Origin of the sequence: Streptomyces sp. SCUT-3, from assembly GCF_014083985.1 — a bacterium.
GTDB classification, from domain to species: Bacteria; Actinomycetota; Actinomycetes; order Streptomycetales; family Streptomycetaceae; genus Streptomyces_H; species Streptomyces_H thermolineatus.
Window position 1 is genome coordinate 1,873,893 of sequence record NZ_CP046907.1, and the last position, 57,105, is coordinate 1,930,997.

The following is a 57,105-nucleotide window of genomic DNA, read 5'->3' on the forward strand; positions in this document are numbered from 1 at the left end:
GCGCGTACCGCTGGCGCGGGCCTCGGCGGCGTGCACCAGGACGCCTTCCAGCAGGCTGCCTAGCATGATCACCGCTGACGTGTAGGCGCCGTGCTCATAACAGGTGCGCGCCTCGTCAAGCCGGAGTTGCACGGTCGAGGCGAGCTCCGGGTCGCTCACCACTTCTGTCACGGAGACCTTCAGTTCGACACGTGGCAGCTGCCGCGTGTCGGTCCCGAAGCCGGCTTCGCACGGGACGAGGAGCGGCTGGCCCTCCGCGTGATCGATCCGGCGTCCGTCGAGTACGAGAACCTCGCTCAGCCTCTCCAGAGTGGCGTGATACTCCCGCTGCTGGTTGTAGTACTCAAGACGATTCGCCAGGCGAAGGACGGCTCGCTCGGCATCGTTGGTGCCGTCCTCCTGCCGTTCCTTGAGGAGATCCAGGGTCCACTTATGCCTCGGTGTGCCGTCGTACTCCGGGACGTCGTCCCAGCCCGCCCGCTCGAAGAACGCGGCGATCTCGTATCCCTTCCGATAGAGGAGTGGCGTCTCGTCCCCACAGATGAGGTGGGCGATCTCGGTCAGCGTGCTGTCGTCGAAGGTCTCACTCACGTCAGACTCCTTCAAGAGAGACCGACACGTCCTCGTCCTCGTCCTGCAAGGCGTCGAGCTCGTCGGCGGTGAAATCGATGTCGTCCATGTCGACCGGGGCCCAGGTGCTCCGTGAGTCGCCCTGGCCCTCCTCGGTGACTCCGGGCCGGATGCCCAGAGCGTCGAGGCGCTTCCACAACGGAGCCAGCGAGTCCTCCGGAGACAGGGCGAACTCGCTGCTGCGGACACGCCAGAACTGCCAGCCAGCCCGGCGCAGTTCCCGGGCCCGCTCGGCGTCGTCACGGATCTGATCAAGGGTGGAGTGGTACGGGCTGCCGTCACACTCCACAGCAAGGCGGCCCGTCTCTCCAACGACGACGAGGTCGATGCGCTTGCCACTGACCTTCCATTGGGGGACGACGTGGTAACCGCGTTCCTTGATCCTTCGGAAGACTCGCTGCTCAAACAGAGAGTCGAACGGTTCGCATCGCTCATCTGGCGAGACGGCGGAGAGGCTAGGAGAGGTGCCCTGGAGCTCCGGCGGCGCCTGCATGTAGGTGAGCAGGGAGTGACGCAGGTCCCGGCTGCGCAACTGGTCGGGTGTGACGGAGGTGAACAGCCACATCTGGTCACGGGCCCTGCTGGCGGCCACATTAAACCGCCGGCCGTCGCCCTGGCCGGTCAGGGCCCGGGCGTTGTCGGCGTCGATGACCAGCGAGAGCAGGATGACGTCCCGTTCATCTCCCTGGAACTGTTCGGCTGTGCCAACGCGTATGTTGTGCCGTTCCCGGATCGCGGAGTCGATCCGCATGTCGATGAGGTTCTCCAGCAGCCTTGTCTGGTGACCGGAACGGAGCACGATGACGCCGAAACTCCGTTTCGCGTACGCCTCGTCCTGCGCGAGTTCCGCCAGTTTGGCAACGATGCGTTCGGCCTCGGGCCGGTTCACCAGAGTCTCCCGCCGTCCCTCGCAGTGACCTTCATGGACGTGGACGACTTCGAGGGGCCGCAGCCGGTCCGCTCCGTACTGCCGCAGCGGCACGAGTTCGTTGTCGGGATAGAACTGGGCGGAGGACCACTTGATGATCTCCGGCATGCACCGGAAGTGCTCGGTGAGCCGGATCGTCTCGCTGAAGCGCGCGGACAGCAGGTCGTAGAGGTTGGACTTGGGGCTGAGACCGTCTCGCTGCCAGTCAGTGAGATGGGGCAGGAGCGAGTCGAGGAGTTCGTTGAACCGCTCGTGCTTGCCGCCTGTGTAGAAGGGGACACACTGCTTGTCGTCGCCCACGACGATGATCCTCGGAGCAAGCCACAGCAGCATCAAGCCGTCCAGACCGACCTGACTCGCCTCGTCCACGATGACAACGTCGAAGGCATCCGGCTCGGGGGCGATCATTTCGGCCACCTGCTTGATCGGCATGACCCATGCCGGGACCGCGGCACGCGCGTCACGCATCGCGGAACGAGCGGCCTTCAGGTGCCGCTTACCGAGCGCCGTCATCCCCCTTCCGGCGTTCGCCGTGGCTGACGCGTAGGCGCTCAGCGCCTGCTTCTGTCCGGCCGTCATCCGGTCAAGGCAGTGGTAGAGCGCCCGGGCAGACGCCAGTTGCGTCACCGCGTCTCTCAGCTGCGCCTCGACGGCTTCCAGTTCCCCTTCCAGTTTGGCTTCCCTGCCAGGCGCCAACTTCGTGTCCTGGAAAGTACGTGCACGCCGCCATGCCCAGGCTCCGTTCAGGTCCACGAGGCGGGTCTCCCAAGCCGCCGCGGTTGGGGACTCGGCGAAACGCCGGGCCAGTTCGGGATGGTCCTCGGACAGCCGATCCAGGAGTTTGCGGGCCTCCCGGCGATCGGCTTCACGGTGGAACGCCTGGGCCAGGGAGTCGATCGCTGACGTATACGCCTGCGGATCACGGGCGGTGACGGCCCTGTGCACCTCCGCCAGTTCGGTCACTCCGTGGGTGTCGGGCCGCGGCAGCTGCTCCGCGATGGACCGCAGCCTCTCCTCCGCTTCGCGGGCACGGAGCAGCCGTTCCGCACGGATCGCCGACATACGGACGTCGTCCCACTGCTGTGCCGTCCGCACCGTGGCCTTGATCCGGGCCTTTAGCAGCACATCGTGCAGCGTACGCACGGAGTGGGCGAACCCGTCCACCGCACGAAGCGTCGGCGTCCGGTCCAGCAGCTCCGACAGAGCCACCTCCGTGGAGCCCTCGGCTGCGGGCACACCAACGCTCTGCCAGCGCTCATTCAGCTGCCGGACGCACTGGCGTGCCGCCAGGTGAGCCACCAGCGCGGAGATCTCGTCCGGGGTCGTGGGCGGCCGGCCGTCCACTCGACAATCCCGTAGGAGAACCTGAGCTTCCTTCTGCACCGCCTTCGGAGCCAGCCTGCGCAGCTTTCCGCCATCGCGCAGGAACTGTTCGAGATCTCTCCCGGCAGCTATGAGACGCGATTCCTCGGCAAGCGATACGGCCGGCACATCGAGCTCGGAGAAGGACGTGTGCCGCAGCATGCTCTGCACCTCCTCGGCACGCATGGCTGACCGGCGCACACTGTCCCAGAGCTGCTGGCGTTGGCCGGCCATTCCGTCCCGCAGGGCATGAGTGGTCCACGCTTCGGGCGCCCACGCGGCCGGCTCACCCGGCAGCCCCTCACTTTGGAGCGCGTGTTCCGCCGAGTCCAGGAGTTCCACCAGCGTCGTGATCAAACCTCGCCCCTGGTCGGCGAGTTCGAGAGCGAGCGGATCCGACTGGGCTTCGGCGCAAGCACGCATGGCGATATCCAAGGCGTGGACTGCCTCTTCGAACAGCACGGGTGCGACGAAGTCCGCGGGGTCCGGGCAACGGGCGGCATGCTCGGCTAGCACGCCGGCACCGTGGCGGGACACCAGGCCCAGCAGGCGCTGGGCCTCGTCCTGGCCCAGCGAAGGTTCTCGTGGCGCAGAGGCCGGCAGGGCCGGCATCCAGTCGTACTGCGGTGCCCCGGCCGCGACGGTCTCCACTATCTCCGCAAGCCGTCCCTGATACCCGGGTGCGACGTCGAGGTGTTCGTACCACTCCGCCTCGCGAACGACGCGGAGTTCGTCACGGAGCCGCGCTCGAGTGTCGGACAGTTCCGAGCGCAACGCCTCATAGTCCTTGATCCTCTTTCCGAGACGTTCCGTCGACTGGGTGGCACTGAGCTGGGAGAGCGCGCGCACGGACTGCTCCAGGTCGCCGCTGCCGTCCTGCCGCCGGTCGCCTTGGAGGACACACAGGCTGCGGAGCTCGGCGGGCAGTTGCTGCCGCAGGACCTTAAGCGCCTGGCCCTTCTCGCTTGTCACGAGCACTCGCTTGCCGTCGGCCAGCAGTGCACACACGAGGTTGGCGATGGTGTGCGTCTTTCCCGTACCCGGCGGCCCCTGAACGACGACGCCAGTGTCGGTCTGGAGGCGCCTCAGAACCTCCCGCTGGGCTTCGTTCGACAGCAGTGGGAACAGCGGGTCGGGGCCGAGGGCAGGCGGGACGTCGCGGCCCCCCGTTGTGCCCCACGCCCTGCGGTCCTCCGCTTCCAATTGGTACAGCAACTGAGCGAGGCCCAGCGGAGCGACAGCGCCGGGCTGGGCGAGGCGGCTCGCGATGCCGTCGTAGAAGTTCACCAGGGCACCCTGGCCCCGCTGACGGAGAATGATCGCCGGCGCGAACCCGAGCGTGGGCACCGGCAGCATCGGGTCGGCGGGCGGTCGGCTCCAAGCATGGTGGAATGCGACCGCTCGATCAGTCCCGAATGCCCGTTCCGACCAGTCACCTAGCACGTCCTGGCAGTCACGGGACAGCGGATGAAAACCCTCCGCGTCGACACGGTCTCGCAGCGGGCTCAACAGACGGGCGCTGTAGCCCGTGTCCGCGTCAAGGAACTCTCCGTCTTCCAGTCGTGCGGGATCGCCAGGTGCGAGGGCGACGGTGATGGACATATCCGTGGAATTTACGACGAGTGTCAGCGGTGCCGTCAGGATGTGCCGGGCGACACGGGCAGAAGGGCGTGCGGCCCCAACGGTCAGGAAGCCGACGCCCAGCACCGCCTCGTATTCCTCGCCGTCCTGCTGAATCCTGGTCGCCATTCGGTACAACTGCTGGTGGAGTTCCCGGTATGGCCGGTCGACACGCTCCTTCTCCGACCACTTCCGCCACGCCTCAAGCCATCGCGTGTAGGCGCGCAACACGTCGTGCGCTTCGTCCCGGCGGATCTCGGAGACCTCGACCAGGTCTCCATTCTCATCTTCCTGCCAGCCCTGCCCCGGTCCCGAGTCGGCCAGTGGCGGGGAATCGGGCGTCGCGGCGACGGCGGCCTCGGAATCGACCCACCCCACTAGCACCTCGGGCAAAACAGGAGCCGGGCGTGCCGGGCGGTGTGCCACCTTGAGCAACGCCCGGTCGCCGTCCGGGTGCCGCCGGAGCCTGTCGTCCGGCAGCCCAGAGAGCCAGAGGACCTCAGGGTACTTCTGCCAGTCGCGCACCGGCTTGTGCGATCCCCGGACAATTTCGCGCATATATTCGATGAGCTGGCGTGTGCGATGGACCGCCTCCGGGTTGTTCGCACGGAGTGGAGAGTTGAAGGACACCTATCCCCCTGACCTTGGCTCGGCAGAAAGCCTTTCAGGATTCACGAGAGAGAGGGTCACTTCAACAAGGGACGGCGAGAAAGGATAAAAAAGCCGCATTAAGCAAAAATTGGCCGTAATCAATCCATCCATCAAGAGCAAGCCCGCGCGGATTCAACCGCATGCCGACCAGCCTCACCGGCCGCGGCCTCACTCAGCCCAATCGCCACCTTGGCGACAGCTGTCACGCCCCCTGTGGAAGGAGTGACGGCTGCCACCGGCGGCCCGCGTGACCGCTCGGCCGCCACCCCGGTTCCCGCTTCCCGCGCATTACCGACCGTCCGGCCGTTCGATTGAGGCCACACCCCCACCCCCTCCACTCACCCCCCGCTCCGAAGCAGCGCGGCATCCATCACGTCACCATCCGGCCACTACAGCATATTAATTCCCAAATAACACCAAAAAGGGCATGCATGCCCCATGGGACATGCATGGGATCGCGCGGCTAACGTAGCGTCAGTTACGCCGCTGACCTGCGGGAAACGAACAAATGGGCGACGGCCTCCGGAGCCGTGTGCGCAGGTTCGAATCCTGCCGGGGGCACTTCGCAGGAAGTGCCACAAGACCCCGCCATCAGCGGAAACGCTGAGTGCGGGGTCTTCGCGCATGTACAGGCGCATGCCGTCCGAAACGACCGTGCGCCGGCCCCGTGAACGGATCCTGGGACATCCCCGCAGGTGGGGCGGCTGGACCCGGCCGGTCAACGAAGAGGGCTCATCGCACGGCCGCTCCCGGACCCGTCGTCGCGGGCGGGGTGTCCGCTCCCCAGTCCCACAGGGCTTGGAGGACGGGGCCGAGGCGCCGTCCCCGCGGGGTGAGCGCGTAGCGCACCCGCGGCGGCCAGCCGGGCCGGCGGTCGCGCTCGACGACCCCGGCCTCGCCGAGCTGCGCCAGCCGGTCGGACAGCACCTTGTCCGACAGCGCGGGCAGGGCCGCGCGCAGTTCGCTGTAGGCGCGGTCGCCGCGCAGCAGTTCGCGGACCACCAGCGTCGTCCAGCGGCCGTGCAGGGCCGCCAGCGTGATCTCCACGGGGCAGTCGGGGGTGGGCGCGGTGACGTTCGCGCGCGGGTCGTCGGGGAGTCCTGCCGGGTGACCAACCGTTCGGTGAGTCACGGGATCGCCTCCTAGCGTGTGGGGCGCTTCGATTCTCCCGGCCCGGAAGGACGTCCGTCGATCATGCGAGAACTGGCCGATCGGCCCGAAGAGGTGCCCGCGGTGTTCGCCGAGCGGTTCAACAGCGGCGACGCCGCCGCGCTGGCACAGGTCTACGAGGACGCGGCGGTGCTGGTGCCGCGGCCGGGAAAGCCGGTGACCGGCCCGGACCTGCACGCCGCCAACGGCCGCCTGCAGGAACTCGGGGCGCCCGTCTCGGTCCGTCCGCGGCATGTGTACTGCAGCGGAGACCTGGCGCTGCTGATAGTGGACTGGGTCATCGACGGGACCGACCGGGAGGGACGGGCGGTGCACGTCGAGGGCACTGCCACCGACGTCGCCCGGCGGGGCCCGGACGGCCGTTGGCGGTACGTCCTCGACAACCCCTTCGGCACCCGTGCACAGCGACTCCCCACCGAGGACACGGTGGAACCGGCTTTCTGAGCGGGCACGCCCGAAGAACGACAGGGCCCCTTGTGGATGCCGGGCCCGGACTCCCGGGAGAGCGACGGCGCGCTCAAGGCCTTCAAAACAAGGATCCGCCGAGGGGGCCGTCGAAAGCGCAGGGCCCCGGGCAGCCCCGGGGCCCTGCGCCGGGAGCAACAACCGGTCGCTAGCTCCTGCACAGCCGACAGTCCTGGAGGCCCTTCGCCTCCGCTTCCTCCCGCGAGACCTTCTCGATCCCCTTGAAGGTCTCCGGCTTGCCGTTCAGTGCGGAGCAGTCGGGGTCCGTGTGGTAACTGCTCCGGTACTCCCCCACACGTACATGGACCTCTCCCATGGGCGGTCTCCTCTCCGTTCTGCCGCTCCTGCGCCGCGCGTGACGAGTCGGTCCCGCCTGCGGTACCGCCTCGATGTGGTTCCCGGTACTCGCAGGACCACTCGTTCGGCGTAGCTGATCACTCCCGTCAACGAGCCCGGCAGGCCGAGGAAACGGCCCCTCGAAACGGCAGCCGCTCCGAACTCTCCGGACTGTCCGGGGTGTCCGGGCTGCCTTGCCGCGGCCGTCCGCCCCGCGACCGTCCGGCCGCGCGCGATGCGCACGGTCAGCCGGTCCGCCGATCGGTGGCAGCTTCATCAGGGCGCGGTTCACGCGTGTGCAGTAATTCGTTCCCACAGACCGGTGAAACGTGGAAGCGGCGGATTCACGGCTGTTTCCCGCCCCTGTCCCCGGGACGGAAGGGCTTCCCCCTGCCGGGCGGAACCGAGGCGGACCGAGGCGGACCGTTGCGGCAGTGGATCCCCCTCCGGCTCTTTGCCGGGTGCATTCCGAATTCCGTTTCGGGGGAACCCTGTTCAGCCTTTCCTTCTGCTCTGCACGCATGCCCGGCGCCGAATCCGAGGCCGAGATGCGATGTCTCCGGAAGGCCGTGACGATGGCCGGGAAGAGCGGGATGCGCCCTGCGGAGGCAGGCCGTGCATTCCGCTGAGCCGTACGCCGAAAGAGGAGAACATGACGGCAACGTCGGAAACCCCCACCCGCGAGCAGACCACCGGAGTCCAGGAGGAAGCGGGAACGGAGACCGCCTTCGGCCCGCTCCTGCTCGCCGCGCTGCTCGCCCGCCGCGAGGAGGGCGGGGGCGAGAGCATGATCGAGCACCCGCTGCTCCTCGCCGCGCTGGCACGCCGTCGTGAGGAGGGCGGGGGCGAGAGCATGATCGAGCACCCCCTCCTCCTCGCCGCCCTCATGCGCCGCCGTGAGGAGCGCGGGGGCGAGAGCATGATCGAGCACCCCCTCCTCCTCGCCGCCCTCATGCGCCGCCGCGGGGAGCGCGGGGGCGGAAGCATGATCGAGCACCCGCTGCTCCTCGCCGCCCTCATGCGCCGCCGTGAGGAGGGCGGAGGCGGAAGCATGATCGAGCACCCCCTCCTCCTCGCCGCCCTCATGCGCCGCCGTGAGGAGCGCGGAAGCGGAAGCATGATCGAGAACCCGCTGCTCCTCGCCGCCCTCATGTGCCGCCAGTAGTGGGCGACGTGGTCCGCGGCGTCCTCTCCACTGCCCGGACCGCGTCGGCCCGCTGCGGAGCGATCGCCTCGTAGAGCTCGCGAGGCACATCTTCCATCTGCTCGGGGTCCTGCCCCTCAACGCCGTACCGGTGATGGGGGGCAGGGTCCCGGCCCGGCAACCAAAGACTTGAGGAAATCACCATGGCAGCTGAGTCCGGCGAAGAAGCAGAGCGGGATCCGGTGGAATCGTTCATTGACGAGGTGTTCGAGGAAATGGTGCGCGAGGCCGGACTCTCGCACAGCACGGGTGCGAAATACAGCAAGGACCCGTTGACGGCCGCCCTGGTCGAAGCCGCTGTGGCCTCGCTGTCGAAACCGGGGCCCTCCCGGGCGTCCGAGCTGGAGAGGATGTTTTTCGCGCAGTCTCTGGCAACGGCCCTGGCGGAAGCCCTTGCCCCCGCGCTGTCGGAGGCGTTGGCCACGGAAATCATGAAGGTCCTGAACCAGCACGCGAGCTCCGGTTCCGACAACAAGGCCCGGAGCACCTCGGCCGGTCAACGCCCGAAGTAACCCGGCCCGTCGGCGGGAGGCGTCCTGGGCACGGCGGCTCGGCCGCAGGCGCCCCGCCCCGGCACGGTGGCGGTGGTGGTCTCAGCCGAGCGGGCCGCCGGTGTACGGGTCGTCGACGGTCGTGCGCCACGGGCCGCCGAGGTGTTCCAGGGCGTGCGGGTCGACGTGGTCCATCAGGTCCTCCATGCGCGACAGCAGCAGGGAGTGCACGTCGAACGCCCGCCAGGTCTCCCCGGCGCGGCCGTAGTCCCAGCGCTCCTGCTCCTCCCGCAGCCGCTGGAGGATCCAGCAGGTGCACAGCAGCGCGGAGAGGTCGCGGTTGAGGTAGGGGGCGAGCGGCGTGCCGTCGTAGGACTCCCCGTCGTAGGACTTCCCGTCGAAGGAGTCGGCCGGCACCTCCAGCCGTCCGGTGGCACCGTCCAGGAGGACGTGCAGGTCGTGGATCCAGTGGCCGACGAGGTAGAAGTCGCGCTGCCGCAGCACGGCGGGATCCGTCCCCGTGCCGGCGTCCGCGTCGGCGCCCGTGCTCCCGGCGGGTTCCGCCGCTCCCCCGACGGCGTCCCCGCCGTCGCCTTCTCCGGCCTCCTCCCCTGCCTGCTCGAAGCGTTCCGGGCTCCGCTCGGCGAAGGTGACGAGTTCCTCCTCCGAGGAGGAGAACACCTCGTTGTCCCGGGGGACGCCGACCTCCGTGAGCAGCCGCCGGGTGGGGGCGTGGGTCAGCCCGGCGGGCAGGTCCGCCTCGGCATAGCGGTACGGCTCGCCGAGGTCGGCGACGAGTTCCGGGGTGATCTCGAAGGCCGGGCCGCCCTCGCCGCCGGGCATCGCGACCCACCGCATGCTGCGGATCAGCACGGCGGTGTTCCAGTGGGCGGGTGTGCCGCCCTCCGGGAAGACCTCCGGGTCGACGGCCCGCATGCGCTCCTCGGCCAGCCGGTTGACCGCCTCGACGGCGGCCGGGCCGCGGCGGCCGCCGAGCAGTTCCGGGGACGTGGCGGCGCGCCACACGCGCTCGGTCTCCAGCATCAGGTGCACCAGCGTCGACAGGTCCGAGGCGATCGGGTCGAGTGCCGGCATCCCGTCGACGGCGCGGCCCCAGGAGGCCAGGTGGACCTGTCCGGTCTCCCCGTCCAGCACGACGTGACTGCCGTGGTACGCGGGCTCGCCGAGCACCAGCAGCCGCCGGGCCCCGGGGGCGGTGTTCGGCAGTCCCCCGGTGACCGGCGGGAGCGCGTCGTCGTGGTGGAGGCCCAGTTCCAGGTCGGCCAGGTCGGCGGGGAGGCCGATCGCGGTCAGGAAGCGGCGGCTGGGGCCGTGCGGCAGCAGGTCCGTGGGCGGCAGGAGGTGTTCGGGCAGCCGTGTCACGCCGTCGGCGCCGAACCAGTGCTCCATCTGCCCGGCCGTCACTTCGGTCCGCATGCCTTCCACTGCCCGCCCCTTCTGCCTGGTGCTGCCGCTCAGCCGGCTCGCGTCCCTGCCTCTGCTCGTGCTTCTGCCTGCTCGGGCGGTCCCCGCCCGGTTACGGGGCCGCGTGGAGGTCCTTGCGCATGGCGGTGCGCAGTTCCTCGAGCGCGTCGCCGAATGCGGCGTGGCCGGTGGTCCAGCGTTCCTCGGGGTGGACGGCGCCGGCCTCCAGGCTGTCGGAGAGGTCGCGCAGCCGTCGCAGGGCCCGTTCGGAGGGGCCGACGACGGCTTCGGGCGCCACGATCGCCATCTGGTGGCGCAGTTCGTAGGCGCCGCCGCTGCGGAACCGCTCCCCCGCCCGCTCGGCGCGCTCGTCGGCGGGCAGGTCCGGGGAGCGGGCGATGTCGCGCAGCTGGTTCCTGGTGCGGGAGAGGGCGGCGAGGTACTCGGCGTACAGCTGCCGCCGGACCTCCCGTTCCTTGGAGAACTGGTCGCGCTTCCAGCGCGAGCGTTCCGCGAAGAGCGTCGCGCCGATGCCGACGGCCGCGCCGAGTCCGGTGCCTATGAGAGTCCCCCAGTCCACTGCCACACGGTATCCCGCGGGGCGGACACCGGTGGCGGCAACTCCGGGGGCCGGACAGGGTGTTCAGGGCATGATCAGGACGGCGACGCCGTTGACGCGGTCGGCGGCGAGGTCGTCCAGGGCCCGGTCGGCGCGGTCGAAGGGGTAGGGGGTCACGCGGGGACGGATGCGGTGCTCGGCGGCCGCGGCCAGGAAGTCCCGGCCGTCCTCCCGGGTGTTGGCGGTGACGCTGCGCAGGGTGCGTTCGCGGAAGAGGTGGCGGGCGTAGTCCAGTGGCGGGACGTCGGTCAGGTGGATGCCCGCGACGCTGAGGGTGCCGCCGGAGTCCAGTGCCTCCAGGGCGACGGGGACGAGGTCGCCGACGGGGGCGAACAGGATGGCCGCGTCGAGCGGTTCCGGGGGCGCGTCGTAGGCGTCGCCGGCCGAGGCCGCGCCGAGTTCCAGGGCGAGGGCCCGGGCGGCCGGGGAGCGGGTGAGGACGTGCACCACCGCGCCCTGCGCGGCGGCGAGCTGCGCGGTGAGGTGGGCGGAGCCGCCGTAGCCGTAGACGCCGAGCCGCCCGCCGGGCGGCAGTTCGGCGCGGCGCAGGGCGCGGTGGCCGATGATGCCGGCGCACAGCAGCGGGGCGAGTTCGGCGTCGGCGCAGCCGGCGGGCAGTTCGTAGGCGTAGGCGGCGGGGACGGTGGCGTACTCGGCGTAGCCGCCGTCCGCGTCCCAGCCGGTGTAGAGGGAGGAGGGGCACAGGTTCTCCTGCCCGCGCAGGCAGTAGCGGCAGCGCCCGCAGGTGCGCCGCAGCCACGGGACGCCGACCCGCGTCCCGGGCGGCGGGCCCTGGGCGCGGGCGCCGGCCGCGACGACCTCGCCGACGGCCTCGTGGCCGGGGACGACGGGGGTGCGGTGCGGTGCGAGGTCGCCGTCGCGCACGTGCAGGTCGGTGCGGCACACGCCGCAGACGCGCACCCGCACGAGCAGTTCGTCGGCGGCGGGCTCGGGCACCGGCAGCTCGGCCGGTTCGAGCCGTCCGGGGGTGCGGACCGTCCACGCCCGCATCGTCGCGGGGATCGCGGCGCCCGCCGTGTCCACCGTGCCCATCGCGGCCACCTCCGTCTGCTCCGTACGGTGCGTTCGCCCCGCCCACCACCGTCCGCCCCGTCCGGCCCGTCCGCCACCGCAGGGCCGTCGGGCCGTTTCCGCGCGCCGGGTCCTGTCCCCGGCGGGCGCCGGGGCCGCGGGGGCCCGCCTCCGGTGGGCGGACGTGCGGCGGGCCCGATGGGGGCGGATGCCCGACCTGCGGTCGGACAATCCCGAGAACGCAACGCCCGGTATGCGACATTGCTCCCATGAGTGGAACCGTGCCTCCGACCGCCGTGCGGGTGCCGCGGCGCCGCGGCACGGAGCTGCTGCTGACGGCCGCGGCCGTGGGGATCTGCGCCTACGGGTACGCGAACGTGGGACTGGCCGCGGAGGGGACGGTGCCGCCGGACACCGCCTCCCGCGCCGCCGGGCTCGGCGCGCTCGCCCTCGCCGCCCACCTGGTGGTGCGCCGGTGCGCCCCCTGCGCCGATCCGCTGGTCCTGCCGGTCACGGTGCTGCTCAACGGCATCGGACTGGTCGTGGTGCACCGTCTGGACCTGGACACCCCGGGGCCCCCGGCGGCCCCCGCGCAGCTGATGTGCTCGGCCCTGGGGATCGTGGTGTTCGCGGTCGTCCTACTGGTGCTGCGCGACCACCGGCTGCTGCGGCGCCGCGCCGGCCTCCTCGGCGTCGGCGCGCTGGTGCTGACGGCGGCCCCGCTGTTCTTCCCCGCGGTCAACGGGGCGCGGCTCTGGATCCGGGCGGGCGGGTTCTCCGTCCAGCCGAGCGAGTTCGCCAAGGTGATGCTGGCCGTCTTCTTCGCCGCCCGGCTGGCGGACGTCCACCGCGTGGCGGGCGGGCGCCGCCTGCCGCGCGGCGGGGGGCGGAGGGGGAAGGGCAAGGGCAAGAACAAGGAGGAGAAGGGGGAGGGCGGGGAGCGGTGCCGGGTGGTGGTGTCCCGGCGCGTGCTCGCGCCCGTGGTGGCGGTCTGGCTGGCCGGGGTCGGGCTGCTGGTGGCGGAACGGGACCTCGGTGCCTCGCTGCTGCTGTCCGGCCTGTTCGTGGTGTTCCTGTACGTCTCCCTCGGGCGGCCGGGGTGGGTCGCCGCCGGGCTGCTGCCGGTCGTGGCCGGGGCCGTGGTGGTCGCGGCGCTGGAGCCGCACGTGCACGGCCGGTTGCAGGAGTGGCTGCACCCGCTGGCCGGTTACGAGGCCGGCGAGGGGACGGGGCAGCTGGCCCAGTCGCTGTTCGCGTTCGCCTCCGGGGGGCTGCTGGGGACGGGGCTGGGCGAGGGGCACTCCGTGATGATCGGGTTCGCCGTGAAGTCCGACTTCGTCCTGGCCACCGTCGGGGAGGAGCTGGGGCTGGTCGGGCTGACCGCCGTCCTGCTGCTGTACGCCCTGCTGGTGACCCGCGGGTACCGCTGCGGCCTGGCCCTGCCCGACCGCTTCGGCCGGCTGCTCGCGGTGGGGCTGGCCACCCTGGTGGGGCTGCAGGTGTTCGTGATCGCGGGGGGCGTCACCGGGCTGGTTCCGCTGACCGGGATGGCGATGCCGTTCCTGGCGCAGGGCGGCTCCTCGGTCGTCACCAACTGGATCGTCGTCGCGTTGTTCGTCCGGCTCTCGGACGCCGCCCGCGCCCCGGTGGCGATGCCGGCGGCGCGCCCCGCCGCACCGCGGGACGAGGCGCGGGAGGAGGCCCGGGACGAGGCGCGGGAGGAGGCCCGGGAGGAGGCCGCGGACGCCGTCCCGGCGGCGGGCCCGGAGGCCGCACCGGCTCCGGCCGGGGCCGTGGCCGACGGGGTGGCGGGGGGTGCGGTCCGGTGACCCGCTGCACGCGGCACGTCGCGTTCCTGGGCCTGGTGCTGCTGGCCGGGCTGCTGTTCCAGGGGTCGCGCATCCAGGTGGTGGAGGCGGACGCGTACGCGGAGCACCCTGCGAACCCGCGTCCGGCGCTGGCCCGCTGGAACCGGCCCCGGGGGGACGTCGTGGTGGGCGGCCGCCCGGTGACCGGGTCCGCCGCGACGGGTGAGGACTTCGCGTACCGCCGCACCTACACCGACGGCCCCCTGTACGCGCCGGTCACCGGTTTCGCCTCGCACCTGTACGGCACCTCCGGCCTGGAGGAGTCGGAGGACGCGGTGCTGTCCGGCAGGGACGCGCGCCTTTCGGCCCTGGGGCCGATGACCGCGCTGACCCGCGAGCCCGAGCCCGGCGGGGACGTGGTGACCACCCTCGACCCGGCGGTGCAGCGTGCCGCGTACAAGGCGCTGGCGGGGCGGAAGGGGGCGCTGGCCGCGGTGGAGCCGTCCACCGGGCGCGTCCTGGCCCTGGTCAGTGCCCCGTCCTACGATCCGTCGTCGCTGGCCGGCGGCGGGCGGCGGGCCCGGGAGGCCTGGGAGAAGCTGTCGAAGGACCCGTCGCGGCCGATGCTCGACCGGGCCCTGAGCCGCACCTATCCGCCGGGGTCGGCCTTCAAGGCGGTGACGGCGACGGCGGCGCTGACGGCCGGGGCGGTGACCGACCTCGACGAGCCGACGGGCTTCCCCGAGCCGTACCGGCTGCCGAACACGACGTGGGACCTGGAGAACGGGCCCGGGGTGGAGAACTGCGAGGACGCTCCGCTGCGGTACGCCTTCGCCGTCTCCTGCAACACCGTGCTGGCCCGGCTCGCGGTGGAGGTGGGGCCGGAGGCGATGTCCAGGACCGCGGAGGCCTTCGGGTTCAACGCGGACCCGTCCCCGAGGATCCCGCTGCCGGTCGCGCGGAGCGTGTTCGACACCTCCGTGGACGACGCGCAGCTGGCACTGTCCTCGATCGGCCAGTACAACACCCGGGCGACGCCGCTGCAGATGGCGATGGTGGCGGCGGCGATCGCCAACGACGGCCTGCTGATGCGGCCCTACCTGGTGGACCGGGTCACCGACGGCGGGGGGCGCACCGTGGAGCGGACGGTGCCTCAGGCCATGGGCCGGCCCATGGGGCCCGGGGTGGCCGGGCTGATGCGGGAGCTGATGGAGACGGCGGTCGCCGAGGGCAGCGGCCGCAAGGCGGCCGTGCCGGGGGCCGTGGTCGGCGGCAAGACGGGCACCGCGCAGCACGGCGAGGCGAACGCGGGCATGCCGTACGCCTGGTTCATCTCCTACGCCCGGCCGGAGGGCGCCCCCGAGACCGGGGCCGCGATCGCGCTGGCGGTGGTGGTCGAGGACGGGGCGGCCGACCGGGACAGGATCAGCGGCGGCGGGATCGCCGCCCCGCTGGCGCAGAAGGTGATCCGGGCGGCGCTGCGCTGAGGACCTCTGGGGCGGAGCCGAGGCTCCCGGGGCGGAGCCGAGGCCCCGGGGCCGAGGTGGCCGGGGGCGGGCCGGGTCCGCCGGCGGGGCCGGCCGGGCCCGGGCGGTACCGGTACTCCGGCCGCCCGCGCGGCCGGGGTCCCGTGCGCGTGCGCGTTCCGGGGTCAGTCCGCGGCGCCGCGGGCGACGGCTTCGGCGACCTCGGCGACGCGTTCGGCCTCCTCCGCGGCGAACCGCTGCGCGTCGAGCCGTTCGGCGATCTCCTCGTCCTGGCGCATCAGCAGGTCGAGGTTGCTGTCGCCGAGGTCGAAGACGCCCATGTCCGCGTAGGCCTGCTGCAGCCGCTCGCCCCACAGCCCGATGTCCTTGACGCAGGGCACGATGCGGCTGAAGAGCAGTTTGCGGAAGAGCCGCAGGAACTCGGAGTTCTCGCTCATCTCGGCCGCGTCGGCCGGCGGGATGCCGAAGTTCTCCAGCACCTCCACGCCGCGCAGCCGGTCCCTCATGAGGTGGCAGCCCTCGATGACGAACTCCTCGCGCTCGCGCAGTTCGGCGTCGGTGAGCTGCTTGTAGTAGTCGCGCAGGGCCATCCGGCCGAAGGCCACGTGGCGGGCCTCGTCCTGCATGACGTAGGCGAGGATCTGCTTGGGCAGCGGCTTGTCCGTGGTGTCGCGCAGCATGCCGAACGCGGCCAGGGCCAGGCCCTCGATGAGCACCTGCATGCCCAGGTAGGGCATGTCCCAGCGGGAGTCGCGCAGGGTGTCGCCGAGCAGGCCCTGGAGCTGGTCGTTGACGGGGTAGAGCAGGCCGATCTTCTCGTGGAGGAAGCGGGCGTACAGCTCGGCGTGGCGGGCCTCGTCCATGGTCTGGGTGGCGGAGTAGAACTTGGCGTCCAGGTCGGGCGCGGACTGCACGATGCGGGCGGCGCAGACCATGGCGCCCTGCTCGCCGTGGAGGAACTGGCTGAACTGCCAGGAGGCGTAGTGGCGGCGCAGCTCGCGGCGGTCGGCCTCGCTCATCCGGTCCCAGTAGGGGGTGCCGTAGGGGGTGAGGGCCTGGTCGGGGACGCCGAGGGGGTCGTAGGGGTCGACCTCCAGGTCCCAGTCGATGCGCCGGGCGGCGTCCCACTGCTTGTCCTTGCCCTTCTGGTACAGGGCCAGCAGCCGGTCCCGGCCGTCGTCGTAGTCCCAGGTGAAACGGGCGGACCCGGCCGCCGGGACCTCCCAGCCGGTCGCGGACGCGGGCTGTGCGTAGAGCTCGTGCGTCGACATCGACGCCTCCTTCCACCGCGGCATCGCCCCGAGGGCCGGGGCACTCGGCAGCGTCACACGGTCCGGACAGGGGGTCAACAAGTGGCGCGCGGGGACTTGACGACCTTGCTGACACGGAGTCTCATAAGAGGTGACCGCGGGTAACCCCCTTCCCTCCGGAGGCCCACCCTCATGACAGTCACCGAAGACCGCGACGCACTGGGCGCCCTCAAGGAGCGGGAGCAGGTGGCCGAGCGGCTGCTCGAAGCATCCGCCAGGCACTCCTTCGACCCCGACACCGAACTGGACTGGGACGCGCCCTTCGAGGAGGGCAAGTGGTTCTGGCCCCCCGAGCTGTGCTCCCTCTACGACACCCCGCTGTGGCACGGCATGTCCGAGGAGCAGCGGATCGAGCTGAGCAAGCACGAGGCCGCCAGCACCGCCTCGGTCGGCATCTGGTTCGAGGTCATCCTGATGCAGCTGCTGGCCCGGCACGTGTTCGACCTCGACCCGACCAGCAAGCACGTGCGCTACGCGCTCACCGAGGTCGAGGACGAGTGCCGGCACTCGAAGATGTTCGCCCGACTGATCACCCGTCTGGGCACCCCGGTCTACCTGCCCAACCGGCTCAACCACAACCTCGGCCGGCTGATGAAGACCGTCTCCACCACCCCCGGGTCGTTCACCGCGACCCTGCTGGTGGAGGAGATCCTGGACTGGATGCAGCGGCTGACCTTCCCGGACGAGAACATCCAGCCGCTGATCCGCGGCGTCACGCGGATCCACGTCGTCGAGGAGGCCCGGCACGTGCGCTACGCGCGCGAGGAGCTGCGCCGCCAGATGCGCACCTGCCCGCGCTGGGAGGCCGAGCTGACCCGGATCACCTCCGGCGAGGCCGCCCGCGTGGTCGCCCAGTCCCTGATCAGCCCCCGCGTGTACACCGCGGTCGGCCTCGACCCGGCACAGGCCGTGGCACAGGTGAGGGCCAGCGCACACCGCCGGGACGTGATGCGGCGGTCGGCGAGCCACCTGACGGGCTTCCTGGACGAGATCGGGGTGATCCGCGGCGTCGGCAGGAAGCTGTGGAAGAGCTCCGGCCTCCTGGGCTGACCCGCCCCCGGACCGCCGTCGCGCCGGCCTGTCGATGCCCGTTGCACGGGCCGGCGCGCCGGCCCCTCGCACGGGCCGGCGCGAAGGGCCCCGTGGCGGCCGGCGGCACCGCCTAAGCTGCCAGGCATGGATGGCCATGCGGCAGACACCACCGTGACCGCCACACCCCGGGCGGCGAGGGGCGCGTACCGGCGGCTGCCGGTCGCGCAGCGGCGCGAGCAACTCCTCGCAGCCGCCCTGGGCCTGTTCGGCGCCTGCGCGCCCGAGGAGGTCACCGTGGACGCCGTCGCCGCGGCGGCGGGCGTCTCGCGCCCCCTGGTGTACCGCTACTTCCCCGGCGGCAGGCAGCAGATCTACGAGACGGCCCTGCGCAGCGCGGCCGACCAGCTGATGCGCTGCTTCCAGGAGCCCGCCGAGGGCACGCCCACCCAGCGGCTGTCCAACGCCGTCGACCGGTACCTGGCCTTCGTCCGCGAGCACGAGGCCGGCTACTCGGCGCTCCTGCGCGGCGGGAGCGTCGTGGAGACCACCCGGACCACGGCGATCGTCGACGACGTGCGGCGCGGCGCCGCCGAGGAGATCCTGCGGCACCTGATGGCCGAGGACGCCGGACCCCGCCTGCGGATGACCGTGCGGTCGTGGATCGCCTCGGCGGAGGCGATCTCCCTCACCTGGATCGACCAGGGGCTGCGGCCGGCCGCGGAAGAACTGCGGGCCTGGCTGGTCGACCAGTTCGTGGGGCTGCTGGCCGTGGGCGCGGCGGGCGACGAGGAGACGGCCGAGGTGGTGCGCCGGGTGCTGGGGGCGGAGGGGCCCGACAGCCCGGCCGGTGACCTGGCCCGCCGGCTGCTGCCCCTGGCCGGGAGCGCGCAGCACCTGCTCTGAGCCCGGCCCGGGCGGGCGGCACGGCACGGCACGGGCGGGCGGCACGGCACAGGCGGGCGGCACGGCGCAGGACGGCACGGCGCAGGACGGCACGGGCGGCCCGGCACGGGCGGCCCGGCACGGGCGGCCCGGCACGGGCGGCCCGGCACGGGCGGCCCGGCACGGGACGGGACGGCGTTGGGCGCGTCACGGGCGGCACGGCACGGGTCGGCGCGGAGCAGGACCGGGCGCGGTGCCGCGGGGCCGCGGCCGGGTGGGATGCTGGTGGGGTGAGGAGCGAGAACACGCAGTTCGTCGGCGGGCCGCTGGACGGCCGCGTCCTGCCGGTGCTGGTCGGCATGCTCGGCAACCCGCCCCGGGTGTACCGGGTGCCGGTGCCCGGTCCCGACGGAGCGCCGGCCACCGAGTACGTCTACCACCGCGCTCCCCACCCGGACCCGCGGCGGGGCAGGACCTCCCGCTGGCGCTACGAGTACGACCCGCTGGGCCGCCGGCCGGACCTGCCGAAGTGGCCCTGGAGCCGCGGCTGAGCCCGAGGGCGGCGAACGGGCCCCGCGTCCGCCGGGCTCACCGGGTCCGGGTCGGGCGGTCGATAGGGGCGGGCCGGGCGGGGCCGGGGCCGACCGGGTCCGACCGGGGCCGGGGCCGGTAGGGGCCGACCCGGTCGGGCCAGCGGGCGCCGGGGGCCGGTGTTTCCCCCGTCCGGCGGTCCCGGTCCGTGCCCGTGGCTCCGAACGGGGCCGTGCAGGTGCCCCGTCCGGGCGAGGCGGGCCACCGGCGTTGGTAACCCGGGCGGGTGACGGTCCGTGGAATACCTCCGAGAGACCCTGCCGAAGACATGACTGTTCGTGGCAGGATCGGTCGGGGTCTGCCGATCGCGGCCCGATTCACTCGGAGGTGACGGGATGTCAATGGCCCACCGTGCCCGGATATGGCTGCACAGGGCGGCCACGTGCGGCGCGCTGCTCGCGGCGGCCGCGCTCGCGGTGCCCGCCCAGTCGGCCCACGCTGCGCCCGGAGAGCCCTCCCCCGCACCCTCCGCGTCCTCGGGCGCCTCCGGCGGCTCCGGCGGCGGGCGGTCCGCGGAGAAGAAGTACCGGGACATGCCGCTGGACGAGCTCCTGGAGGAGCTCCAGAAGCTCTACCACAGCGCCGAGGAGTCGACGGAGAAGTACAACGACGCCTCCGACCGGCTCAAGAAGCAGCGCGCCGAGGTCAAGAAGGTCCGCGGCAGGCTCGACGACAAGCGCGACGAGGTCGACGAGGGCCGCAAGGTCGCCGGAGCACTGGCCCGTCAGCAGTACCGGCACGGCAGCATCTCCCCGTACGCCGGGATGCTGCTGAGCGACGACCCCAACAGCGTCATCGACCAGCGCCGGCTGATCGCGCAGGGCGTCGACGCCCAGGTCCACACGGTCGAGCGGCTGGAGGCCGCGGAGAAGGAGCTGAGCCGCCTGGCCGACAGGGCCCAGGAGGCGCTGGAGAAGGCCGAGGAGCTGGCCGCCAAGGAGCGCGGGGCCCGCGACGAGGTCAAGAAGAAGCTGGCCGACGTCGAACGGGTGGTCGCCTCGCTGACCGGCACCCAGCTGGCCGACCTGCAGCGCATGGAGCAGCGCGAGATCGACCGCATGCAGGCGGAGTTCATCGCCTCCGGCGCCCTGGGCACCGGTGCGCGGGGCGCCTCGCGGGGCGGTGCGAAGGCGATCGCCTACGCGCTCGCGCAGCTGGGCAAGCCGTACGTGTGGGGCGCGGAGGGGCCCGACTCCTTCGACTGCTCGGGGCTGACCTCCCAGGCGTGGCTGGCCGCGGGCAAGGTGATCCCGCGCACCAGCCAGGAGCAGTGGCGGCAGCTGCCGCGCGTCCCGCTGGAGCGGATGCGCCCCGGCGACCTGGTCATCTACGGTGCGGGCGCCACGCACGTGGGGATCTACCTCGGCGACGGGGCGGTCGTGCACGCCCCCCGTCCGGGCTCGTACGTGAAGGTGGCGCCGGTCGGCTCGATGACGGTGATCGGCGCGGTCCGCCCGGACGAGGGCGCGAAGTCGATGGAGGACTACAAGGTCCCCGAGGTGCCGAAGTCGGCGGAGAAGGGCGCGCCGATCGGCACCGGTCTGTAGACGGTGCGACGGGGGCGGGGGAGGACGGCGGCCGCCCGTCCTCCCCCGCCCCCGTCGTGCCCCGTTGTGCCCCGTTGTGTCGCTACTGCCGGAAGCCGGCCAGGTAGGCCTCGGTCCTCTCCGGCTCGAAGAAGAAGCCGTCGAAGTCGGAGGGGTCGTCGAAGCCGTTGGCGAAGCGGTCGGCGACGGGCTGGATCTGCCCGGCGGCCCCGATGAGTTCCAGCACGTGCGCGGGCGGCGGGGCCAGCATGGCGTTGGTCCAGCGGGTGACGTGCTGCGCGATGTCCCAGTAGCGGTCGAAGGTCGCCTGCATCCAGTCGCGGTCGAACGGCTTGTCGCCGTGCTCCAGGATGCTGTCCAGGTACACCGCGGCGCACTTGGAGGCGTTGTTGGAGCCCTGGCCGGTGATCGGGTCGTTGGCGACGACCACGTCCGCGACGCCGAGCACCAGCCCGCCGGAGGGCAGTTCGCCGACGGGGTGCCGCACGGTGGGCGCGTAGCGGCCCGCCAGCACGCCGCCGGCGTCGGTCAGTTCCACGTTCCGCGCCCGGTCGTACTCCCAGGGCAGGAAGCGCTTCATCAGCTCCAGCGTGGTGGCGAGGTGGTCGTCGGGGTTCTTGATGTCGCCGAAGACGTCCAGCGGGCCGCCGGGGATCCCCTCCCAGAAGAGGATGTCGCAGGGCCCGGAGCGGGTCAGCGACGGCATGACGAACATCTCGCCCACGCCCGGGACCAGGTTGCAGCGCACCGCCAGGAAGTCGGGGTGCTCGGGGCGGTTCTCCAGGCCGTGCACGTAGGCGACGGCCAGCGCCCGCTGGGGGGTGGAGTACGGCGAGCGGGAGGCGTCGCGGGTGAACATCGACACCAGTTCGCCCTTGCCGGCCGAGACCAGGACCAGGTCGTAGGCGCGGGAGAAGTAGTCGAGGTCGGAGACGGCGGCGCCGTGCACGACCATCTGGCCGCCCCGCTGGACGAACGCCTCCATCCAGCCGGACATCTTCACGCGCTGGTCCACCGACTGCGCGTGGCCGCGCAGCTTGCCCACCCAGTCGACCGGGCGGCTGCCGTCGGGGCCGGCCACGGAGACGCCCAGCCCCTCTATTCGCGGCGCCCGGTCCTCCCAGAAGTTCAGCTCCAGGTCCCGTTCGTGCTGCAGGGCGGTGTGGAACATGCACTGGGTGGACATCACCCGGCCGTCACGGATCTCGTCCGCGGTCCGGTTGGACATCAGGGTGACCTCGTAGCCGTGGGACTGCAGCCCGAGGGCCAGTTGGAGGCCGGACTGGCCTGCGCCGACGACGAGTATCTTCCGCATCGCAGCCTGCTTTCTGGACATACGGAGGGGGGAGGAGGGCGAGAGGAGGGCGGGGCGAGGGGCGGCGGGGCGCCGCGGGGCCTCAGGAGGGCTGGGCCGCGAGCGCGTGGACGACCAGCGCGGTCAGCGCCGTGACCACCGAGTCGCGTTCGCGCGCGTCGCACAGGACGACCGGGACCGCGTCCGGCAGGGCGAGCGCCTCGCGCACGTCCGCCTCCTCGTACTGCGGCGTGCCCTCGAACTGGTTCACCGCGACCACGAACGGTAGTCCGCACCCCTCGAAGTAGTCGAGGGCCGGGAAGCTGTCGGCCAGCCGGCGGGTGTCGGCCAGGACGACGGCGCCGATCGCACCGCGCACCAGGTCGTCCCACATGAACCAGAACCGCTGCTGCCCGGGGGTGCCGAACAGGTACAGCACCAGGTCGGAGGCGAGGGTGATCCGGCCGAAGTCCATGGCGACCGTGGTCGTGGTCTTCTCCGGGGTGGCCCGCAGGTCGTCGATGTCCTCGCTGGCCTGCGTCATCACCGCCTCGGTGGTCAGCGGGGTGATCTCGGAGACGGCTCCGACGAAGGTGGTCTTGCCCACGCCGAAGCCACCCGCGACCACGATCTTGGTGGACACCGGTCCGGGGCCGCCGGGTTCCTGCCAGTCCTGCACCTCGCCGTCGCGCACCGGCTTGTCCGTTTCAGAGCCTGCGAAGTCCACTGAGCACCCTCTCGAGAAGCGCACGATCCGGCTGGCCGGTGCCGTGTCCCGTTCCGTACACCCGCAGCCGCCCCCGATCGGCCAGGTCACTGATCAACACCCGCACCACGCCGAGCGGGATGTGCAGCAGCGCGGAGACCTCCGCGACCGAGCGCGTCCTGCGGCAGAGCTCGACGATGGCGCCGATCTCCGGGAACACGGCCTCGGTGAAGCCGCCGGACGCGCCCTCCGGCTCCCCGTCCGGCTCGTCGGAGGTGACGACCAGCGTCTCCACCAGCAGGACGTGCCCGAACCGGGTGCGCCCGCCCGTCAGGGCGTACGGACGCACCCGGGAGGCCCGCTTGCCCCCGCCCCTGGCGGGCAGCGCGGGGGCCTGTCCGGCCGCACTCACCGGCTGTCCCCGTAGGCCCGGCGCAGCTCGGTCCGCAGCTCGGGCGTGAGCACGTGTCCGGCGCGGCCCACGAAGAGCGCCATGTGGTAGGCGACGACGGACAGGTCGCACTCGGCGTCCGCGTGGACCCCCAGGAGCGAGCCGTCGCTGATGGACATCACGAACAGGTGGCCCTCGGCCATGGTGACCACGGTCTGCTTGACCTGCCCGGTCTCCATCAGCCGGGCGGCGCCGAAGGTGAGGCTGGCGATGCCGGAGACCAGCGCCGCCAGGTCGGCGGTCGAGCCGGCCGGACCCTCCGGGGAGGCCCCCGGGGCTTCTGCAGCCTCTGACGCCTCTGACGCCTCTGACGCCGCTGCGGGGCCGTCGCCGTCCTCACGGCCGGTGTCCGCGTCCGCCTCCGAGGAGATCAGCAGCAGCCCGTCCGAGGAGACGACCACCACCGACCTCAGGCCGGGGACCTCGTCGACCAGCCCGGTGAGCAGCCATCTCAGGTTGCGGGCCTGGGGACTGGGTTCGTGCAGGTCGGTACTCGTACTCGACGCGTTCAACCGCGTGCCTCCTCGACAGTTCCGCCCTCGTCTTCGGTCTGCGTCCCCGGCGGCTCGGCCGAGGACGCCAGTTCCGCCTCCACGTCGCGGCGCCCCACCGCCAGGCCCTGCTGGAACCCGCCGAGCCGGCGCCTGAGTTCCGCGGCGTCGACCGGGCCGCCGGCGGCCCGGGGCCTCGGCCGGACCCCGGGGCCGTTGAGGGTGGCGGCCTTCGGGGTGCGCTTGGGAAGTCCCTTGGACGTCAGCGGGGCACCCGCCCCGTCCCCCGGACGCGGCTCGGGCACGGCGGGCTCGGCCGGAGCGGCGGGGGCCGCCGCGGGCACGGGCTCGGCCGGCGCGGGCGCTGCGGGCTCGGCCGCCGCGGGGGGCTGCGGGCGCGCCGCCCCGTCGCCGGACGTGTGGCCGTCCTCCGCGCGGGAGTGCTCCCCGGCTTCCGCCGGAGCCCCGGACGCACCGGGGGTGCGCTGTGCGGGGACCGGCGCGGTGACGGTGTCCGGGCCGGCGGTGGTGTCCGGGCCGGTGCCGGTACCGGTGGCGGTGGCGGTGGCGGTACCGGTGGCGGTACCGGTGGTGGGGGCGGCGTCGGCCGGGGCGCTGTCGGCCCGCTGCGTCCCGGTCTTCTCCTGCGCCCCGGCCGGCTGCTGCGTGCCGGGCACCACCAGCCGGGCGGGCAGGACGGCGACCGCCGCGACCCCGCCCTGCTTCTGCGTGCGCAGCCGGACCCGCACGTCGTGCCGGGCGGCCAGGCGGGCGACGACGAACAGGCCCATGCCCGAACCGGTGTCGCGGACGGCCCCGGGGTCGGCCAGCTGCTCGTTCAGCTCCGCGAGGCGCTCCTCGGGGATGCCGATGCCGCTGTCCTCGACCGAGAGCACGATCTCGCCGCCGCTCAGCAGGCTGCCCGAGACCTCGACGTCGGCGTGCGGCGGGGAGAACGCCGTGGCGTTCTCGAGGAGTTCGGCCAGCAGGTGGCTGATGTCGTCGACGGCGAAGCCGGCGAGGTGGACGTCGGGCAGGGCGTCGATCCGGACGCGCTCGTAGCGCTCGATCTCGGAGACGCCGGCCCGCAGGACGTCCAGCAGCGCGGTCGGCCGGCTGTGGCCGCTGCTGTGGTCGACGTCGGCGAGCACCAGGAGGTTCTCGCTGTTGCGCCGCATCCGGGTCGCCAGGTGGTCGAGCTTGAACAGGCTCTCCAGCTGCGCGGGGTCGGCCTCGTGGTCCTCGAGGGTCTCGATCAGGGCGAGCTGGCGCTCCACCAGGCCGAGGGTGCGCAGGGAGAGGTTGACGAAGGTGCTGTGCACGCTGCCCTGCAGCGAGGCCAGCCGTCCGGCGAGTTCCTCCCGCTCCTGCGTCAGCTCCTCGCGGGTCCGGGCCAGTTCGTCCCGGTCGCGGCGCAGGACGGCGTGGTCGAGGGCGGCCCGGGTGCGCTCCCCGTGCAGGGCCGCGGCCTGCTCCTGAAGGGCGTTGACGGCGGTGGCGACCGCGGCGAACTCGTCGCGCGTGGAGGCCGGGACAGGCCGGACCTCCGGGGCGGCCGCGCCGGGGTCGGCCAGCTGCGGCACGAACCTGGCGGCCAGGTCCGCCGCCCCGCCGTGCAGGGCCCGCAGCGGCCGGGTGAGGGAGCGGGCGGTCTGCACGGTGACGCCCAGCACGAGCAGGGCGCACACGCCCACGAGGGCGGCGACGGTCTCGAGGGCGACGACGTCGTCGTTGCGCAGCTCCTCCAGGGCGGCCGAGGAGGAGGCGGCGAGCGAGGACTCGACACTGCGCATCAGGGCGATGCGCGCGGACAGCGCGGCCTCCACGCGGTCCGCGCCCAGCTCCGTGTCGCCGGCGTCCAGTTCCGGACGGTCGGTCAGGCGGGCCAGGTAGGTGTCCGCGTCGTCGACGTCGGCGCCGGTGACGGTCTTGGCCCAGCGGTCCTTCGCGGACCGGGAGGCCGTGGCGGTGAAGTCGTCCAGGGCCGCCTGCTCGCGCACCGAGGCCCGCTGGGCGGCGCCGACGAGCTGCGGCTGGGTGCCGCCGGCCGCCAGTGCGCTCAGCAGCAGGCCGCGCTGGGCGGACGCCTGCTCGACGGCCCGGCCGAGGGCCGGCCGGGCGGAGGTGTCGGCGTCGGCGGCGCGGGCGGGCAGTTCCCGGGCGACGGTCGCCCCGACCTGCTGCAGCGCGTCGAGGGTCTCGGAGTAGCCGTCGAAGGCGGAACGGGCGGTGCCGGGGCCGGAGAGGGTGCGCTGGCGCAGCCGCGGCAGGGCGTCGACGAGGGCGTCGAGCTCCTTCAGCCGTGCGGCCAGCGCCGGGGCGTCGGCGGTGTCGACGTCGGCGACCGCGTGCTGCAGCGCCTGGGCCTGGCGGTCGACGCGTGCGCGCTGCTCCTCGGAGACACCCGCGCCCCGGGCGGTGGTGCGGCCCGCGGCCACGAAGGCGGCCATGTCGTCGCGTTCGTCGGCCAGGGCGTGGGACAGCGCGACGGCGCGCACGTCCAGGCGGGCCAGCTGGGCGAGGCGCTGCGACTCGGCCAGGTCCCGCACCGACGCGGCGATGCCCGGGGCGCCGGCGGCGGGGACGGCCAGCAGGCACACGGCCACGACCGCCAGCAGTCGTCGCCGCACCGGCCGGGAGGGCTTGTCCAGGGTGACCGGCGGGGCCGCTGGGGCCGCGGGGGTTTCGGTCGGGGGCGGGGCCGGCTCGTCGGCCCGGTTCCCTACGCCAGGGGCGGACGCATCTGTCCGCGACTCATGCCTTGTCCGCACCGGATCTCGCAATCTCGTCTCTCGCCCGTCAGTGACCCGAGGTGACGACTGATCAACTTCCCCCGTGCGTCCATGGTGGAGTGCGGCGACTGCGTCTGCTGTACGACCAGTCGTTCCCACCCCGGCATGGCTCCGACCATTCCAGCCGTGTGCGCAGGGCGTCGCGCATCCCCTATCTAGACACTCGAAGGAGTGAACAACACAGGGCACTCGCGTTGCCACTCGCAGTACGCCGGCCGCATTGCCCGCGCGGCACCGGAGTTGGCACCGCGGCAGGCCTCCTGACAGGATTCGCCCCGCACTCCGCCGGGCGGACGGCGCGTCCGTGACCTGCGGCAGACTTGCCCCATGCGCATCGAGCTGGCCTCCGAGCCCGGCGGGCCGCGCCCCAACGAGGATTTCGCCGCCGCGGCCCTTCCCGTATCCGGACAAGGGGGCGCACTTGTGGTCCTGGACGGCGTGACCCCGCCCGCCGCCCGGACCGGCTGCGTCCACGGAGTGCCCTGGTACGTCACCCGCCTGGGGAGCGCACTCCTCGAACTCGCGTCCGAGCACTCCGGCATCGGCCTGGCCGAGTGCCTTTCGCTGGCAATCGGTCGCACCGCAAACGCGCACAGCGACAGCTGTGACCTTTCTCACTTCGCCACCCCGCAGGCGACCGTGGTCGCCGTCCGGTGGGGCGAGGAGTCCGTGGAGCACCTGGTGCTGTCCGACTCCGTCCTGCTGCTCGGTTCGGACGACGGGGTCGAGGCGGTGCTGGACGAGCGGCTGGCGCGGCTGCGCCAACGCGGGCCGGTGCTGGAGTCGATGCGCAACACCGAGGACGGTTTCCACACCGCGGGAGTGGACCCCGGGGTGGCCTCACGGGCGGTGACGGGCACCCGGCCGCGCTCGCGGGTGCGCACCGTGGCCGTCCTCACCGACGGGGCGGCACGGCTGGTCGAGGTGTTCGGCGCGTGCGACTGGGACGGCGCCCTGGCCGCGCTGCGCGAGGAGGGGCCGGAGGCGTTCGTCGCCCGGGTCCGCGCGGCGGAGGCGGCCGACCCGGAGGGAGCACGCTTCCCGCGCGGCAAGGCGTCGGACGACGCGACGGCGGTGCTCGTGGAGCTTTGACCCCGGCGGGGGCCGGGGGCCGGCGGGGTCGGTACCGACGGGAGCGGGGGCCGGCGGCCCCTACTCCTCGGTGGGCCGCTGCCCGGGCGGGGGCGCCGTCCTGTGCGCCTGCTCCTTGACGTCGTTCAGGCGGTGCAGCAGCCGGGCCAGTTCGCCGATGTCGGCGACGTCCCAGGAGGCCATCAGCTCCAGGTAGCGCTCGCGGCGCTCGCGGCGCAGCCGCAGGAAGCGGTGGCGGCCCTCCTCCGTCAGGCGCAGCAGGTACGCCCGGCCGTCGGCCGGGTCGGGTTCGCGGGCGACCAGGCCCAGCTCCTCCAGCGGCCGCAGCTGGCGGCTCATCGTGGCCTTGCCGATCCCGAAGTACGCCGCCAGGTCGGTGGCCCGGCCGGCCCCGACCTCGTGGATGCGCACCAGCAGCGCGTAGGCGCCGGGCTCGAGGTCGGGGTGGACGGCCCGGGCCATGTCCCGCGAGGAGGCGCGGGTGCGGCGGATGAACACCGACAGTTCGCGTTCCAGCGCTTCCAGGGCCCGCTCGGACTCGCCCTTCGCCCCGGCCCCGGCGGGCGCCCCGGCCCCGCCGTGCGGCTCGGCCGGCTCCCGGGTCCCGCCGGGTCTGCCGGTCCCGCAGTCCTGTGCCGCCTCTGCTGCGGCTCCGCTCTCGTGCACGCCCGCAGTCCTCTGCTTCGCCGTCGGCCCGTCTGTCGGTGGCCAGTATTTCGCACCGCCGGCGCCGGACGGAAAGGACACCCGGCGCCGGTGCGGCGCTCCCGGGACGGCCTCCGGCCCGGGCCGGAGGCCGTCCCGGGCCGGTTGCGTCCCGCCGTGTCCCCGTCCGGTGTCAGGCGGCCTCGGCCCCGCCCTCCGTGCGGGCGGCCGCGCCGGCCGGCTCCAGGGCCAGTTCCAGCACCTGCCGCACGTCCGAGACGGGGTGGACGGTCAGCCGCTCCAGGACCTCGGCGGGCACGTCGTCCAGGTCCGGCTCGTTGCGCTGCGGGATCAGCACCGTGGTCACCCCGGCCCGGTGGGCGGCGAGCAGCTTCTGCTTCACCCCGCCGACGGGCAGGACGCGGCCGGTCAGCGACACCTCGCCGGTCATCGCCACGTCCGGGCGCACCCGGCGCCCCGACAGCAGGGAGGCCAGCGCGGTGGTCATGGTGACGCCGGCGCTGGGTCCGTCCTTGGGCACGGCCCCGGCGGGGACGTGCAGGTGGACGCCGCGGTCCTTCAGCTCGCCGGCCGGCAGCTCCAGTTCGGTGCCGCGGCTGCGCAGGAACGACAGGGCGATCTGCGCGGACTCCTTCATGACGTCGCCGAGCTGGCCGGTCAGGGACAGCCCGCTGCCGCCGGTGCCGGGACCGGCCAGCGACGCCTCGACGTAGAGGACGTCGCCGCCCGCGCCGGTCACGGCCAGGCCGGTGGCCACGCCCGGCACCGCGGTGCGGCGCACGGCGGGGTCCTGCGCGGACTCGGGGGTGTGGTGTGGCCGGCCGATCAGGTCGCGCAGGGCGTCCGCGCCGACGGTCACCGGCAGTTCCTGCTCGCCGAGTTCGTGGCGGGCGGCGACCTTGCGCAGGATGCGGGAGACCGCGCGTTCCAGGGAGCGCACGCCCGCCTCGCGGGTGTACTCGCCGGCCAGCCTGCGCAAGGCGTCGTCGTCGACCGCGACCTCCTCGGCCGTCAGCCCGGCCCGCTCCAGCTGGCGGGGCAGCAGGTGGTCGCGGGCGATGACGACCTTCTCGTCCTCGGTGTAGCCGTCGAGGCGCACCAGTTCCATGCGGTCCAGCAGCGGCTGCGGGATCGACTCCAGGACGTTGGCGGTGGCGAGGAAGACCACGTCGGACAGGTCGAGCTCCACCTCCAGGTAGTGGTCGCGGAAGGTGTGGTTCTGGGCCGGGTCGAGGACCTCCAGCAGGGCGGCGGCCGGGTCGCCGCGGTAGTCGGAGCCGACCTTGTCGATCTCGTCGAGCAGCACGACCGGGTTCATCGACCCGGCCTCCCTGACCGCGCGGACGATGCGGCCGGGCAGGGCGCCGACGTAGGTGCGGCGGTGGCCGCGGATCTCCGCCTCGTCGCGCACGCCGCCCAGCGCCACCCGGACGAACTTCCGCCCCATGGCGCGGGCCACGGACTCGCCCAGCGAGGTCTTGCCGACGCCCGGGGGCCCGACCAGGGCCAGCACGGCCCCGCCGCGCCGCCCGCCGACGACGCCCAGACCGCGGTCGGAGCGGCGCTTGCGCACCGCCAGGTACTCGACGATGCGGTCCTTGACGTCCTCCAGGCCGGCGTGGTCGGCGTCGAGGACGGCGCGGGCGCCGGGGATGTCGTAGGCGTCCTCGGTGCGCACCGTCCAGGGCAGTTCCAGCACGGTGTCCAGCCAGGTGCGGATCCAGCCGTTCTCCGGGCTCGCGTCCGGGGCGCGCTCGAGCCGGTCGACCTCCTTCAGGGCGGCGGTGCGCACCGCCTCGGGCAGGTCGGCGGCCTCGACGCGGGCGCGGTAGTCGCCGGTCTCGTCCTCGGGGTCGCCGTTGAGCTCGGCCAGCTCCTTGCGGACCGCCTCGAGCTGGCGGCGCAGCAGGAACTCGCGCTGCTGCTTGTCCATGCCCTCCTGGACGTCCTTGGCGATGGTCTCGGCCACGTCCTGCTCGGCGAGGTGGTCGCGCAGGTCGGACAGGGCCAGCCTCAGCCGCTCGGCCGGGTCCTCGGTCTCCAGCAGCCGCAGGCGCTGCTCGGCGGTGAGGAACGGCGAGTAGCCGGCGTTGTCGGCGAGGCGGGAGACGTCGTCGATCTGCTGGATGCGGTCCACGACCTGCCAGGCGCCGCGCTTGGTGAGCCAGACGGTGGCGAGGGCCTTGTACTCCTTCATCAGCTCGGCCAGTGCGCCGGGAAGGGGGTCGGGGACGTTCTCGACGACCTCGGTCGCCTCGACCCACAGGGCGGCTCCGGGGCCGGTGGTGCCGGCGCCGATGCGGCAGCGGCTCTCGCCGCGTATGACGGCGGCCCGCTCGCCGTCGGCGAGGCGGCCCACCTGCTCGACGCTGCCGAGCGTGCCGACGGCCGCGTACCGGCCGTCCACGCGGGGAACCAGCAGTACCCGCGGTTTGCGGGAACCGGGGGCGGCGGACTGCGCGGCCTCGACCGCGGCGCGCACCTCGTTGTCGGAAAGGTCCAGCGGCACCACCATGCCCGGCAGCACGACGCTGTCGTCCAGCGGCAGCAGGGGCAGGGTGAGCGTCGACGGAACCGAAGCCATGATCTCTCCCTCGGCAGGCAAATTGAGCTACGTGGACTCAATGCTTCTGCTGCCCCGGGTGTTCCCCCGCCCTGTTCGCTCTGAGCGATCAGCCGTTCACCTCTCCGTGGCGGGAGCCGCGATTCCGGGCGGGGCAATGCGCGCGCTTCTTCTTCCTTCCCCTGTACCTGGAGGCCTCGTGGGCACGGAGCTCACGGTGGACACGGAGCTCGTGCGGGCATGGGTCGAGGGCTGGGCCGTCTCCCGCGGGGCCGCGCCCCCGGCGGAGCGGGCCTGGGGCCTGACGACCGACGTGGGGGTGCCCGGGCACGTCACCCGGCACGTGCTGTACCGGGCCGACGAGGAGCTGGTGCGCGACCTCACAGCCACGAACACCGCACCGGGCACCTGGCTCAAGGTGTTCGCGCCGCCGGAGACCGTCTCCGCCCGGGCGGCCCCCGGCTGGTCCCTCGACGTCCCCTGCTTCCTGATGTCGGCCCCCCTGCGCCCGGCCCCGGTGACCGTCCCCGACGGCTACCGGCTGCGCACCCGGGCCCGGGGCGGCGTCGTCCGCACGGTCGTCCTCGCCGCGGACGGCGCCCTCGCCGCCCGCGGGCAGATCGCCTTCCCCGCCGCGGGCGCCGCAGGAATCAGCCGGAACCGCCCGGATGGCCGGCGAGAACGCCCTCCCCGCCCGTCGCGCCCCGGCGGCCGGGACCGCCGCCGGGCGGGCGGTGGGCGGCTCCGGCGCGGTGGGCGCTCGGGCTCACACCCCGGAGCCGCTTGAAGGCCGCGCTGAAACCGAACGCGTCCGCGTACCCGACGCGGCGCGCCACCTCCGCGACCGTCACCGCGGGGTCCTCCAGCAGGTCGGCGGCGAGCGCCATCCGCCACTGGGCCAGGTAGGCGAGAGGCGGCTCACCCACCAGTTCGCGGAAGCGCTTGGCCAGCGTGCTGCGGGACACCGCCGCCTCCGCGGCCAGCGAGGCGAGCGTCCACGGCCTGCCCGGCTCCCGGTGCACGGCACGCAGCACCGGCCCCACGACGTCGTCGCCCAGCGCCCGGTACCACGCGGGCGGATCCGCCTCCGGACGGTCGAACCACTCCCGCAGCGTGCACACCAGCAGCCAGTCCAGCAGCCGGTCCAGCACGACCTGCCTGTCCGGCCGCTCCGTGTCCAGCAGGGCCTGCAGGTGCAGGTACTCGCGCACGGCCGTGCAGTCGTCGTCGGGCACGACGGCCACCGGGGGCAGCAGCCCCAGCAGCCGCTGCGCCCCCGTCGCCCCCGAAGCGGTACGAACCGACCAGCACCACCGCGTCGCCGACCGGGTCGACGGCGAGGTCGTCGGCAAGGGCACCGACGGGGTCACCGGCGGGTGGGGCGTCCGCCCCCGGGCCCCCGCCGCGGACATCGCGCACCAGGTCCGGCCGCGCCGCCGTCGCGGGGTCGTCGGCGAACACGAACGGCCCAGGGCCGCGCAGGACCGCCGTCTCGCCCTCCTCCAGCCGCCGCGGGGGCTCCCGGAGCCCCGGACGATCCAGCCCCGGCCGCGTAGCGGCGCGCACAGCGTCAAGGACGCGGCGCCGTCGAACCGCAGCGCCCAGGGCGCCGACAGCACCCGCCGGTCGAACTCGGCGCCGTGGGCGCGCACCTGCCGCAGGAGATCGTCCAACGGGTCCATGGCGCCACGATAAGGGCGCGTACGGACGGACATGCCCTCCGGACGCCCGTCCATGGGCGGGACCGTCCGCGGCGGGTTGACTCCGTGGCATGACGACACACGGGAACAACATCCTGGTCCTGGGCTCCACCGGCAAGACCGGACGGCGGCTGGTGCGCCGGCTGCGCGCGGAGGGCAGGCCGGTGCGGCCCGCCTCCCGCTCCGGCGAGGTGCCCTTCGACTGGTTCCGGCCCGACACCTGGCAGCCCGCGCTGGACGGCGCCTCGGCGGTGTACCTCGTGGCACCCGAGGACCCGGCCCCCGTGCAGGGCTTCGTCGAGCAGGCCGAGGCCTCGGGCGTCGGCCGCTTCGTGGTGCTGTCCGGGCGCGGCGTCGAGCACGTCGGCGAGGACTTCGGGCGGGGCATGGCCGCCGCGGAGCGCGCCGTGCGCCGCTCCGGCGCCGAGTGGACGATCGTCCGCCCGAACAACTTCGACCAGAACTTCGACGAGGACCTGTGGCTCCCGCCGCTGCGGGCCGGCCGTCTCGCCCTGCCCACGGGCGGTGTGCCCGAGCCGTTCGTCGACGTCGAGGACGTGGCCGAGGTCGCCGCGGCCCTGCTCACCCGGGACGGCCACGCCGGGCGGGTGTACGAGCTGTCCGGCCCCCGCGCGCTGACCTTCGGATCGGCCGTCGCCGTGATCGCGCGGGCCTCGGGCCGGCGGATCGAGCACGTGGAGCTGACGCCGCAGGAGTACCACGCCGAACTGCTCGCCGACGGCCTGACGGAGGCCGACGCACGCGGCCTCGGAGCGATGTTCGCCATGATGCGCGCCGGGCACTCCGCCGAGCCCGCCGACGGCGTGCAGCGGGTCCTCGGCCGCGAGCCGGCGGACTTCGCCTCCTACGCCGCCCGGGCCGCCGCGGCCGGCGCCTGGTCGTGACCCCGCGGGGCCCGGGCGCGTGCCCGGGCCCCGCGGCCCCGGCTCCTCCGCCGGGGCGGGATTGCGCCCCGGACCGGGACGCGCCGCGGAGACACGCGTGAACCGTCCGGCGGGCCCCGGACGAGAGAGGGGGCGTGAGACTCTTCCGCCCCGTGGGGGCACGAGACGGGACCCGCACCGCCCGGACGGCGGACGCGCCGGCCGGTGGCACGGCCGCACCGGCCGGCGGCGGTGCCCCGGGCCGCGGCGGGGAAACCCCGGACAGCGGCGGCGACACGGCGCTGATGCGCGCCGTCGCGGCCGGCGACGCACAGGCGCTGGCCGAGCTGTACGACCGCAACGCCGGCTGGCTGCACGCCCGGCTGGCCCGGCGCTGCGACGACCCGGAGACGGTGCGGGAGGTCCTGCAGGACACCTTCCTGACCGCCTGGCGCTCCGCCGGGGCGTTCGCCGACGGCCCGTCGGCGGCTGGCTGTGGACGATCGCTGCGCGCCGGCTGGTGGACGCGCGGCGCGCAGGCCCGCTCGGCGCGGGACCGGGCGGAGCACGTCCGGCAGGAGCGGGCGGCGCTGGCCGTCCCCGCCCCGTCGGCCGAGGCACGGGTCCTGGAGGGGCTGGAGCACGGGGAGCTCGGCGCCGCCCTGGAACGGCTGCCGTCGGAACTGGGGCGGTGGTCCGGACGACGGTGGTCGACGGGCTGACGGTGCGGGAGGCCGCTCGGCTGCTCGGCGTGCCCGAGGGCACCGTGAAGACCCGGGCGCGGCGCGCCCGCCGCCTGCTGCGGGCGGCCCTGTCCGGGGGCGGCGGAGACGGCCCCGCAGTCGGCCCCGGCGCCGGTCCCGGCCCCGGCCCCGTTCCCGATGCAGGTGCAGACGCAGGCGCCGGGCTCGCGGCCGGTGCCGGTCGTGCGGCCGGCGCCGTCACCGGGTTCGCTCCCTCCCCTTCCCCCGCACGGCCAGTACCTGCCGGAGGCACTGCATGAGCCGCCCCGCCGACCCGTCCGCCGCACACGGGCTCCGCCGGGTCCCCGGACCCCGCCACGTCCACGCCCGGGACGCCGACGCCTACGCGGGTGGCGGGCTGCCGGAGGCGGACGCCTGGAGGCTGGAGAAGCACCTGGAGTCCTGCGGGGAGTGCGCTCTGCTGGTCTCCGACGCCGTCCGCGCCACCTCCGTCGCGCCCGTGCTGGCGGATCTGCGCGCCGCGCTCCTGGCCGCAGTCCCCGTGGCCCCGGCGGAGGAGCGCCCGCCCGCCGCCCCGGCGGCAGAACCCGCCCGGCCCGCGGGTCCGGGCCGAACGGCACCCGCCCGGCACGCCCCGCGCCGGCCCCGTCCCCGGCTCCGGCTCCGCCGTCCGGTCGCGGGCTCCGCGCGGACCGGCCCCGCGGCCCGGGCGGGGCGTGCGGCGGCGGCCTCGTTCGGCGCGGTGCCGGCGCTGCGGGCGGCCTGGGCCGCGTCGCTGGCCGTGGCCGCCGTGGCGGCCGTGGTCTCCGCCCGGCTGGCCGGCTTCGACGGGGCGCGTCCGCTGCTGCTTGCCGTGGCGCCGCTGCTCCCGGTGGCCGGGGTCGCGGTGAGCTACGGCCGGGCCGACCCGATGCACGAGACCGTCGCCGCGACGCCCTCGGGCGGCCTGCGGCTGCTGCTGGTCCGCACGGCGGGCGTGCTCGCCGTCTGCGTACCGCTGCTGACCGCGGCGGGACTGCTCCTGCCGGACGGGGTGGGCGGCCCCGGGGCGGCCGCCTGGCTGCTGCCGGGCCTGGCGCTCACCGTGGCGACCCTGCTGCTGGGCTCGTTCACCGGCTGCGCCGCGGCATCCGCCGCGACCTCGGCCCTCTGGCTGCTCGGACTGGCCTGCCTCGGCGCGCCCTCGGTGCCCGGCGCGGCGGCCGCGCCGGGCGGGTCCGCCGCAGTCCTGCGCACCGCCCTGGAGACCTCCCTCGGAACCGTCCTGTCCGGCCCCGGCGCGCAGGCCGCGTGGGCGGCCTGCGGCGCCGTGTGCGCCGTCCTGCTGGCCGCGCGCCGCACCGCCTTCGACCGTCTGGAGCGCATGTGAACCCCTCCTCCGCGACCCCGCCCGCCGTGCGGGTCGAGAACCTGACGGTGCGCCGTCGCCGCGCCGTCCTGCTCGACTCCCTCGACCTGACCGCGGACCGGGGCGTGCACGGCCTCCTCGGCCCCAACGGGGCGGGCAAGACGACCCTGCTGCGGGTCCTGGCGACGGTCGCGGCACCGTCCTCGGGCACCGTGGAACTCCTCGGCCGGACTCCCTCCTCGCCCTCCGCCCGCACCGCCGTGCGCCGCCGCCTGGGCTACCTCCCCCAGCAGTTCGGCCACTACCCCCGCTTCACCGTCCGCGAGCTGGTCGCCCACCTGGCCTGGCTGAAGGAGGTGCCGGCGGCGCGGGTCCCCGCCGCGGTGGAGCGCGCGGTGGACCGGGTCGGGCTGGCCGACCTCCTCGACCGCAGGATGCGCACCCTCTCCGGGGGCCAGGTGCGGCGGGTGGGGATCGCCCAGGCGATCGTCAACGACCCGGAGCTGCTCGTGCTCGACGAGCCGACCGCCGGGCTCGACCCGGAGCACCGGGCGGAGTTCCGCGCCCTGCTGCGCGAGCTCGGCCGGGAGGCCGCCGTGCTGGTCGCCACCCACCACGTGGACGACGTGGCCGCGGCCTGCGACCGGGTCACCGTCCTGGAGCGGGGCCGCCGGGTCGTGGAGTGCACCCCGGCCGAGCTGGCCGCGGCCGCGGGCGCGGAAACCGGCGGGGACGACCACGGGGGCGGCCCCGCCGAGCGCGGCTACACCGGCGTGCTGCACCGCTTCCGCCGGGACGGCGCCGTCACCCCCGTCCCCTCCCCTGCCGACGCCGGGGCCACCGGAACCACCGAAACCGAAGGAGCGAGCGCATGAGCGCCCCCGCGAGTCCGTCCGCCGATCCGTCCGCCGACCCGTCCGCAAGTCCGCCCGCGGCTCCGTCCGCGGGCCTCCTGCCCGTCCTCCGCACGGAGCTGCGCCGCGGGCGCTTCCTGTGGTGGTGGGCCGCGCTGGTGGCCGTCCAGCTGGCCGGGCTGTACGTCTACCGGTGGGTGTGGCAGGAGAGTTGGGCGGACCTCGCCCAGTACGTGCGCAACCTGGCGTTCCTCACCGGTCCCCTGCTGGCCGCGCTGGCCGCCCGGCACGGCGGCCGAGACCGTCGCCTCGGTGCGGAGCAGCTGGCCGCCTCGGTGCCCCGCTCCCGGTTGCAGCGGACGGTGGCCGGGCTGCTCCCGGTCCTGGTGTGCGGGACGGCGGCGTACCTGACGGTGTGGCTGGTCACCCTCGCCGCCGCGTGGCCGTCGGCCTCCGCGTACGGCCGCCCGCTCGTCGGACCGGTGGTCGGCGACCTGGGGGCGGTGGCCCTGTTCGCCTCGGCCGGGTACGTCCTGGGCCGGCTCTCGGGGGGCGCGCTCCTGGCGCCCTTGACCGCCGTGTGCGGCTACGCGGTGCTGCTGGTGTGGGACGTGCCGCACAGCAGCGGCTGGGCGCAGCTGGTCCCGGTGACGTTCGAGCGGCACGAGGGGCGGTTCCCGGCGTGGTGGACCGGCCCCGCGCAGCTGGCCTGGTTCGGCGGGCCGGCCGTCGCGCTGGTGCTGGCGGCCGCCGCCCGCCGCCGGTGGGCGGCGGTGGTGCCGCTGGTGGTGGCGGTGGCGGGCGCGGTGCCGCTGCAGGCCGCGGCGGCTGACGGGGTGTGGCGCCCTGATCCGGACGCCGACCGGCTGGTGTGCAGGGGCAGCGCGCCCGAACTGTGCATGAGGGCGGTGCACGAGGGACGGCGGGACGAGGTCGCCGGTTACGTCCGCAGGGCTGCGGAACTGCTGGAGGACGTGCCCGGGGCTCCCGTCCGTTTCGAGGAGGCCTCCGTCTCCTGGGCCGGGTCGGCCGGGCCGGGGACGGCCGTCTTCCAGCTCGTCGACGGCCCGGGAGCGTCCTGGGAGTCCTCGGAGCGGAATGTCGAGGGGCTGCGCCGGGACGCGGTGCTGCGGCCGCTACTGGGCTGGGGGTGCTCGGAGGACGTCCCGGAGGACGTCCCGATCTGGTCGGAGGGGGTGCTGCGGTGGGCGCACGGCCGGCTCCCGGGGGGCGGCGGGGACGCCGCGTCCATGGGATACGTCGCGGAGGCCGACCCGGCCGCCGCGGCGGAGGCCGCCGCCGTGCTGGAGCGGATGGGCGGGGCCGAGCGCCGGGAGTGGCTGGGCGGCTACCTTGCCGCGCGCGACGCCTGCGACCCGTCGGCGGTGGACGCCCCGTAGCGGGTGCCGCTCCCGTGCTGCGCCGGCACGGGAGCGGCGGGCGCCCGTGCCGCGGCCGGGTACCGCCCGGTGGCCGAGTACCGCCCCTGCCGCCGGGGACGCCGTTAGCCTGTGGGCGACCGCCGCAGTGTGCCGAGGTGCTGTGCGCCGAGGCGCGGGGCGGCGGGGCGTGCGGCGGGGCGCGCACACCGTGCACCGCCGTACCAGCGTGTACCGCACCGCACGAGGAGAGGCCCGAATGCTGCCGCCGAACGCCGCCGACGCCACCGCCGACGCCACCGCCGTTGCCGAGTACGCCGCCCCGGTCGTCGTGGACCGCCGCGAGGGCCCGTACGGCGAGGTGGTGCTGCGGCGGCGCGGCCGGCACTTCGAGATCATCGCCAACGGCTGCTTCCTGATGGACACCCGCGACGGCCGCTCGGAGCGGCTGCTGGTGCGGGCCGCGTTGGAGGAGCTGCCGGAGGGGACCGCCGCCCCGTCGGTGCTGATCGGCGGGCTGGGGGTGGGCTTCTCGCTGGCCGAGGCCGCGGCCGAGCCCCGCTGGGGGGCGATCTCGGTGGTGGAGCGGGAGGACGCGGTGGTGGACTGGCACCGGGCGGGCCACCTGGCGCCGTTCTCCGCGGGGGCGCTGGACGACCCGCGCACCAGGATCGTCCGGGCCGACCTGCTGGAGCACCTGTCGGACGCCGGCGAGGGCTACGACGCACTGTGCCTGGACATCGACAACGGCCCGGACTGGACGGTGACCGAGGGCAACAGCGGCCTGTACGGGCCGGCCGGGCTCGCCGCCTGCCGGGCGCGGCTCAACCCGGGCGGGGTGCTGGCGGTGTGGAGCGCGAAGCCGTCGGAGGCGTTCGAGGAGCGGCTGCGGCAGGCGGGGTTCTCGCGGGTGCGCAGCCTGCCCGTCGAGGTCTCCCGGGGTGTGCCGGACGTGGTCCACCTCGCGGTCAACGGCTGAACCACCGTAACCTTGCGCGGGACGCCGACAGGACCAGCGGGGCGGGGATGACACCGACATGACATTCGCACCATCCACTGGCACGGTCTCTCCCACCCCCGGCGCACAGCGCCGGATCCTGGTGGTCGAGGACGAGCCGACCATAGCCGAGGCCATCGCGACACGCCTGCGCGCCGAGGGGTTCGCGGTCTCCACCGCCGGCGACGGGCCGTCGGCGGTGGAGACCGCGCAGACCTGGCAGCCGGACCTGCTGGTGCTGGACGTGATGCTGCCCGGGTACGACGGCCTGGAGGTGTGCCGCCGGGTGCAGGCGCACCGGCCGGTGCCCGTGCTGATGCTCACCGCCCGCGACGACGAGACGGACATGCTGGTCGGGCTCGGCGTGGGCGCGGACGACTACATGACCAAGCCGTTCTCCATGCGGGAGCTGGCGGCCCGGGTCCACGTGCTGCTGCGCCGGGTCGAGCGGGCGGTGCTCGCCGCGCGGGTGCCCGCCTCGGCCTCGCTGCACCTGGGCGACCTGGAGATCGACCACGCGCAGCGCCGGGTGCGGGTGCGGGGCGAGGACGTGCACCTGACGCCCACCGAGTTCGACCTGCTGGTGTGCCTGGCGCAGACGCCCAGGGCGGTGCTCTCCCGGGAGCAGCTGCTCGCCGAGGTCTGGGACTGGGCCGACGCCTCCGGCACTCGTACTGTGGACAGCCACGTCAAGGCGCTGCGCCGCAAGATCGGTGCGGAGCGCATCCGCACGGTCCACGGGGTGGGCTACGCCTTGGAGACTCCCGTGCGGTAGGTCCTCTGCCGCACGGCCGGCCGCTACGCCCTGGGGGGCTCCCATGACCTCGACGGCACCCGCATCCGTCCGACCGCCGCGCCGGGACGGGCCCGGCGGGAACGGGCCGGACCGGGACGGCGCCGCGCCGGGCGCGGACGGGACCGCGGAGGACGGGACCGCGGAGGACGAAACAGGGAAGAACGGGGCGGCCCGCCCGGGAAGGTGGCGGGGGGCCGTGGCCGCCACCCGGCCGTTCTCGATCAAGACGAAGCTGAACACCCTGGTCGTGGTGTCGGTGCTGATCACCACCGGCCTGGTGATCGTGGCCTTCCGCACCGAGACCCAGCTGCGGATCATCACCGTCTTCTCGATCATCGCCTCGATGCTGCTGACGCAGCTGATCGCGCACAGCCTGACGGCGCCGCTGCGCGAGATGACGGCGGCCTCGCGGGCGATGGCGAACGGGGACTACAGCCGCCGGGTCCGCGCGGGCCGCCGGGACGAGCTGGGCGACCTCGCGGTGGCCTTCAACCGCATGGCCGCCGACCTGGAGGCGGTGGACCGCCACCGCAAGGAGCTGGTCGCCAACGTCTCGCACGAGCTGCGCACCCCGATCGCCGCGCTGCGGGCGGTGCTGGAGAACGTGGTCGACGGGGTCTGCGAGCCCGATTCGGAGACGCTGCGCACGGCCCTGGGGCAGACCGAGCGGCTGGGCCGGCTGGTGGAGCACCTGCTGGACCTGTCGCGGCTGGACAACGGCGTGGTGCCGCTGAACGCCAGGCCCTTCGAGGTGTGGCCGTACCTGTCGGCGGTGCTCCGGACGGCGCAGATGGACGCGATGGCCGCGGGGTCGCGCAGCCGCACCGACGTCCACCTGCACCTGGCCGTCTCGCCGTCGGGGCTGACGGCCTGCGCGGACACCGAGCGGCTGCACCAGGTGGTGTCCAACCTGATCGACAACGCGGTCAAGCACAGCCCGCCCGGGGGCCGGGTCACGGTCAGCGCCCGGCCCGGCGCGGCGCCGCTGAGCCTGGAACTGGAGGTGCTGGACGAGGGCCCGGGCATTCCGAAGGCGGAGCACGACCGGATCTTCGACCGTTTCAACCGCGGCTCGGCGCCTTCCCAGAAGGGGAAGAGCGGCGACGGCGGCACCGGGCTGGGGCTGGCGATCGCCCGGTGGGCGGTGGACCTGCACGGCGGCCGGATCCGGGTCGTGGAGTCCCCGCGGGGCTGCCGCATACGTGTCAGCCTTCCGGGCAGGGGCCGACTGCGCAGTTGACGTAGGGTTCCATCGAGGCAGACCCCGCGGCAACGCGGTGGAGTGGATGTGTTGTCCGCGGCCGGGCTGCAGCGTACGCGAAACAGCCCAAAGACACGCCATTTCCCGTCAACGATGGGGTTGAAACCAGCCTTACGGTGTGACTTACGCGACGACTGCCCCCCGGGCCTGCGGGAAGCCCGGTCAGGGGCGTAGCCTTTATTCCCGCTGTCCATCACCCAAGGAAGCGGAAGAGGGCGGTTCTCGCCGTGTCGCCACAGTCCCCCAATACCTCGAGTGTCTCGACCGAGTCCGACGGAGCGGGCAAGAGTCCCTCCGCCGCGGGTTTCGGCCCCAACGAGTGGCTCGTCGACGAGATCTACCAGCAGTACCTCCAGGACCCGAACTCGGTGGACCGGGCCTGGTGGGACTTCTTCGCCGACTACAAGCCCGGCAAGGACGCCGCCGAGGCGGCCTCCCCGCAGCCCGCGCAGGGCTCGGCGGCCGCCCCCGCCCGTCCCAAGGCCGTGCCGACCCCGGTGCCGGACGGGGCGGGCCCGCAGGCCGCCGCCCCGGCCGCCCCCGCTCCCGAGGCAGCGAAGGCCGCCCCCGCGGCGAAGCCCGCGGCCGCCGCGCCCGCCCCGGCAAAGGCCGAGCCCGCCAAGGCCGAGCCCGCCAAGCCGGCCGCCGCGAAGCCCGCCGCCAAGGCCGAGCCCGCCAAGGCGGAGCCCGCCGGCGCCGAGTACGTGACGCTGCGCGGCCCGTCCGCCGCCGTCGCGCGCAACATGAACGCCAGCCTGGAGCTGCCCACCGCCACCTCGGTGCGCGCGGTCCCGGTCAAGCTGCTGATCGACAACCGCATCGTCATCAACAACCACCTCAAGCGCGCCCGCGGCGGGAAGGTCTCCTTCACGCACCTGATCGGGTTCGCGATGGTGCAGGCGCTCAAGGCGATGCCGTCGATGAACCACTCCTTCACGGAGAGGGACGGCAAGCCGACCCTGGTCAAGCCCGAGCACGTCAACCTGGGCCTGGCCATCGACCTGGTCAAGCCCAACGGCGACCGCCAGCTCGTCGTCGCGGCCATCAAGAAGGCCGAGACGCTCAGCTTCTTCGAGTTCTGGCAGGCCTACGAGGACATCGTCCGCCGCGCCCGCGCGAACAAGCTGACGATGGAGGACTTCACCGGCGTCACCGCCTCCCTGACCAACCCCGGCGGCATCGGCACCGTGCACTCCGTGCCGCGGCTGATGCCCGGCCAGGGCCTGATCATGGGCGTCGGCGCCATGGAGTACCCGGCCGAGTTCCAGGGCACCGCCCAGGACACCCTCAACCGCCTGGGCATCTCCAAGGTCATGACGCTGACCTCGACCTACGACCACCGCGTCATCCAGGGCGCCGCCTCCGGCGAGTTCCTGCGCACGGTCAGCCGGCTGCTGCTGGGCGAGAACGACTTCTACGACGAGGTCTTCAAGTCCCTGCGGATCCCCTACGAGCCGGTCCGCTGGCTCCAGGACATCGACGCCACCCACGACGACGACGTCAACAAGGCCGCCCGCGTCTTCGAGCTGATCCACTCCTACCGGGTCCGCGGCCACGTCATGGCCGACACCGACCCGCTGGAGTACAGCCAGCGCAAGCACCCCGACCTGGACATCATCGAGCACGGCCTGACCCTGTGGGACCTCGAGCGCGAGTTCGCGGTCGGCGGGTTCGCCGGCAAGTCGATGATGAAGCTGCGCGACGTCCTCGGCGTGCTGCGCGACTCGTACTGCCGCACCGTGGGCATCGAGTTCATGCACATCCAGGACCCCAAGCAGCGCAAGTGGGTCCAGGACCGGGTCGAGCGCCCGCACGACAAGCCCGAGCGCGACGAGCAGCTGCGCATCCTGCGCCGCCTCAACGCCGCCGAGGCGTTCGAGACCTTCCTGCAGACCAAGTACGTCGGCCAGAAGCGCTTCTCGCTGGAGGGCGGCGAGTCCGTCATCCCGCTGCTGGACGCGGTCCTGGACGCGGCCGCCGAGTCGCGCCTGGACGAGGTCGTCATCGGCATGCCGCACCGCGGCCGCCTCAACGTGCTGGCGAACATCGTCGGCAAGCCGTACGCGCAGATCTTCCGCGAGTTCGAGGGCAACCTCGACCCGAAGTCGATGCACGGCTCCGGCGACGTGAAGTACCACCTGGGCGCCGAGGGCACCTTCACCGGCCTGGACGGCGAGCAGATCAAGGTCTCGCTCACCGCCAACCCCTCGCACCTGGAGGCGGTGGACCCGGTCCTGGAGGGCGTGGTCCGCGCCAAGCAGGACATCATCAACAAGGCCGGCACGGACTTCACCGTCCTGCCCGTGATGCTGCACGGCGACGCGGCGTTCGCCGGCCAGGGCGTGGTCGCCGAGACCCTGAACATGTCGCAGCTGCGCGGCTACCGCACCGGCGGCACCGTGCACGTGGTGATCAACAACCAGGTCGGCTTCACCGCCGCCCCCGAGTCGTCCCGCTCCTCCATGTACGCCACCGACGTGGCGCGGATGATCGAGGCGCCGATCTTCCACGTCAACGGCGACGACCCCGAGGCCGTGGTCCGCGTGGCGCGGCTGGCCTTCGAGTTCCGCCAGGCGTTCAACAAGGACGTCGTGATCGACCTCGTCTGCTACCGCCGCCGCGGCCACAACGAGAGCGACAACCCCGGCTTCACCCAGCCGCTGATGTACGACCTGATCGACAAGAAGCGCTCGGTGCGCAAGCTCTACACCGAGTCGCTGATCGGCCGGGGCGACATCACCCTGGAGGAGGCCGAGCAGGCGCTCAAGGACTACCAGGACCAGCTGGAGAAGGTCTTCACCGAGGTCCGCAACGCCGCCTCCCAGCCGGCCCCGGCCGAGCCCCGGGCGGCGGAGGGGGCCCCGCGGGCCGAGGACTTCCCCGTCGCGGTCGACACCGCCGTCAGCGCGGAGGTCGTCAAGCGGATCGCCGAGTCCCAGGTCAACGTGCCCGACCGGGTCACCGTGCACCCGCGCCTGCTGCCGCAGCTGCAGCGCCGCATGAGCATGGTCGAGGAAGGCACGATCGACTGGGGCATGGGCGAGACCCTGGCCATCGGCTCCCTGCTGATGGAGGGCACCCCCGTCCGCCTGGCCGGCCAGGACTCGCGCCGCGGCACCTTCGGCCAGCGCCACGCGGTGCTGGTGGACCGGGCCACCGGCGAGGACTACACCCCGCTGCTCTACCTGTCCGAGGGCCAGGCCCGCTACAACGTCTACGACTCGCTGCTGAGCGAGTACGCGGCGATGGGCTTCGAGTACGGCTACTCGCTGGCCCGCCCGGACGCGCTGGTGATGTGGGAGGCGCAGTTCGGCGACTTCGTCAACGGCGCCCAGACCGTGGTGGACGAGTTCATCACCTCCGCCGAGCAGAAGTGGGGCCAGACCTCCGGCGTCACCCTGCTCCTGCCGCACGGCTACGAGGGCCAGGGCCCGGACCACTCCTCGGCCCGCATCGAGCGCTTCCTCCAGCTGTGCGCGCAGAACAACATGACGGTCGCCATGCCGACCCTGCCGTCGAACTACTTCCACCTGCTGCGCTGGCAGGTCCACAACCCGCACCACAAGCCGCTCATCGTCTTCACCCCGAAGTCGATGCTGCGCCTGAAGGCCGCGGCGTCGAAGGCGGAGGAGTTCACCTCCGGCGGCTTCCGTCCGGTGATCGGCGACGACACCGTGGAGCCGGAGGCCGTGCGCAAGGTCGTCTTCTGCTCCGGCAAGGTCTACTACGACCTGGCCGCCGAGCGTAAGGCGCGCGGCGTCACCGACACGGCGCTCGTCCGCCTGGAGCGGCTGTACCCGCTGCCGGCCCAGGAGATCCAGGACGAGCTGGCGAAGTTCACCAAGGCCCAGAAGTACGTGTGGGCCCAGGAGGAGCCGGCCAACCAGGGCGCCTGGCCGTTCATCGCCCTGAACCTGATCGACCACCTGGACCTGGTCCTGGGTGCCGCCCCGGACAACGCGGACCGGCTGCGGCGCGTCTCGCGCCCGTCGTCCTCGTCCCCGGCGGTGGGCTCGGCCAAGCGCCACCAGGCCGAGCAGGAGCAGCTGGTCCGCGAGGTCTTCGAGATCTGACGCGACGAGCAGCGGTGCCCGGCCGTCCGGCCGGGCACCCGGCGAGGGGCCCCGCGGATTCCGTCCGCGGGGCCCCTCGCGCCGTCCCGCCCCCGGCTGATCAAGCAAGTTGTGGCGGCGAACCGCAACGAAAAAGCGGCAAAACGGGCACGAATCCTACGCTTTGCCGACCCGGTTCCGGCGCTCTCCCCCACCCCTCGGGTTCGGGGCGGGCGCGGCGGGGGGCGAGGCGGGGTGGGCCTATCCTGAGCCGCAGGAATCCGTCCGTTTCCCCTCCGGAGCGTCATCATGTACTTCACCGACCGCGGCATCGAGGAGCTGCAGGACCGTCGCGGCGAGGAGGAGGTCTCCCTCGACTGGGTCGCCGAGCGGCTGCGCGAGTTCGTCGACCTCAACCCCGAGTTCGAGATCCCGGTCGAGCGGCTGGCCACCTGGCTGGCCCGGCTGGACGACGAGGACGAGGAGTAGCCCCGGGCGCCCGCACGCCTCCACGGCCGTGGGCCGGGCCCCGCCGCCGGTCGTCCGGCGCGGGGCCCGGCCCACGGTCCCGTTCGGCGCGGGGCCTCAGACGGTGAGGACGACCTTGCCGAAGAGGTCGCCGCCGGCCATCTTCTCGAAGCCCTCGCGGGCGCGGTCCAGCGGCAGCACGCTGTCGATCACCGGGCGCACCCCGGTCAGGGCGCAGAAGCTCAGCAGGTCCTCCAGCTCGTCCTTGCTGCCCATGGTGGAGCCGACGACCTTCAGCTGGCGGAAGAAGATGTGGGCGAGCTCGCCCGACGGCGGGTTGGTGCCGCTGGTGGCCCCGGAGATGACCAGGGTGCCGCCCGGCCGCAGCGACTTCACCGAGTGGGACCAGGTGGCGGCGCCGACGGTCTCCATGACCGCGTCGACCCGGGTGGGCAGCCGCGCCCCGGACTCGAACACCTCGTCGGCGCCCAGCTCCAGGGCCCGTGCCCGCTTGGCCTCGTCGCGGCTGGTGGCGTACACGCGCAGGCCCGCGGCCTTGGCGAGGACGATCGCGGCCGTGGCCACACCGCCGCCCGCGCCCTGCACCAGCACCGTGTCGCCGGGGCGCACCCCGCCGTTGGTGAACAGCATGCGGTAGGCGGTCAGCCAGGCGGTGGGCAGGCAGGCGGCCTCCTCGAAGGACAGCTCCTTCGGCTTGGGCAGCACGTTCCACACCGGCACGGTCACCTTCTCCGCGAAGGTGCCCTGGTAACGCTCCGTGAGGATGGTGGGCCTCTCCTTCGGCCCCACGCCGTGGCCGCTCTCCCCGATCACCGAGTGGAGCACGACCTCGTTGCCGTCCTCGTCGACGCCGGCCGCGTCGCAGCCGAGGATCATCGGGAAGCTCTCCTCGGTGATCCCCACCCCGCGCAGCGACCACAGGTCGTGGTGGTTGAGGGAGGCAGCCTTGACGGTGACGGTGGTCCACCCGGGCCGGGCCTCCGGCTCCGGGCGCTCCCCCAGCTCCAGTCCGTTCAGCGGCTGGTCGCGGTCGATGCGTGCGGCGTAGGCGGCGAACATGATCAGAACCCTAGGCCGTGGGGGCCCCGCGGGGAACCGGGCATCAGTGTGATGCGTGCCGCGTCCGGGCCGTACGGCACCCTCATCCGCCGTCGGCCCCCGCCGAGGGGCCCGAAGGGCCCGAAGGGCCCGCGGGCCGGTCGCGGGCGGCCCAGACGCAGGTGCCCAGGGGGTGGGCGAGGTGCCCCCACCGGTCGCTCAGCCCCGCGACGATGTACAGCCCGCGTCCGCTGCAGGCGGTGTCGTCGGGCGTCCTCGGCCGCAGGGGCCCCGGGTCGTACACCCCGTTGTCGACCACGGCGACCAGGACGGCCCCGGGGTGGCGTCCGACCACGACCCACAGCCGCCTTCCCCCGGCCTGCGGCGGCACCGCGTGCGTCAGGGCGTTCGCCGCCAGCTCGCCGGTGATCAGCACCAGGTCGTCGGCCGGCTCCCCGGGGACCCCCCACACCGCCAGGCGGTGCCGGACGATCCGCCGCGCCGCGCGGGCACTCGCCGGATCGTCCCCCGGCAGCGGCACGGCCACCCGCCGGCCCCCGGCCACCGGCCGGACGGCGAGCCGGGCGTCGAGCCCGTGCGGACGGGCGGGCCGAAGCCGTCCCTTGAACGGGATGTACACGGAGGTCCCCCTGTGGTTCGCGCGACTGGACGCCGGAGCAGCACCGTCACCCGGCAGAGCACCGGGGCGGCCCGTCGCAAAGAGTGTTCTTCCAACCCCATGGAGTCACTGCGCGCACATGCGACGCAAGTGCGTCGCGCATTCACCACTCGAACGAGCTACCCGTTTCCCGAACAGCCGCAACGAACAGCCGGTTTTGACAGCATGCGGCGGAGACAACATGCACGTTCGTACACATGTGGGGGGTGCGGCCGATGTCCCGTAAGAGCGGACCTGCGGTCAACCGGCGCCAGCTCGGCGCGGAGCTGCGACGCCTGCGGGAGAAGGCCGGGCTGCGCAGCGAAGCGGTGGCCCGGGAGCTGGGGTGTTCGATGACCCGCATCTCCCGCATCGAGACCGGCAAGGGCGGAGCGGTCGCGAAACCCGACGACGTACGACGCCTGTGCGCCCTGTACGGCGTGACGGCCGAGCACCAGGTCGAGATGCTGCTCGACATGCTCGCCGGATCACAGCAGCCAGGCTGGTGGGAGAGCTACGGGGACGTGCTGCCCTCCGGTCTGGAGGTCTACGTGGGCCTGGAGACGGACGCCCTGGCGGAGAAGGCTTGGGAGCCCTTGCTGGTCCACGGGCTGCTGCAGACACCGGAGTACGCACGCGCGGTGATCGAGTCCTGGAACGACCACCGGCCGAGTGACATCGATGCCCTGGTGGAGTTGAGGACCCAACGGCAGGAAGTGCTGTTCAGGACCGCCGATCCGCTGGAGTTGTGGATCGTCCTGGACGAGGCGGCCGTCAGGCGTCCGATCGGCGGCGCCTCCGTGATGCGGGAGCAGTTGCTCCGCGTGGTGGAGGTCTCGGCCCTGCCCAACGTGACCGTGCAGGTCCTGCCGTACGCCAAGGGAGGCCACCCCGGCCTGGGCGGTGCGTTCAGCCTGATGGAGTTCGAGGCCGACGACCCGGTGGTCTACGTCGAGTCGCAGGCCGGGAACCTCTATCTGCAGAAGAGGCCGGAGGTGCGGCGGTTCGTCAGTACGCTCGACCTGCTGAGGGCCATGGCCCTGGCCCCCGACGACACGAGGGCCTTGCTGCGCGACGCCGCCGAGGAGATGCGATGAACCGTGACACCCGACCGACCCGGGAAGACCTCACCGCCGCCCACTGGTTCAAAGCCGCGGCCAGCGGGGGCAACGGTGGCTGTCTGGAGGTGTGCCGCGACTTCCCCGGCTGGGTCGCGATACGGGACAGCGAGGACCCGGCCAACCCGCCGTTCGTGGTCACCGAGCACGTCTGGCGATGCTTCCTCGACGGGGCCCGCAAGGGCGAGTTCGACGCCGCGGGCTGAGGCCCACCGCCGTGGCGGAAACCGCCCGGAGCGGCCGGAAGGCCGCCCGGCACCCCTTGCGGGGGTGCCGGGCGGCCTTCGTCGGCTTCCGTCCTGGGCCCGGCGGCACGGCGCGGCCCGGCCGGGCGACCGGGGGCGCTACAGGCGGGCGACGCCCTCGGCGCGGGCGGCGGCGGCGACCGCGGCGGTGACCGCCGGGGCGACCCGCTCGTCGAACGGGGAGGGGATCACGCAGTCGGCGGACAGCTCGTCGGCGACGACGGCGGCCAGCGCCTCGGCCGCGGCGAGCTTCATGCCCTCGGTGATCCGGGAGGCCCGGACCTGGAAGGCGCCGGCGAAGATGCCGGGGAACGCCAGGACGTTGTTGATCTGGTTGGGGAAGTCGCTGCGGCCGGTGGCGACCACGGCGGCGTACTTGCGGGCGACCTCCGGGTGGACCTCGGGGTCGGGGTTGGCCATGGCGAAGACGAAGGAGTCCTTCGCCATCGTCGCCACGGCCTCCTCGGCGATGGTGCCGCCGGAGACGCCGATGAGGACGTCCGCGCCGTCCAGTGCCTTCTCCAGGGAGCCGGTCAGGCCGGCCTTGTTGGTGAAGGACGCCAGGTCCCGCTTGACCGGGGTCAGGTCGTCCCGGCCGCCGTGGACGATGCCCTTGCGGTCGGCGACGGCCACGTCGCCGATGCCGGCCTCGACCAGGATCTTCGCGATCGCCACGCCGGCCGCGCCCGCGCCGGAGATCACCGCGCGCAGCTGGCCGAGGGTGCGCCCGGTCAGGACGGCGGCGTTGCGCAGGGCGGCGAGGGTGACGACGGCGGTGCCGTGCTGGTCGTCGTGGAAGACGGGGATGTCCAGGCGCTCCTGGAGCTTGGCCTCGATCTCGAAGCAGCGCGGCGCCGAGATGTCCTCGAGGTTGATGCCGCCGAAGGAGGGGGCCATGCGCACCACGGTCTCGACGATCTCGTCGGCGTCGGTGCAGGCCAGGGCGATCGGGACGGCGTCGACGCCGCCGAACTGCTTGAACAGGATCGCCTTGCCCTCCATGACGGGCAGGGACGCCTCGGGGCCGATGTCGCCGAGGCCGAGGACGGCCGTGCCGTCGGTCACGACCGCGACGACGTTGGACTTCCACGTGTAGTCGTTGACCAGCACCGGCTTCTCCGCGATGGCGGTGCACACCCGTGCCACGCCGGGGGTGTAGGCGAGGGACAGGTCGTCGCGGTTGTCGACCGGGACGGTGGCGCTCACCTCCATCTTCCCGCCGCGGTGCAGGGCGAAGGCCGGATCGATGAAGTTGTCGTCCGTGTCGCCGATGGTATTGACGATCTCCGCTGCCACTGTGACTGACCCCTTTTTGTCTTGTGCGGGTACGCGCTTCGGCGTCCCGCGGTGAGGGTTGACGGGTACGCGCCTGCACGGCTGGTCAGGCGCCGGGCACGCCGCACGCGCGCCCACTCCCCAGGTTCCGGGGTAAGGGTCCGTTCTACCGGATGACTGCTTCCTCCGACGAGCCGATTGGTTGCGTCGTGGTGAAGATGACGTACGCACGGTGCTCGGTCGGTGGTCAGGGGATCGCCCGTTATCCGATTTTGACACACGAGGGACTCTGCCGGGGCGGTCCGGATGGCAAGATGCCGACAATCACACACACTGGCGAATCCTTTTGCCGTGTGCACACTGGTTCCGCCACCCCCGTCCGCAGGAGGAAACCCAGCATGACCGCACGTACCGCCCGCCGCTCCGCCGCCTTCTCCCGCTCCGTGGGGATCGGCGCCATCGCGGTGACCGGCGCCCTCCTCCTGACCGCCTGCGGCGACCAGACCGAGAGCGCGGGTGCGGGAGACAAAACCGCCAAATCCGACGCGCCGCTGTTCGACAAGTTGCCGAAGAAGGTCCAGGAAGCCGGCGTGATCAAGGTCGGCTCCGACATCGCCTACGCCCCGGTGGAGTTCAAGGACGGCGGCAAGACCGTCGGCATCGACCCCGACATCGCCGCCGCCATGGGCAAGCAGCTCGGCGTGGAGTTCCAGTTCAACAACGGCACCTTCGACGGCCTGCTCACCTCGCTGCGCGCCAAGCGCTACGACATGGTGATGTCGGCGATGAGCGACACCAAGGACCGGCAGGAGGGCGTCGACTCCGAGACCGGCAAGAAGGTCGGCGAGGGCGTCGACTTCGTCGACTACTTCACCGCGGGCGTCTCGATCTACACCGAGAAGGGCAACCCGAAGAAGATCGAGGACTGGGACGACCTGTGCGGCAAGAAGATGGTGGTGCAGCGCGGCACCGTCTCGCACGACCTGGCCAAGGCGCAGTCCAAGGAGTGCGAGAAGGACGACAAGGGCAAGATCACCGTCGAGGCCTTCGACAACGACGCCGAGGCCCAGACCCGGCTGCGCGGCGGCGGCGCGGTGGCCGGCTCCAGTGACTTCCCGGTGGCCGCCTACGCCGTGAAGACCTCCGGCGGCGGCAAGGACTTCGAGCTGGTCGGCGAGCAGGTCGAGGCCGGCCCGTACGGCATCGCGGTGAGCAAGGGCAACACCGAGCTGCGCGACGCGCTCAAGGCCGCCCTCGAGGCGATCATCGAGAACGGCGAGTACGACAAGATCCTGAAGAAGTGGGGCGTCGAGGACGGCGCGGTCACCGAGGTCAAGATCAACGGCGGCTCCTGACCCGGCGGAGCACGTCCCCGAAAGGCAACATCCTGTGACTAATCCCGTCGACAAGACGGAGGGGCCCACCGGCCCCTCCGCGACGAGCCCGCCGCCCGCGGCCATCAAGGCGATCCCTGTGCGCCACTACGGGCGCTGGGTCTCCGCCGTCGTCGTGTTCGCCCTGCTGGCGATGGTGGTCTACGCCTTCAGCCAGGGAGACATCAACTACACGGCCATCCCGGACTACTTCTTCGACCCGAGCATCCTCGAGGGCGTCCGCAACACCCTGTGGCTGACCGTGGCCTCCATGGTCCTCGGTGTCGTCCTGGGCGCGATCCTGGCCGTGATGCGGCTGTCGAAGAACCCGGTGACCTCCTCCGTCGCGTGGGGGTACATCTGGTTCTTCCGCGGCACCCCGGTCTACGTGCAGCTGCTGCTGTGGTTCAACCTGGGCCTGGTCTTCCCCTACATCAACCTGGGCTTCTACCGGGACGAGTGGGCCGACTTCATGACCCCGTTCATGGCGGCCCTGCTGGGCCTGGGCCTGAACGAGGCCGCCTACATGTCGGAGATCGTCCGGGCCGGCATCCAGTCGGTGGACGAGGGGCAGACCGAGGCCGCCCACGCGCTGGGCATGAGCCACGGCAAGACCCTGCGCCGGGTCGTGCTGCCGCAGGCGATGCGGGTGGTCGTGCCGCCCACCGGCAACGAGGTCATCAACATGCTCAAGACCACCTCGCTGGTGGTCGTGGTGCAGTACTTCGACCTGCTGCGGGCGGGGCAGAACATCGCCCAGACCTCCGGCGCCACGGTGGAGATGCTCTTCCTGGTCGCCGTGTGGTACCTGATCCTGACCACGGTCCTGAGCATCGGCCAGTTCTACCTGGAGCGCCGGTACGCCCGCGGCTCGACCCGCAACCTGCCGCCCACCCCGTGGCAGAAGGTCAGGGCGAACCTGATCTCGCTCCGCCGTCCGGAGGTGGCCAAGTGAGCGCCGTTCCCATGGTCAAGGCCGAGGCCGTCCACAAGTCGTACGGCGCGGCGCACATCCTGCGGGGCATAGACCTGGAGGTCGCCCCCCGCGAGGTGTTCTGCCTGGTCGGCCCGTCCGGCTCCGGCAAGTCCACCTTCCTGCGGTGCATCAACCACCTGGAGAAGATCAACGGCGGACGGCTGTCGGTGGACGGCCAGCTGGTCGGCTACCGCCAGAAGGGCGACAAGCTCTACGAGCTGAAGGACAAAGAGGTCGCCGCCCAGCGGCGCGACATCGGCATGGTCTTCCAGCGGTTCAACCTCTTCCCCCACATGACGGCGCTGGAGAACGTCATGGAGGCCCCCGTGCAGGTCAAGGGGGAGGCCAAGGCGGTGGCGCGCGAGCGGGCCGCCAGGCTGCTGGACCGGGTGGGCCTGGGCGACAGGACGGGCAACTACCCCTCGCAGCTGTCCGGCGGGCAGCAGCAGCGCGTGGCGATCGCCCGCGCGCTGGCCATGGAGCCGAAGCTGATGCTCTTCGACGAGCCGACCTCCGCGCTCGACCCGGAGCTGGTCGGCGAGGTCCTGGACGTCATGCGCGGCCTGGCCGACGAGGGCATGACGATGATCGTGGTCACCCACGAGATGGGCTTCGCCCGCGAGGTGGGCGACGCGCTGGTGTTCATGGACGGCGGCGTCGTCGTCGAGTCCGGCCACCCGCGCGAGGTCCTCACCAACCCGCAGCACGACCGCACCAAGGCGTTCCTGTCCAAGGTGCTGTGACACCCGCGGGACGCGTGCGTACACACGGGAGCGGTGGGGCCCCCGCCACCATCGCCGGCACAGGTGCCGGCCGGTGGCGGCGGGGGCCCCACCGCTCCCGTCCCGCGTCAGCGCAGCGCGGCGACCATCGCGTCCGGCACCGAGCACCACACCGTGCGCGCCTCGCGGAAGCCGGCCTCGCGCAGCGTCCGCGCGTGCCACTCCTGCGGCTGGAAGTCGCCGTTCGAGTGGTCGCCGAAGACCTCGGAGCGGCGGGCCACCGCGTCCGCCAGCACCGGGTCCCGCCCGGCCAGCTCCCACCAGGCCCGCCAGTCGGGCGTCCCGGCCGCCTTCTGCTCCTCCTGGCGGCGCAGGCGCAGGGCCCGCTCCGCCGCGTCGATCAGCGGGGTGCCCTCCTGCGGCATGTGGTCGGCGTTCACGAACAGCCCGCCGGGCCGCACCAGCGACGCCACCGCCCGGTACACGCCGCTCAGCGCCTCGGTGTCCATCCAGTGCAGGGCGGTCGCGGTGAGCACCGCGTCGAAGTCGCGGCGGGGCAGCTTCCGCGTCCAGTCGTCGTCCCTGAGGTCTGCGGTGACGAACTCCGCCCGGTCGTCGCCGGCGAAGGTGCCGCGGGCGATCGTGAGCAGCGCCGGGTCCAGGTCGACGCCCACGCTGCGGGCGCCGGGGAGGCGGCGCAGCAGGCGGTCCGTGATGCTGCCGGTGCCGCAGGCCAGGTCGAGCACCACCGGTTCGGGCCCGGCGACGGCCTCGACCAGGTCGGTCATGACCCGGAAGCGCTCCTCGCGGTCGGGCAGGTACCACTCCTGCTGCCGGTCCCAGCTGTCCTGCCAGGCCCTCCAGTCGTCCCCGTGGCCGGTGATGCCGGTGGTGCCGGTGATCCCGGTCGTGCCGGTCGTCGCGCTGGTCATCCTGGGCCTCCCCTGTCGTAATACCCTCGTACCAAGCCGAGCCATTACCGACCCTAACCCGCGCCAAGTAAGGATCTCAAGTGGAACTGGCCTCTTACGCGGATTTCGCCGTGCGCCTGGTCAACAGCGAGCAACCGGGGCGCGGGGAGGACTCGCTCACCTCCGTGGAGGCGGTGCGCGAGCTCTTCGGGGCCCACCGGCAGACGGCCCGCCGGACGGGCGAGGCGGACGTGACCCGGCTGCGGGCGGTGCGCTCCCGCCTGCGCGCGGTCTTCAGCGCCGCGGCGTCCGGCGACGAGGTCCTCGCGGTCGACCTGCTCAACGGCCTGCTGATCGAGTTCCCGGTCAGCCCCCAGATCTCCGGCCACGGGCACCTGGACGAGCGGGGGCGGCCCCAGTGGCACATGCACCTGGCCGACCACGCGGCCAACGCCACCGCCGGCTACGCCGCGCTCGCCTGCATGGGCCTGGCCTGGCAGCTGACCGAGACGGGCGTGGACCGGCTGGGGATCTGCCAGGCCGACCCGTGCCGCAACGCCTACGTGGACACCTCCACCAACCGCTCCCGGCGGTACTGCTCCGACCGCTGCGCCACCCGGGCGAACGTCGCCGCCTACCGGGCCCGGAAGAAGCGCCTGGAGAACACGGAGGCCGCCGCCGGGACCACCGCGGAGGCCGCCCCCGGGACCACCGCCGAGGTGAACTGAGACGGCGCCCCCGCCGCCGGGCGCTCCGGCGCCGCAGCCCGCCCGTCCCCGCTGCCGCGCGCCGTCACCCCGCCCGGCCGCTCTTCCCCGCGCCTGCCCCCGTTCCCGTCCCCGTTCCGGGCGCGGGGCGCGGGCGCAGTACCGCGATGCGCACGGGCAGTGCCCGCACCGCGCGGTCCACCGCCCGCAGCACCGCCGCGAACAGCCCGCGTCCCCCCGTTCCCGGGCGGCCCCGGCCCGGGCCGGCCGGGCCGAGACCGGCCGGGCCGGTCCCCGGGCCGCCGAGCAGCCGCCAGCGCAGCACGGCCCGCCCCAGCACCAGTTCCTCCGGCACGGCGCCGAACTGGCGGCTGTCCGGTTCGGCGTACGGGTTGTCCCCCAGCACCCACCAGCCGCCGTCCCGCCGTCCGGTCGCCCGCTTGACGATCAGCAGGTCCTGCTGGAGCGGGTGCCGCAGCACCACCACGTCCCCGGCCCGGACGGGCACCCCGTAACGCACGAGCAGCCGGTCGCCGTGGCGCAGCGTCGGCACCATCGAGGGGCCCACCACCTCCGCCACCCCGAGCGGCGGCCCGGCGGCCGCCCGTCCCGGATCACCCATCGCAGGCCTCCTCACGACCTCGTCGTCCTCCCGTCCCGTCCGCCCGTCGGACTTTTGGCCCAGACCTCCGGGGGCAGGCGGGAAAACACGTCCCCCGGGGAGTAACCTCCCCCTGAGAAGACGATCACGTACCGAGGAAGGACAGTAATGTTCTCTCGCCTGTTCGCCCCGAAGGTCAAGGTCAGCGCCCACTGCGACCTCCCCTGCGGCGTGTACGACCCGGCCCAGGCCCGCATCGAGGCCGAGTCGGTCAAGGCCATCCAGGAGAAGTACCAGGGCAACGACGACCCGCACTACCGGGCGCGTGCCGTGGTCATCAAGGAGCAGCGCGCCGAGCTGGCCAAGCACCACATCTCGGTGCTGTGGAGCGACTACTTCAAGGCTCCGCACTTCGAGAAGTACCCGCAGCTGCACCAGCTGGTCAACGACGCGCTGAAGGCCGCCTCCGCGGCCAAGGCCTCGACCGACCCGGCCACCGGCCAGAAGCTGCTCGACCTCATCGCCGAGATCGACAAGATCTTCTGGGAGACCAAGAAGGCCTGATCTTCGATCAGACCTTTTGACCTGCGATTTTCTTGATTGCAGTGTCTCCGGGTCCGCACCCGGTCCGCAGGCCGCCGAGCACGGCGTCCACAGCGGACCGGGTGCGGTTTTCCGTACCCGGCCGACGGCGGGCGGACGTTCGCGATGCGGTGGTCACGGACGCGACGAGGACGGCCGGTACCGGCTCAGGTCAGCCGCTGCACCACTTCCAGCGCAACCGGGATCGCCGCGCCGGAGAAGAGAACGAGGACGCAGCCGCCTCCGGACTTCTTTTCCTCACTCATCCTCCTGACGGCGTCGATCCCTCCCTCGTGGTACGCCACGCCTGCCGCCAACCCCCAGCAGTACCCGCACCAGTCGCCTTGCTTGGAGCGTCCGCAGTCCGAGCACGTTTCCATACCGTTCCTCCGCTTCCAGGGGGATTTTCCTCAGGTCTCACGGGATCGGGGCGGCTTCGCCCGTCGGCCGCGGGTGCGCGAGGCCCACGGCCGGGCGCTTCGGTCGAAGTCGACTCGGCGGTCCCGGCGCACGTGTGCGCCGGCGACGTCCCTACTGCGGCGCCGGGCCGCCGTTGTTGTTGTGGATGTGCAGTTCGCCGTTCATGACGGTGTAGAGGCTTGCGTCGTCCTTCGCGACGTTCTTCTGGGTCGCCCCGGCCGCGCGGTCTTCCCGGGCCGGCGCGTCGGTGGCCGGCGCGTCGAGCCGGTCCCTGCCGACCTCGACGTGGTTCCTGTGACCGGCCACGACCGTGCCGGAGACGTCACCGCCGATGCTGATCGAGAACCGGTCGCCCTGGGAATTCGCCATGGTGGGTAATCCCTTCGTCCGTGGTGGAAAGTCGAGGAGGACTAGGACACACGGGTCCAGGTTTCGGCTTCGCAGTCGAGGCACGTCCAGGAGCCGTCGGACTGCGCGGTTTTCTGAACCTCGACGGTGCTCCCGTCCTGAGCAACGGCAAAGGTCACGTCGACCTTTCTGTCGGTCACTCCGCAGGAGCCCTCTTCCTGCATCGGTTCCGAGGCGCTGTAGCTGCCGTCGCTGCCGGTGACCTCCACGGTCACGGTCTCGCCACAGGAGCCTCGAAGCATGTACGTGTACGAGCCGTCCCCCGAATCGACGATCTCGTGGCCGTTGCCCTGGGCGTCCTCCCACACCCCCGCGAGGTCGTTCCCCGGCCCGGTCGAGGTGTCGGGCTCCGACTCCCACGTGTCGGTCCCCGAGTCCCCCGTGTCGGTCCCCGAGCCCCACGGGTCCGTCCACGCCGTCTCCGAGGGCTGGGACACCACCGTCGGCGGGCTGTTGTCCGACTCCTGGTTCTGGTAGACGCCGACACCGATGCCGATCGCGGCGACCGCGGCGACCAGGGTCATGACCCCGCTCGCCACCACCGTGCCCGCGGCGACGCCACCGCCCGTCCCGGCGGTGGTGCCCGTGGTGGCCGCGCCCCAGGAGTGGGCGGTGCTCTGCACGCCCGGGTTCATCACCTGCGCCGCGGCGTCGGGCCCGGGCGGAGCGGGTGCGGCCAGTGACGTCGGGTCCGCCGCCACGTCGGGCCCCGGGCCCTGGGGAGTGAAGTCGGCTCCCGCGGTCGTGGCGTCCCCGCCGTGCGGGACGGAACCGGCGGTGCCGTCCGGGACGGACGGCGCCGTGCCTGCATCGGGCCCCGGGACCGTGCCGGCATCGGGCCCCGGGACCGGGCCTGCGTCGGACGGAAGTGTCGTAGTCGTTGTCGTGTCGGCGCCCGGGACCGTGCCGCCGTCGGCCGGGGACGGTGCCGTGCCGGTGTCGGCGCCCGGGAGCGCGCCGCC

General features: G+C 73.2%; 48 protein-coding genes and 3 pseudogenes (2 of these 51 running past the window's edge). 28 read left to right on the forward strand and 23 right to left on the reverse strand.

Annotated elements, in window-relative coordinates; genetic code table 11:
• The 3 genes from GQS52_RS08095 to GQS52_RS08105 all read right to left on the reverse strand — a co-directional run.
• Window positions 1–591 carry the 5' portion of a hypothetical protein gene (locus tag GQS52_RS08095; protein ID WP_259370651.1) on the reverse strand. Its footprint begins 282 nt before the window's first position, so 591 of the gene's 873 nt are visible here — the first part of the coding sequence; it begins with the start codon at window positions 589–591; its stop codon lies off the left edge, out of view.
• Window position 592: 1 nt separating this feature from the next.
• Window positions 593–5,170, reverse strand: a complete 4,578-nt coding sequence (locus GQS52_RS08100) for an AAA domain-containing protein (protein WP_259370652.1) — start codon at window positions 5,168–5,170, stop codon at window positions 593–595.
• A gap of 753 nt (window positions 5,171–5,923) precedes the next feature.
• Entirely contained in the window at window positions 5,924–6,322 is a 399-nt protein-coding gene (locus tag GQS52_RS08105) for a helix-turn-helix domain-containing protein (protein ID WP_182312753.1), read from the reverse strand.
• Between the two features lie 63 nt (window positions 6,323–6,385).
• Between GQS52_RS08105 and GQS52_RS08110 the strand changes: the two genes are divergently transcribed.
• On the forward strand, window positions 6,386–6,805 hold the full coding sequence (locus GQS52_RS08110; protein WP_182312754.1) for a DUF4440 domain-containing protein: 420 nt from the start codon (window positions 6,386–6,388) through the stop codon (window positions 6,803–6,805).
• Between the two features lie 169 nt (window positions 6,806–6,974).
• On the opposite strand, the gene GQS52_RS08115 is transcribed toward GQS52_RS08110, so the two are convergent.
• Window positions 6,975–7,142 (reverse strand): hypothetical protein, encoded by a 168-nt coding sequence (locus GQS52_RS08115; protein WP_182312755.1) that lies wholly within the window; start codon window positions 7,140–7,142, stop codon window positions 6,975–6,977.
• 672 nt (window positions 7,143–7,814) lie between these two features.
• Between GQS52_RS08115 and GQS52_RS08120 the strand changes: the two genes are divergently transcribed.
• Complete coding sequence (locus GQS52_RS08120) at window positions 7,815–8,327, forward strand: hypothetical protein (RefSeq protein WP_182312756.1); 513 nt, start codon at window positions 7,815–7,817, stop codon at window positions 8,325–8,327.
• Between the two features lie 182 nt (window positions 8,328–8,509).
• Complete coding sequence (locus GQS52_RS08125; RefSeq protein ID WP_182312757.1) at window positions 8,510–8,878, forward strand: hypothetical protein; 369 nt, start codon at window positions 8,510–8,512, stop codon at window positions 8,876–8,878.
• 81 nt (window positions 8,879–8,959) lie between these two features.
• On the opposite strand, the gene GQS52_RS08130 is transcribed toward GQS52_RS08125, so the two are convergent.
• The 3 genes from GQS52_RS08130 to GQS52_RS08140 form a co-directional block, all read right to left on the reverse strand.
• Entirely contained in the window at window positions 8,960–10,294 is a 1,335-nt protein-coding gene (locus GQS52_RS08130; protein WP_182312758.1) for an SUKH-4 family immunity protein, read from the reverse strand.
• Between the two features lie 100 nt (window positions 10,295–10,394).
• On the reverse strand, window positions 10,395–10,862 hold the full coding sequence (locus GQS52_RS08135; protein ID WP_259370653.1) for a hypothetical protein: 468 nt from the start codon (window positions 10,860–10,862) through the stop codon (window positions 10,395–10,397).
• A 63-nt stretch (window positions 10,863–10,925) separates the two neighbouring features.
• Window positions 10,926–11,912: a zinc-dependent alcohol dehydrogenase family protein gene (locus tag GQS52_RS08140; RefSeq protein WP_182316290.1), complete on the reverse strand. Its 987-nt coding sequence runs from the start codon at window positions 11,910–11,912 to the stop codon at window positions 10,926–10,928.
• Window positions 11,913–12,202: 290 nt separating this feature from the next.
• On the opposite strand from GQS52_RS08140, the gene GQS52_RS08145 reads away from it, so the two are divergent.
• Both GQS52_RS08145 and GQS52_RS08150 read left to right on the forward strand, forming a co-directional pair.
• A complete protein-coding gene (locus tag GQS52_RS08145; protein ID WP_182312759.1) occupies window positions 12,203–13,762 on the forward strand; it encodes an FtsW/RodA/SpoVE family cell cycle protein in 1,560 nt (519 codons plus the stop codon).
• Complete coding sequence (locus tag GQS52_RS08150; protein WP_182312760.1) at window positions 13,759–15,228, forward strand: penicillin-binding transpeptidase domain-containing protein; 1,470 nt, start codon at window positions 13,759–13,761, stop codon at window positions 15,226–15,228. Before GQS52_RS08145 ends, GQS52_RS08150 begins: the two co-directional genes overlap by 4 nt.
• A gap of 164 nt (window positions 15,229–15,392) precedes the next feature.
• On the opposite strand, the gene GQS52_RS08155 is transcribed toward GQS52_RS08150, so the two are convergent.
• The gene (locus GQS52_RS08155) at window positions 15,393–16,499 is read right to left on the reverse strand and encodes a ferritin-like domain-containing protein (RefSeq protein ID WP_182312761.1); all 1,107 of its coding nucleotides are present in this window, start codon (window positions 16,497–16,499) and stop codon (window positions 15,393–15,395) included.
• Between the two features lie 171 nt (window positions 16,500–16,670).
• On the opposite strand from GQS52_RS08155, the gene GQS52_RS08160 reads away from it, so the two are divergent.
• The 4 genes from GQS52_RS08160 (at window position 16,671) to GQS52_RS08175 (ending at window position 20,590) form a co-directional block, all read left to right on the forward strand.
• The gene (locus GQS52_RS08160; RefSeq protein WP_182312762.1) at window positions 16,671–17,588 is read left to right on the forward strand and encodes a diiron oxygenase; all 918 of its coding nucleotides are present in this window, start codon (window positions 16,671–16,673) and stop codon (window positions 17,586–17,588) included.
• A 126-nt stretch (window positions 17,589–17,714) separates the two neighbouring features.
• Window positions 17,715–18,473, forward strand: coding sequence for a TetR family transcriptional regulator (locus tag GQS52_RS08165; RefSeq protein WP_182312763.1), 759 nt, complete (start codon window positions 17,715–17,717; stop codon window positions 18,471–18,473).
• A gap of 269 nt (window positions 18,474–18,742) precedes the next feature.
• Window positions 18,743–19,003 (forward strand): hypothetical protein, encoded by a 261-nt coding sequence (locus GQS52_RS08170; RefSeq protein WP_182312764.1) that lies wholly within the window; start codon window positions 18,743–18,745, stop codon window positions 19,001–19,003.
• Between the two features lie 381 nt (window positions 19,004–19,384).
• A complete protein-coding gene (locus GQS52_RS08175) occupies window positions 19,385–20,590 on the forward strand; it encodes a C40 family peptidase (RefSeq protein WP_259370654.1) in 1,206 nt (401 codons plus the stop codon).
• A gap of 82 nt (window positions 20,591–20,672) precedes the next feature.
• On the opposite strand, the gene GQS52_RS08180 is transcribed toward GQS52_RS08175, so the two are convergent.
• From GQS52_RS08180 to GQS52_RS08200, 5 genes are all read right to left on the reverse strand, one after another.
• On the reverse strand, window positions 20,673–21,905 hold the full coding sequence (locus GQS52_RS08180) for a styrene monooxygenase/indole monooxygenase family protein (RefSeq protein ID WP_182312766.1): 1,233 nt from the start codon (window positions 21,903–21,905) through the stop codon (window positions 20,673–20,675).
• 82 nt (window positions 21,906–21,987) lie between these two features.
• Window positions 21,988–22,578, reverse strand: coding sequence for an ATP/GTP-binding protein (locus GQS52_RS08185; protein ID WP_259371065.1), 591 nt, complete (start codon window positions 22,576–22,578; stop codon window positions 21,988–21,990).
• Window positions 22,579–22,591: 13 nt separating this feature from the next.
• Window positions 22,592–23,002, reverse strand: coding sequence for a DUF742 domain-containing protein (locus GQS52_RS08190; protein ID WP_182312768.1), 411 nt, complete (start codon window positions 23,000–23,002; stop codon window positions 22,592–22,594).
• Window positions 22,999–23,553: a roadblock/LC7 domain-containing protein gene (locus tag GQS52_RS08195; RefSeq protein WP_259370655.1), complete on the reverse strand. Its 555-nt coding sequence runs from the start codon at window positions 23,551–23,553 to the stop codon at window positions 22,999–23,001. Before GQS52_RS08195 ends, GQS52_RS08190 begins: the two co-directional genes overlap by 4 nt.
• Window positions 23,550–26,162, reverse strand: a complete 2,613-nt coding sequence (locus GQS52_RS08200; protein WP_182312769.1) for a nitrate- and nitrite sensing domain-containing protein — start codon at window positions 26,160–26,162, stop codon at window positions 23,550–23,552. The genes GQS52_RS08195 and GQS52_RS08200 overlap by 4 nt, the downstream gene beginning before the upstream one ends.
• Before the next feature lie 489 nt (window positions 26,163–26,651).
• On the opposite strand from GQS52_RS08200, the gene GQS52_RS08205 reads away from it, so the two are divergent.
• Window positions 26,652–27,416 carry a hypothetical protein gene (locus tag GQS52_RS08205; protein ID WP_182312770.1) on the forward strand — a complete coding sequence of 255 codons (765 nt, stop codon included), beginning with the start codon at window positions 26,652–26,654 and terminating at the stop codon, window positions 27,414–27,416.
• 60 nt (window positions 27,417–27,476) lie between these two features.
• On the opposite strand, the gene GQS52_RS08210 is transcribed toward GQS52_RS08205, so the two are convergent.
• Complete coding sequence (locus GQS52_RS08210) at window positions 27,477–27,941, reverse strand: MarR family transcriptional regulator (protein WP_259371066.1); 465 nt, start codon at window positions 27,939–27,941, stop codon at window positions 27,477–27,479.
• 313 nt (window positions 27,942–28,254) lie between these two features.
• Window positions 28,255–30,666: an endopeptidase La gene (gene lon, locus GQS52_RS08215; RefSeq protein ID WP_182312771.1), complete on the reverse strand. Its 2,412-nt coding sequence runs from the start codon at window positions 30,664–30,666 to the stop codon at window positions 28,255–28,257.
• A gap of 196 nt (window positions 30,667–30,862) precedes the next feature.
• On the opposite strand from lon, the gene GQS52_RS27605 reads away from it, so the two are divergent.
• Window positions 30,863–31,432 carry a hypothetical protein gene (locus GQS52_RS27605; RefSeq protein WP_259370656.1) on the forward strand — a complete coding sequence of 190 codons (570 nt, stop codon included), beginning with the start codon at window positions 30,863–30,865 and terminating at the stop codon, window positions 31,430–31,432.
• 19 nt (window positions 31,433–31,451) lie between these two features.
• Here GQS52_RS27605 and GQS52_RS08220 read toward each other — a convergent pair.
• A pseudogene (locus tag GQS52_RS08220) lies at window positions 31,452–32,381 on the reverse strand (AraC family transcriptional regulator); the annotation flags it as partial.
• A 35-nt stretch (window positions 32,382–32,416) separates the two neighbouring features.
• On the opposite strand from GQS52_RS08220, the gene GQS52_RS08225 reads away from it, so the two are divergent.
• From GQS52_RS08225 to GQS52_RS08270, 10 genes and pseudogenes are all read left to right on the forward strand, one after another.
• Window positions 32,417–33,250, forward strand: a complete 834-nt coding sequence (locus GQS52_RS08225) for an NAD(P)H-binding protein (RefSeq protein WP_182312772.1) — start codon at window positions 32,417–32,419, stop codon at window positions 33,248–33,250.
• Window positions 33,251–33,534: 284 nt separating this feature from the next.
• A pseudogene (locus GQS52_RS08230) lies at window positions 33,535–34,046 on the forward strand (RNA polymerase sigma factor); the annotation flags it as partial.
• A 182-nt stretch (window positions 34,047–34,228) separates the two neighbouring features.
• Window positions 34,229–35,302, forward strand: a complete 1,074-nt coding sequence (locus GQS52_RS08235; protein WP_182312773.1) for a zf-HC2 domain-containing protein — start codon at window positions 34,229–34,231, stop codon at window positions 35,300–35,302.
• Window positions 35,299–36,156 carry an ATP-binding cassette domain-containing protein gene (locus tag GQS52_RS08240; protein WP_182312774.1) on the forward strand — a complete coding sequence of 286 codons (858 nt, stop codon included), beginning with the start codon at window positions 35,299–35,301 and terminating at the stop codon, window positions 36,154–36,156. Before GQS52_RS08235 ends, GQS52_RS08240 begins: the two co-directional genes overlap by 4 nt.
• Window positions 36,153–37,535 carry a hypothetical protein gene (locus tag GQS52_RS08245; RefSeq protein WP_182312775.1) on the forward strand — a complete coding sequence of 461 codons (1,383 nt, stop codon included), beginning with the start codon at window positions 36,153–36,155 and terminating at the stop codon, window positions 37,533–37,535. Before GQS52_RS08240 ends, GQS52_RS08245 begins: the two co-directional genes overlap by 4 nt.
• Before the next feature lie 238 nt (window positions 37,536–37,773).
• Window positions 37,774–38,493 (forward strand): spermidine synthase, encoded by a 720-nt coding sequence (locus GQS52_RS08250; RefSeq protein ID WP_182312776.1) that lies wholly within the window; start codon window positions 37,774–37,776, stop codon window positions 38,491–38,493.
• Between the two features lie 58 nt (window positions 38,494–38,551).
• Window positions 38,552–39,286, forward strand: a complete 735-nt coding sequence (locus GQS52_RS08255; RefSeq protein WP_182312777.1) for a response regulator transcription factor — start codon at window positions 38,552–38,554, stop codon at window positions 39,284–39,286.
• Between the two features lie 217 nt (window positions 39,287–39,503).
• Complete coding sequence (locus GQS52_RS08260) at window positions 39,504–40,547, forward strand: ATP-binding protein (protein ID WP_259370657.1); 1,044 nt, start codon at window positions 39,504–39,506, stop codon at window positions 40,545–40,547.
• Window positions 40,548–40,795: 248 nt separating this feature from the next.
• On the forward strand, window positions 40,796–44,641 hold the full coding sequence (locus GQS52_RS08265; protein ID WP_182312779.1) for a multifunctional oxoglutarate decarboxylase/oxoglutarate dehydrogenase thiamine pyrophosphate-binding subunit/dihydrolipoyllysine-residue succinyltransferase subunit: 3,846 nt from the start codon (window positions 40,796–40,798) through the stop codon (window positions 44,639–44,641).
• 288 nt (window positions 44,642–44,929) lie between these two features.
• Entirely contained in the window at window positions 44,930–45,109 is a 180-nt protein-coding gene (locus tag GQS52_RS08270) for a DUF6104 family protein (RefSeq protein WP_182312780.1), read from the forward strand.
• 96 nt (window positions 45,110–45,205) lie between these two features.
• Here GQS52_RS08270 and GQS52_RS08275 read toward each other — a convergent pair whose 3' ends face one another.
• Both GQS52_RS08275 and GQS52_RS08280 read right to left on the reverse strand, forming a co-directional pair.
• Entirely contained in the window at window positions 45,206–46,168 is a 963-nt protein-coding gene (locus GQS52_RS08275) for a zinc-binding dehydrogenase (RefSeq protein ID WP_182312781.1), read from the reverse strand.
• Window positions 46,169–46,250: 82 nt separating this feature from the next.
• The gene (locus GQS52_RS08280) at window positions 46,251–46,787 is read right to left on the reverse strand and encodes an ATP-binding protein (RefSeq protein WP_182312782.1); all 537 of its coding nucleotides are present in this window, start codon (window positions 46,785–46,787) and stop codon (window positions 46,251–46,253) included.
• 254 nt (window positions 46,788–47,041) lie between these two features.
• Here GQS52_RS08280 and GQS52_RS08285 point away from each other — a divergent pair, with 254 nt between their 5' ends.
• Together GQS52_RS08285 and GQS52_RS08290 are read left to right on the forward strand one after the other, a co-directional pair.
• Window positions 47,042–47,902, forward strand: coding sequence for a helix-turn-helix transcriptional regulator (locus GQS52_RS08285; protein WP_182312783.1), 861 nt, complete (start codon window positions 47,042–47,044; stop codon window positions 47,900–47,902).
• Entirely contained in the window at window positions 47,899–48,129 is a 231-nt protein-coding gene (locus tag GQS52_RS08290; RefSeq protein WP_182312784.1) for a DUF397 domain-containing protein, read from the forward strand. Before GQS52_RS08285 ends, GQS52_RS08290 begins: the two co-directional genes overlap by 4 nt.
• 138 nt (window positions 48,130–48,267) lie before the next feature.
• Here the strand turns inward: GQS52_RS08290 and GQS52_RS08295 are convergent, their stop codons facing one another.
• Entirely contained in the window at window positions 48,268–49,464 is a 1,197-nt protein-coding gene (locus GQS52_RS08295) for an NADP-dependent malic enzyme (protein ID WP_182312785.1), read from the reverse strand.
• A gap of 377 nt (window positions 49,465–49,841) precedes the next feature.
• Between GQS52_RS08295 and GQS52_RS08300 the strand changes: the two genes are divergently transcribed.
• Genes GQS52_RS08300 through GQS52_RS08310 form a run of 3 tightly spaced genes read left to right on the forward strand, consistent with a single transcriptional unit; the run spans window position 49,842 to window position 52,535 of the window.
• A complete protein-coding gene (locus tag GQS52_RS08300) occupies window positions 49,842–50,798 on the forward strand; it encodes an ABC transporter substrate-binding protein (RefSeq protein WP_182312786.1) in 957 nt (318 codons plus the stop codon).
• 34 nt (window positions 50,799–50,832) lie between these two features.
• Window positions 50,833–51,771, forward strand: coding sequence for an amino acid ABC transporter permease (locus tag GQS52_RS08305; protein ID WP_182312787.1), 939 nt, complete (start codon window positions 50,833–50,835; stop codon window positions 51,769–51,771).
• Window positions 51,772–51,782: 11 nt separating this feature from the next.
• Complete coding sequence (locus GQS52_RS08310) at window positions 51,783–52,535, forward strand: amino acid ABC transporter ATP-binding protein (RefSeq protein ID WP_182316293.1); 753 nt, start codon at window positions 51,783–51,785, stop codon at window positions 52,533–52,535.
• Between the two features lie 107 nt (window positions 52,536–52,642).
• On the opposite strand, the gene GQS52_RS08315 is transcribed toward GQS52_RS08310, so the two are convergent.
• On the reverse strand, window positions 52,643–53,446 hold the full coding sequence (locus tag GQS52_RS08315; protein ID WP_182312788.1) for a class I SAM-dependent methyltransferase: 804 nt from the start codon (window positions 53,444–53,446) through the stop codon (window positions 52,643–52,645).
• Window positions 53,447–53,526: 80 nt separating this feature from the next.
• Here GQS52_RS08315 and GQS52_RS08320 point away from each other — a divergent pair, with 80 nt between their 5' ends.
• A complete protein-coding gene (locus GQS52_RS08320) occupies window positions 53,527–54,153 on the forward strand; it encodes a CGNR zinc finger domain-containing protein (protein WP_182312789.1) in 627 nt (208 codons plus the stop codon).
• Window positions 54,154–54,442: 289 nt separating this feature from the next.
• Here GQS52_RS08320 and sodX read toward each other — a convergent pair.
• A pseudogene (gene sodX / locus GQS52_RS27615) lies at window positions 54,443–54,754 on the reverse strand (nickel-type superoxide dismutase maturation protease); the annotation flags it as partial.
• Between the two features lie 147 nt (window positions 54,755–54,901).
• Here sodX and sodN point away from each other — a divergent pair.
• A complete protein-coding gene (gene sodN / locus GQS52_RS08330) occupies window positions 54,902–55,297 on the forward strand; it encodes a superoxide dismutase, Ni (RefSeq protein ID WP_182312791.1) in 396 nt (131 codons plus the stop codon).
• 549 nt (window positions 55,298–55,846) lie between these two features.
• On the opposite strand, the gene GQS52_RS08335 is transcribed toward sodN, so the two are convergent.
• Both GQS52_RS08335 and GQS52_RS08340 read right to left on the reverse strand, forming a co-directional pair.
• Window positions 55,847–56,104, reverse strand: coding sequence for a hypothetical protein (locus tag GQS52_RS08335; protein ID WP_182312792.1), 258 nt, complete (start codon window positions 56,102–56,104; stop codon window positions 55,847–55,849).
• A 41-nt stretch (window positions 56,105–56,145) separates the two neighbouring features.
• Window positions 56,146–57,105: the final stretch of an ATP-binding protein gene (locus tag GQS52_RS08340; RefSeq protein ID WP_182312793.1), read on the reverse strand. 1,545 nt of this gene lie beyond the right edge of the window; the window shows 960 of its 2,505 coding nt (coding positions 1,546–2,505); its start codon lies off the right edge, out of view; its stop codon occupies window positions 56,146–56,148.

Coding starts and splice junctions, on each gene's coding strand:
- GQS52_RS08245 (WP_182312775.1), top strand. CDS start 36,153: ATGAGCGCCCCCGCGAGTCCGTCCGCCGATCCGTCCGCCGACCCGTCC.
- GQS52_RS08205 (WP_182312770.1), top strand. CDS start 26,652: ATGCGCATCGAGCTGGCCTCCGAGCCCGGCGGGCCGCGCCCCAACGAG.
- GQS52_RS08235 (WP_182312773.1), top strand. CDS start 34,229: ATGAGCCGCCCCGCCGACCCGTCCGCCGCACACGGGCTCCGCCGGGTC.
- GQS52_RS08175 (WP_259370654.1), top strand. CDS start 19,385: ATGGCCCACCGTGCCCGGATATGGCTGCACAGGGCGGCCACGTGCGGC.
- GQS52_RS08290 (WP_182312784.1), top strand. CDS start 47,899: ATGAACCGTGACACCCGACCGACCCGGGAAGACCTCACCGCCGCCCAC.
- GQS52_RS08315 (WP_182312788.1), bottom strand. CDS start 53,446: ATGACCAGCGCGACGACCGGCACGACCGGGATCACCGGCACCACCGGC.
- GQS52_RS08250 (WP_182312776.1), top strand. CDS start 37,774: ATGCTGCCGCCGAACGCCGCCGACGCCACCGCCGACGCCACCGCCGTT.
- GQS52_RS08270 (WP_182312780.1), top strand. CDS start 44,930: ATGTACTTCACCGACCGCGGCATCGAGGAGCTGCAGGACCGTCGCGGC.
- GQS52_RS08130 (WP_182312758.1), bottom strand. CDS start 10,294: ATGCGGACCGAAGTGACGGCCGGGCAGATGGAGCACTGGTTCGGCGCC.
- GQS52_RS08285 (WP_182312783.1), top strand. CDS start 47,042: ATGTCCCGTAAGAGCGGACCTGCGGTCAACCGGCGCCAGCTCGGCGCG.
- lon (WP_182312771.1), bottom strand. CDS start 30,666: ATGGCTTCGGTTCCGTCGACGCTCACCCTGCCCCTGCTGCCGCTGGAC.
- sodN (WP_182312791.1), top strand. CDS start 54,902: ATGTTCTCTCGCCTGTTCGCCCCGAAGGTCAAGGTCAGCGCCCACTGC.
- GQS52_RS08120 (WP_182312756.1), top strand. CDS start 7,815: ATGACGGCAACGTCGGAAACCCCCACCCGCGAGCAGACCACCGGAGTC.
- GQS52_RS08300 (WP_182312786.1), top strand. CDS start 49,842: ATGACCGCACGTACCGCCCGCCGCTCCGCCGCCTTCTCCCGCTCCGTG.
- GQS52_RS08275 (WP_182312781.1), bottom strand. CDS start 46,168: ATGTTCGCCGCCTACGCCGCACGCATCGACCGCGACCAGCCGCTGAAC.
- GQS52_RS08155 (WP_182312761.1), bottom strand. CDS start 16,499: ATGTCGACGCACGAGCTCTACGCACAGCCCGCGTCCGCGACCGGCTGG.
- GQS52_RS08145 (WP_182312759.1), top strand. CDS start 12,203: ATGAGTGGAACCGTGCCTCCGACCGCCGTGCGGGTGCCGCGGCGCCGC.
- GQS52_RS08225 (WP_182312772.1), top strand. CDS start 32,417: ATGACGACACACGGGAACAACATCCTGGTCCTGGGCTCCACCGGCAAG.
- GQS52_RS08110 (WP_182312754.1), top strand. CDS start 6,386: ATGCGAGAACTGGCCGATCGGCCCGAAGAGGTGCCCGCGGTGTTCGCC.
- GQS52_RS08310 (WP_182316293.1), top strand. CDS start 51,783: ATGGTCAAGGCCGAGGCCGTCCACAAGTCGTACGGCGCGGCGCACATC.
- GQS52_RS08180 (WP_182312766.1), bottom strand. CDS start 21,905: ATGCGGAAGATACTCGTCGTCGGCGCAGGCCAGTCCGGCCTCCAACTG.
- GQS52_RS08115 (WP_182312755.1), bottom strand. CDS start 7,142: ATGGGAGAGGTCCATGTACGTGTGGGGGAGTACCGGAGCAGTTACCAC.
- GQS52_RS08255 (WP_182312777.1), top strand. CDS start 38,552: ATGACATTCGCACCATCCACTGGCACGGTCTCTCCCACCCCCGGCGCA.
- GQS52_RS08335 (WP_182312792.1), bottom strand. CDS start 56,104: ATGGCGAATTCCCAGGGCGACCGGTTCTCGATCAGCATCGGCGGTGAC.
- GQS52_RS08140 (WP_182316290.1), bottom strand. CDS start 11,912: ATGCGGGCGTGGACGGTCCGCACCCCCGGACGGCTCGAACCGGCCGAG.
- GQS52_RS08165 (WP_182312763.1), top strand. CDS start 17,715: ATGGATGGCCATGCGGCAGACACCACCGTGACCGCCACACCCCGGGCG.
- GQS52_RS08160 (WP_182312762.1), top strand. CDS start 16,671: ATGACAGTCACCGAAGACCGCGACGCACTGGGCGCCCTCAAGGAGCGG.
- GQS52_RS08125 (WP_182312757.1), top strand. CDS start 8,510: ATGGCAGCTGAGTCCGGCGAAGAAGCAGAGCGGGATCCGGTGGAATCG.